The 57,671-nt window shown below is 65.1% G+C and carries 47 protein-coding genes (1 of these 47 running past the window's edge); 17 read left to right on the top strand and 30 right to left on the bottom strand.

Features of this window, described 5'->3' with window-relative positions:
- On the bottom strand, positions 1-414 hold the beginning of the coding sequence (gene smc, locus ACMHYJ_RS14765) for a chromosome segregation protein SMC (RefSeq protein ID WP_414246948.1). The gene continues 3,120 nt to the left of window position 1, outside the view; 414 of the gene's 3,534 nt are visible here — the first part of the coding sequence; it begins with the start codon at positions 412-414; the stop codon falls past the left edge of the window.
- Between the two features lie 222 nt (positions 415-636).
- Here smc and lplT point away from each other — a divergent pair, with 222 nt between their 5' ends.
- Complete coding sequence (gene lplT, locus ACMHYJ_RS14760; protein ID WP_414246947.1) at positions 637-1,941, top strand: lysophospholipid transporter LplT; 1,305 nt, start codon at positions 637-639, stop codon at positions 1,939-1,941.
- A gap of 12 nt (positions 1,942-1,953) precedes the next feature.
- On the opposite strand, the gene ACMHYJ_RS14755 is transcribed toward lplT, so the two are convergent.
- Both ACMHYJ_RS14755 and tsaB read right to left on the bottom strand, forming a co-directional pair.
- Positions 1,954-2,871 carry a uracil-DNA glycosylase gene (locus tag ACMHYJ_RS14755; protein WP_414246946.1) on the bottom strand — a complete coding sequence of 306 codons (918 nt, stop codon included), beginning with the start codon at positions 2,869-2,871 and terminating at the stop codon, positions 1,954-1,956.
- Between the two features lie 136 nt (positions 2,872-3,007).
- Positions 3,008-4,246: a tRNA (adenosine(37)-N6)-threonylcarbamoyltransferase complex dimerization subunit type 1 TsaB gene (tsaB, locus tag ACMHYJ_RS14750; RefSeq protein ID WP_414246964.1), complete on the bottom strand. Its 1,239-nt coding sequence runs from the start codon at positions 4,244-4,246 to the stop codon at positions 3,008-3,010.
- A 78-nt stretch (positions 4,247-4,324) separates the two neighbouring features.
- Here tsaB and ompR point away from each other — a divergent pair, with 78 nt between their 5' ends.
- From ompR to ACMHYJ_RS14735, 3 genes are read left to right on the top strand one after another with little or no spacing between them, the layout of a single operon-like run.
- Positions 4,325-5,059: a two-component system response regulator OmpR gene (ompR, locus tag ACMHYJ_RS14745; RefSeq protein WP_414246945.1), complete on the top strand. Its 735-nt coding sequence runs from the start codon at positions 4,325-4,327 to the stop codon at positions 5,057-5,059.
- Between the two features lie 42 nt (positions 5,060-5,101).
- Positions 5,102-6,484, top strand: a complete 1,383-nt coding sequence (locus tag ACMHYJ_RS14740) for an ATP-binding protein (RefSeq protein ID WP_414246944.1) — start codon at positions 5,102-5,104, stop codon at positions 6,482-6,484.
- A 52-nt stretch (positions 6,485-6,536) separates the two neighbouring features.
- Complete coding sequence (locus ACMHYJ_RS14735; RefSeq protein ID WP_414246943.1) at positions 6,537-7,085, top strand: peroxiredoxin; 549 nt, start codon at positions 6,537-6,539, stop codon at positions 7,083-7,085.
- A gap of 75 nt (positions 7,086-7,160) precedes the next feature.
- On the opposite strand, the gene ispF is transcribed toward ACMHYJ_RS14735, so the two are convergent.
- The 7 genes from ispF to ACMHYJ_RS14700 form a co-directional block, all read right to left on the bottom strand.
- A complete protein-coding gene (gene ispF, locus ACMHYJ_RS14730) occupies positions 7,161-7,652 on the bottom strand; it encodes a 2-C-methyl-D-erythritol 2,4-cyclodiphosphate synthase (RefSeq protein WP_414246942.1) in 492 nt (163 codons plus the stop codon).
- On the bottom strand, positions 7,649-8,452 hold the full coding sequence (locus ACMHYJ_RS14725; protein WP_414246941.1) for an IspD/TarI family cytidylyltransferase: 804 nt from the start codon (positions 8,450-8,452) through the stop codon (positions 7,649-7,651). The genes ispF and ACMHYJ_RS14725 overlap by 4 nt, the downstream gene beginning before the upstream one ends.
- A 140-nt stretch (positions 8,453-8,592) precedes the next feature.
- On the bottom strand, positions 8,593-10,422 hold the full coding sequence (gene glk, locus ACMHYJ_RS14720) for a glucokinase (protein WP_414246940.1): 1,830 nt from the start codon (positions 10,420-10,422) through the stop codon (positions 8,593-8,595).
- Positions 10,419-11,522: an ABC transporter ATP-binding protein gene (locus ACMHYJ_RS14715; protein WP_414246939.1), complete on the bottom strand. Its 1,104-nt coding sequence runs from the start codon at positions 11,520-11,522 to the stop codon at positions 10,419-10,421. The genes glk and ACMHYJ_RS14715 overlap by 4 nt, the downstream gene beginning before the upstream one ends.
- Before the next feature lie 25 nt (positions 11,523-11,547).
- On the bottom strand, positions 11,548-12,438 hold the full coding sequence (locus ACMHYJ_RS14710) for a carbohydrate ABC transporter permease (RefSeq protein ID WP_414246938.1): 891 nt from the start codon (positions 12,436-12,438) through the stop codon (positions 11,548-11,550).
- Positions 12,431-13,282: a carbohydrate ABC transporter permease gene (locus ACMHYJ_RS14705; RefSeq protein ID WP_414246963.1), complete on the bottom strand. Its 852-nt coding sequence runs from the start codon at positions 13,280-13,282 to the stop codon at positions 12,431-12,433. The genes ACMHYJ_RS14710 and ACMHYJ_RS14705 overlap by 8 nt, the downstream gene beginning before the upstream one ends.
- Positions 13,283-13,380: 98 nt before the next feature.
- Positions 13,381-14,637, bottom strand: coding sequence for an ABC transporter substrate-binding protein (locus ACMHYJ_RS14700; RefSeq protein ID WP_414246937.1), 1,257 nt, complete (start codon positions 14,635-14,637; stop codon positions 13,381-13,383).
- Positions 14,638-14,835: 198 nt separating this feature from the next.
- Here ACMHYJ_RS14700 and zwf point away from each other — a divergent pair, with 198 nt between their 5' ends.
- The 3 genes from zwf to ACMHYJ_RS14685 are packed head-to-tail and all read left to right on the top strand — an operon-like array spanning position 14,836 to position 17,980.
- Positions 14,836-16,293 (top strand): glucose-6-phosphate dehydrogenase, encoded by a 1,458-nt coding sequence (zwf, locus tag ACMHYJ_RS14695; protein WP_414246936.1) that lies wholly within the window; start codon positions 14,836-14,838, stop codon positions 16,291-16,293.
- Positions 16,290-17,294: a glucokinase gene (locus tag ACMHYJ_RS14690; protein ID WP_414246935.1), complete on the top strand. Its 1,005-nt coding sequence runs from the start codon at positions 16,290-16,292 to the stop codon at positions 17,292-17,294. Before zwf ends, ACMHYJ_RS14690 begins: the two co-directional genes overlap by 4 nt.
- Entirely contained in the window at positions 17,291-17,980 is a 690-nt protein-coding gene (locus ACMHYJ_RS14685; protein ID WP_414246934.1) for a 6-phosphogluconolactonase, read from the top strand. Before ACMHYJ_RS14690 ends, ACMHYJ_RS14685 begins: the two co-directional genes overlap by 4 nt.
- Positions 17,981-18,033: 53 nt before the next feature.
- Here ACMHYJ_RS14685 and edd read toward each other — a convergent pair whose 3' ends face one another.
- On the bottom strand, positions 18,034-19,854 hold the full coding sequence (gene edd, locus ACMHYJ_RS14680) for a phosphogluconate dehydratase (RefSeq protein ID WP_414246933.1): 1,821 nt from the start codon (positions 19,852-19,854) through the stop codon (positions 18,034-18,036).
- A gap of 188 nt (positions 19,855-20,042) precedes the next feature.
- Between edd and eda the strand changes: the two genes are divergently transcribed.
- The 3 genes from eda to ACMHYJ_RS14665 all read left to right on the top strand — a co-directional run bounded on the left by eda (position 20,043) and on the right by ACMHYJ_RS14665 (position 23,716).
- Positions 20,043-20,684 (top strand): bifunctional 4-hydroxy-2-oxoglutarate aldolase/2-dehydro-3-deoxy-phosphogluconate aldolase, encoded by a 642-nt coding sequence (eda, locus tag ACMHYJ_RS14675; protein WP_414246932.1) that lies wholly within the window; start codon positions 20,043-20,045, stop codon positions 20,682-20,684.
- On the top strand, positions 20,681-21,526 hold the full coding sequence (locus ACMHYJ_RS14670) for an SIS domain-containing protein (RefSeq protein ID WP_414246931.1): 846 nt from the start codon (positions 20,681-20,683) through the stop codon (positions 21,524-21,526). Before eda ends, ACMHYJ_RS14670 begins: the two co-directional genes overlap by 4 nt.
- A 174-nt stretch (positions 21,527-21,700) precedes the next feature.
- Positions 21,701-23,716 carry an autotransporter outer membrane beta-barrel domain-containing protein gene (locus tag ACMHYJ_RS14665; RefSeq protein WP_414246930.1) on the top strand — a complete coding sequence of 672 codons (2,016 nt, stop codon included), beginning with the start codon at positions 21,701-21,703 and terminating at the stop codon, positions 23,714-23,716.
- Between the two features lie 99 nt (positions 23,717-23,815).
- On the opposite strand, the gene ACMHYJ_RS14660 is transcribed toward ACMHYJ_RS14665, so the two are convergent.
- Positions 23,816-25,126 carry a carbohydrate porin gene (locus tag ACMHYJ_RS14660; RefSeq protein ID WP_414246929.1) on the bottom strand — a complete coding sequence of 437 codons (1,311 nt, stop codon included), beginning with the start codon at positions 25,124-25,126 and terminating at the stop codon, positions 23,816-23,818.
- Between the two features lie 455 nt (positions 25,127-25,581).
- Here ACMHYJ_RS14660 and mfd point away from each other — a divergent pair, with 455 nt between their 5' ends.
- The 4 genes from mfd to ACMHYJ_RS14640 all read left to right on the top strand — a co-directional run bounded on the left by mfd (position 25,582) and on the right by ACMHYJ_RS14640 (position 35,215).
- A complete protein-coding gene (mfd, locus tag ACMHYJ_RS14655) occupies positions 25,582-29,082 on the top strand; it encodes a transcription-repair coupling factor (RefSeq protein WP_414246928.1) in 3,501 nt (1,166 codons plus the stop codon).
- Between the two features lie 186 nt (positions 29,083-29,268).
- A complete protein-coding gene (locus ACMHYJ_RS14650) occupies positions 29,269-31,533 on the top strand; it encodes a TonB-dependent receptor (RefSeq protein ID WP_414246927.1) in 2,265 nt (754 codons plus the stop codon).
- Positions 31,534-32,070: 537 nt separating this feature from the next.
- Entirely contained in the window at positions 32,071-34,296 is a 2,226-nt protein-coding gene (locus ACMHYJ_RS14645; RefSeq protein WP_414246926.1) for a TonB-dependent receptor, read from the top strand.
- A 238-nt stretch (positions 34,297-34,534) separates the two neighbouring features.
- Complete coding sequence (locus tag ACMHYJ_RS14640) at positions 34,535-35,215, top strand: Fe2+-dependent dioxygenase (protein ID WP_414246925.1); 681 nt, start codon at positions 34,535-34,537, stop codon at positions 35,213-35,215.
- Between the two features lie 76 nt (positions 35,216-35,291).
- On the opposite strand, the gene serB is transcribed toward ACMHYJ_RS14640, so the two are convergent.
- Positions 35,292-36,143 (bottom strand): phosphoserine phosphatase SerB, encoded by an 852-nt coding sequence (serB, locus tag ACMHYJ_RS14635; RefSeq protein ID WP_414246924.1) that lies wholly within the window; start codon positions 36,141-36,143, stop codon positions 35,292-35,294.
- A gap of 92 nt (positions 36,144-36,235) precedes the next feature.
- Between serB and ACMHYJ_RS14630 the strand changes: the two genes are divergently transcribed.
- Complete coding sequence (locus ACMHYJ_RS14630; protein WP_414246923.1) at positions 36,236-37,345, top strand: alpha-hydroxy acid oxidase; 1,110 nt, start codon at positions 36,236-36,238, stop codon at positions 37,343-37,345.
- A gap of 218 nt (positions 37,346-37,563) precedes the next feature.
- Here ACMHYJ_RS14630 and ACMHYJ_RS14625 read toward each other — a convergent pair whose 3' ends face one another.
- From ACMHYJ_RS14625 to tnaA, 17 genes are all read right to left on the bottom strand, one after another.
- Positions 37,564-38,160 (bottom strand): DUF2818 family protein, encoded by a 597-nt coding sequence (locus tag ACMHYJ_RS14625; RefSeq protein ID WP_414246922.1) that lies wholly within the window; start codon positions 38,158-38,160, stop codon positions 37,564-37,566.
- A gap of 180 nt (positions 38,161-38,340) precedes the next feature.
- On the bottom strand, positions 38,341-39,825 hold the full coding sequence (gene nuoN / locus ACMHYJ_RS14620; RefSeq protein ID WP_414246921.1) for an NADH-quinone oxidoreductase subunit NuoN: 1,485 nt from the start codon (positions 39,823-39,825) through the stop codon (positions 38,341-38,343).
- Positions 39,826-39,837: 12 nt separating this feature from the next.
- Positions 39,838-41,325, bottom strand: a complete 1,488-nt coding sequence (locus ACMHYJ_RS14615) for an NADH-quinone oxidoreductase subunit M (RefSeq protein ID WP_414246920.1) — start codon at positions 41,323-41,325, stop codon at positions 39,838-39,840.
- A gap of 11 nt (positions 41,326-41,336) precedes the next feature.
- A complete protein-coding gene (gene nuoL / locus ACMHYJ_RS14610; protein WP_414246919.1) occupies positions 41,337-43,373 on the bottom strand; it encodes an NADH-quinone oxidoreductase subunit L in 2,037 nt (678 codons plus the stop codon).
- A 7-nt stretch (positions 43,374-43,380) separates the two neighbouring features.
- The gene (gene nuoK / locus ACMHYJ_RS14605; protein ID WP_414246962.1) at positions 43,381-43,689 is read right to left on the bottom strand and encodes an NADH-quinone oxidoreductase subunit NuoK; all 309 of its coding nucleotides are present in this window, start codon (positions 43,687-43,689) and stop codon (positions 43,381-43,383) included.
- Positions 43,689-44,321, bottom strand: coding sequence for an NADH-quinone oxidoreductase subunit J (locus tag ACMHYJ_RS14600; protein ID WP_414246918.1), 633 nt, complete (start codon positions 44,319-44,321; stop codon positions 43,689-43,691). The genes nuoK and ACMHYJ_RS14600 overlap by 1 nt, the downstream gene beginning before the upstream one ends.
- Positions 44,322-44,337: 16 nt before the next feature.
- Positions 44,338-44,826, bottom strand: coding sequence for an NADH-quinone oxidoreductase subunit NuoI (gene nuoI / locus ACMHYJ_RS14595; RefSeq protein ID WP_414246917.1), 489 nt, complete (start codon positions 44,824-44,826; stop codon positions 44,338-44,340).
- Positions 44,827-44,836: 10 nt separating this feature from the next.
- Positions 44,837-45,913, bottom strand: coding sequence for an NADH-quinone oxidoreductase subunit NuoH (gene nuoH / locus ACMHYJ_RS14590; RefSeq protein WP_414246916.1), 1,077 nt, complete (start codon positions 45,911-45,913; stop codon positions 44,837-44,839).
- Positions 45,913-48,243 carry an NADH-quinone oxidoreductase subunit NuoG gene (gene nuoG, locus ACMHYJ_RS14585; protein WP_414246915.1) on the bottom strand — a complete coding sequence of 777 codons (2,331 nt, stop codon included), beginning with the start codon at positions 48,241-48,243 and terminating at the stop codon, positions 45,913-45,915. Before nuoG ends, nuoH begins: the two co-directional genes overlap by 1 nt.
- Before the next feature lie 14 nt (positions 48,244-48,257).
- Entirely contained in the window at positions 48,258-49,550 is a 1,293-nt protein-coding gene (gene nuoF, locus ACMHYJ_RS14580; RefSeq protein ID WP_414246961.1) for an NADH-quinone oxidoreductase subunit NuoF, read from the bottom strand.
- A 74-nt stretch (positions 49,551-49,624) separates the two neighbouring features.
- Positions 49,625-50,110: an NADH-quinone oxidoreductase subunit NuoE gene (gene nuoE, locus ACMHYJ_RS14575; protein ID WP_414246960.1), complete on the bottom strand. Its 486-nt coding sequence runs from the start codon at positions 50,108-50,110 to the stop codon at positions 49,625-49,627.
- Between the two features lie 28 nt (positions 50,111-50,138).
- Complete coding sequence (locus ACMHYJ_RS14570; protein ID WP_414246914.1) at positions 50,139-51,392, bottom strand: NADH-quinone oxidoreductase subunit D; 1,254 nt, start codon at positions 51,390-51,392, stop codon at positions 50,139-50,141.
- Position 51,393: 1 nt separating this feature from the next.
- Entirely contained in the window at positions 51,394-52,011 is a 618-nt protein-coding gene (locus ACMHYJ_RS14565) for an NADH-quinone oxidoreductase subunit C (protein WP_414246913.1), read from the bottom strand.
- A gap of 81 nt (positions 52,012-52,092) precedes the next feature.
- The gene (locus tag ACMHYJ_RS14560; protein WP_066457841.1) at positions 52,093-52,569 is read right to left on the bottom strand and encodes a NuoB/complex I 20 kDa subunit family protein; all 477 of its coding nucleotides are present in this window, start codon (positions 52,567-52,569) and stop codon (positions 52,093-52,095) included.
- 15 nt (positions 52,570-52,584) lie between these two features.
- The gene (locus ACMHYJ_RS14555) at positions 52,585-52,944 is read right to left on the bottom strand and encodes an NADH-quinone oxidoreductase subunit A (protein WP_414246912.1); all 360 of its coding nucleotides are present in this window, start codon (positions 52,942-52,944) and stop codon (positions 52,585-52,587) included.
- Between the two features lie 461 nt (positions 52,945-53,405).
- Positions 53,406-54,629, bottom strand: a complete 1,224-nt coding sequence (locus ACMHYJ_RS14550; RefSeq protein WP_414246911.1) for an aromatic amino acid transporter — start codon at positions 54,627-54,629, stop codon at positions 53,406-53,408.
- 168 nt (positions 54,630-54,797) lie between these two features.
- Positions 54,798-56,216, bottom strand: coding sequence for a tryptophanase (gene tnaA / locus ACMHYJ_RS14545; RefSeq protein WP_414246910.1), 1,419 nt, complete (start codon positions 56,214-56,216; stop codon positions 54,798-54,800).
- A gap of 239 nt (positions 56,217-56,455) precedes the next feature.
- Between tnaA and ACMHYJ_RS14540 the strand changes: the two genes are divergently transcribed.
- Complete coding sequence (locus tag ACMHYJ_RS14540) at positions 56,456-57,118, top strand: helix-turn-helix domain-containing protein (protein WP_414246909.1); 663 nt, start codon at positions 56,456-56,458, stop codon at positions 57,116-57,118.
- A 178-nt stretch (positions 57,119-57,296) separates the two neighbouring features.
- Positions 57,297-57,617, top strand: coding sequence for a hypothetical protein (locus ACMHYJ_RS14535; RefSeq protein ID WP_414246908.1), 321 nt, complete (start codon positions 57,297-57,299; stop codon positions 57,615-57,617).
- Positions 57,618-57,671 lie beyond the last annotated feature (54 nt).

Genomic DNA, 57,671 nt, shown 5'->3' with positions numbered 1-57,671 from the left:
CGTGCCCAGGCCCGTCCCCAGGAAGATATCGTGGATATCGCGGCGGCGCACGGCCTGGTTATTGACGAAATAGCTGCTGGCGCCGTCCCGCGTCAGAACCCGGCGCACCGCAATCTCGGCAAATGCGGACCACTGGCCCGCCGCCCGGCCCTGGCTGTTGTCGAACACCAGCTCGACCGACGCCCGGGCGGCGGGCTTGCGCTGCCCCGAGCCATTGAAAATCACATCCTGCATGGATGCGCCGCGCAATTCGGACGCCTTGGTCTCGCCCAGCACCCAGCGCACGGCGTCGATGATGTTGGATTTGCCGCAGCCATTGGGCCCCACCACGCCAACCAATTCGCTGGGCGTGGGGATCACGGTCGGATCCACGAAGGATTTGAATCCGGCAAGTTTGATCTGCGTGAGGCGCACGGGAATCTGGCGGGCTGAAAAAAGAGAAAACAGGAGCGGACAGCATATGATAACGCAGCAAAACAAGGGATCTGGGCCGCAAGCACCGGCAAACCGCCATGACCGCGCGCGTTAGCCGCTATACTGCAAATCCATTTTATTGCCGCATCCGCCGTTTGGCCCCTCCCAAGCAGAGCAGCCGGGCAGCGGACAACGCAGCACCAATCACCTTGGGGTTCACGCTTGAACAAGGGCTTTTATATGGTCATGGCGGCACAGGCGCTATCGTCTGTGGCCGATAATGCCTTGCTGATCGCAGCCATCGGGCTGATCGCCGATTTAAGCGGCCCGGACTGGATGGCCCCTATGATGAAATGGTGGTTCGCGCTGGCCTACGTGGTGCTGGCGGCGTTCGTGGGCGCTTTTGCGGACGCCTTTCCCAAGGGGCGGGTAATGTTCGCCACCAATGCCCTGAAAACCTGTGGCTGCCTGCTGATGTTCAGCTACGGCGCCTTCGGTTTCGCCCACAACCATCAGCTGATGCTGATTTTCGTGGCCTATACCATCGTCGGGGTGGGGGCCGCCGCGTATTCCCCCGCCAAATACGGCATCGTCACCGAAATGCTGCCCCCGGAACTCCTGGTCAAGGGCAACAGCTGGATCGAAGGGCTGACGGTGCTGTCCGTGATCGTCGGCACCGTGCTGGGCGGGGTGCTGATCAGTCCGGCGGTCTCCGCCTGGCTGATGTCCTTCGACTGGGTCAACACCCTGGCCGACAACACGGCCCAATGCGCCATTCTGATGATCAGCCTGGTCTATGTGGCCGCCGCCATCTGCAATCTGCTGATCCCCGACACCCATGCCTACTACCCGCGCCAGCAAACCCACCCCGCCGCCCTGGTCCGCAATTTCTCGCGCTATGTGCGCGTGCTCTGGTCCGACAAGCTGGGGCAGATCTCCCTGGCCGTGACCACGCTGTTCTGGGGCGCGGGCGCGACGCTGCAGTTCATCGTCATCGAATGGGGGGCCCAGCACCTGGGCTACCGCCTGGATCAGGCCTCGGTCTTGATGGGGGTGGCGGCTTTCGGCACCGTCATCGGGGCGGTGATCGCCGGGCGCGTCCCCTTGCGCAAGGCGCTGTCCGTGCTGCCCATCGGCGTCGCCATGGGGCTTGTGGTCTTGCTGATGCCGTTGGTGTACACCCCCTGGGCGGTGTACTGCCTGCTGCTGCTGATCGGCGGCTTGTCCGGGTATTTCGTGGTGCCCATGAACGCGCTGCTGCAGCATCGCGGCCACGTCCTGCTGTCGGCGGGGCACTCCATCGCCGTGCAAAACTTCAACGAGCAGCTGAATATCCTGCTGATGCTGGCCGTCTACAGCCTGATGCTGTGGCTGGGCCTGTCCATCAATATCATCATTGCCTTGTTCGGCATCCTGGTGGCCTGCCTGATGGTGGTCTTCATCCAATGGAACCGCCTAAACCACCGCGCAAACCCCGGCCTGGAAAAACAGATCGGCCAGACCGAACACGGCACGGCCCTGCGCTGAGTCCGCGCCTGTTTACCCAGCGTCGCCGGGGGCGGCTTGGGCGGCGGCCCGCACCGCCTGGGCCCAGGCGGCCAGATCGCGCCAGGCCTGGGGCTTCAGCGCGCCGCGCACCAGCATCGACGCCGGCTGATGCGTGACCCAGACCGGGATTTCGGTTCCATCCGCCAGCCGGCAGCTTTGCGCGATGCCGCGCGCGGCATCGAAATCCGCCCGCTCCCCCAGCACGGCCCGGGCGGCCACCTGCCCCAGAGCCAGTATCCAGCGCGGCCGCACCAGCGCGATTTCACGCTGCAGATACGGCAAACAGGCCGCGATGTCTTCCGGGCCGGGCTGCTGCCCGCCCAGGGCGCGGCACTTCACCACATAGGTGGCGTAGCGCGACGCCGCCCGCGGCAGCCGCACCGCGGCCAGCATGGCATCCAGCAAGCGGCCCGCATCCCCCTGAAACGGCATGCCCGCCACCTCATCGTCGATGCCGGGCTGTTCGGCCACGATCAGGTAATCGGGATGGTCGGCCTGGCCCGCCCCGGGCACAGCCCGCAACCGCTGCTGATGGCGGGGGCATGACTGACAGGCCTGAATCCGGGCGGCCAGCGACGCGATGTCCGCTCGGCCCGCCGCCGGTTCTTCGTCGAGCGGACGCGCGGGCGGCTGATCCGCGACGCCCGGCCGCCCCACCGACGGGACAGGGCCCGCGGGCTGCTTCAAGCGGCCCAACAGGGATTTCATCGCGGCCGCATCGGCGGGCGCGATGGCCGACGACGGGCCAGGCGGCGGCGATGCGGGCGCCGCCGGCCGGGCCTCGGCGGCGGCTGCGGCGCGACCCGCCGCCGGAGCGGCGGCCGCCTCGGACTGGACATCCAGCCAATGCAGATCCACCCCGATTTCGGCCAGCCAGGCGGCCTGCCCCAGACGCACAAGCGGCTTCACGGGGCATCTCCGGGCCGGCCCGGGCAAGCGCCGGCCCCGTCGAGCGGGACACCGGCACGGCCGGGCGGGCGCGCGCGGCCCGGCGCACGGCGCGGGCAGGATGCCAACATCGGGCCAGAACAGGAAAGCGGAAGATTCATGCGGAAGGCGCCAGGTTGAGGGTCATGATCCAGGCGTCTTCGCGGCCATTCGGGCCCGTGGGGTAATACGCCCGCCGCAGGCCATGCTGCGCAAACCCGTGCCGCCGGTAAAAGGCAATGGCCTGGGTATTGCTGGGGCGGACTTCCAGGGTCAGGGCCGGCAGGCCCGCCTGCCGGCAGTGATCCAGGCAGCAGCGCAGAAGCTGGCCGCCCACGCCTTGGCGCTGCGCATCGGGACGCACGCCGATCACCAGCAAGTGTGCCATATCCGGGGCATCCATGACCAGCGCAAAGCCCAGCATCGCGCCCAGGCGGCGCACCACCCAGCCCCGATAGCCCGCCGCCAGGGCATCGGCGAAATTCTGTCGGGACCAGGGGCTGGCCTGCACGCGGCGTTCGATCGCGGCGACCTCGTCGAGATCGCCGGGCGCCATGCCGTGCACGGTGCGCTGCGCGGCATCCGTCTGGGGATTGCCGCCCCGCCCCTGGGCACGCTCGACCGTGGTGTAGGCGACCTTGTCGCGCACATAGGCCGGGGCGGCCAGGGCGGGATCCAGGGCGCGGCCTTTTTGCCAGGCGGCGGCGGCCAGGCGCGCCACGGTGGCCGCCTGGGCGCAGGCGGGCGCGCCCGCCGCCACGGATACCTGCGCCCCCAGCGCCGATAGTTCGCCGGCCAGCCCGTCGAACACCTGGGCGGCATCGCCATGAACCGCCCAGCCGCCGCCCGCCTGCATCGCCCAAGCGGCGGACTGTTGCCCGGCCCAGGCGACGACGTCCCGGCGGGCCAGCAAGGCGGGCGCCTGCACGGTGATCCAGTCGTCCCCCTGAACCTGATAGGCGGCGGCATAGATCTCGTGCATGCGCGCGTCTTGCAGCACCACCTGCACCCCGGCGGGATCGGCCCCCGCCTGCTGCACCGCGATCGCGCACAGGGAATCGACCGGCAGAACGGGGATGTCCAGCGCCAGCGCCAAGCCCTGGGCCACCCCGCAGGCGACCCGCAAGCCGGTGAACCCGCCCGGCCCCTGGCCGAAGGCGACTGCGGACAGATCCCGGCGCGTCAGGCCGGCCTCGGCCAGCAAGCCTTCCGCCAGGGGCAAAATACGCTCGGCGTGATCTTGACGCCCGGCGTGCTGGGCGGTATACAAACGCACGCGTCCGGCATGCTGCGACCAAAGCGCGACGCTGCACAAAGTGCTTGATGTTTCAAACGATAAAATGTGAAAATCATCCATCATGTCGGTATTTTAGTATTGTGTAAGTGCTTGTGATCGACGCTGGTGCCTTTTTCCCGTCCCTGTTACATTTAACCCATGAACACACATAACCAGACCCTCACCCGCAAAATCCTCATCGTCGACGATGATCCCCGCTTGCGCGACCTGCTGCGGCGCTACCTGTCCGAACAAGGGTTCAACGTCTATGTGGCCGAAGACGCCAAGGAAATGGCCAAACTCTGGCAGCGCGAACACTTCGATCTGCTCGTGCTCGACCTGATGCTGCCCGGTGAAGACGGCCTGTCGATCTGCCGCCGCCTGCGCGGCAACCACGACAACACGCCCATTATCATGCTGACCGCCAAGGCCGAGGAAATCGACCGCATCGTCGGGCTGGAAATGGGGGCCGACGACTACCTCACCAAACCCTTCAACCCGCGCGAACTGCTGGCCCGGGTCAACGCCATCCTGCGCCGCCGCGGCACCGAAGAACACCCCGGGGCGCCCAGCCAGGACAACGAATCCACCGAATTCGGCCCGTTCGTGCTCAATCTGTCCACCCGCACGCTGACCAAGGACGGCGAATCCGTCCCCATCACCACGGGCGAGTTCTCCGTGCTCAAGGTCTTCGCGCGCCACCCCAAGGTGCCGCTGTCGCGCGACAAACTCATGGAACTCGCCCGGGGGCGCGAATACGAAGCCTTCGACCGCAGCCTGGACGTCCAGATTTCCCGCCTGCGCAAGCTGATCGAACCCAACCCCTCCAAGCCTGTCTTCATCCAGACGGTCTGGGGGCTGGGCTATGTCTTCGTCCCCGACGGCGGCCGCTGATTCCACACTATGCCGCGGGGGCCGCCCCTGCGGTTCGCCGCCATGCTTCCTAAACGATTCCGGCATGCCATCTTGCCGCGCCTGCGCCTGGGCCTGTTCACCCGTTCCTTCCTGCTGATCGCCAGCCTCATGCTGGTCAGCCTGGGGGCGTGGCTGCAGATTTTTTTCGATATCGAAGAAGGGCCGCGCGCCATGCAGCTGGCCCAGCGCATTTCCACAACCGTCAGCATCACCCGGTCGGCGCTGGTCTACGCGCCCAAGAAAGTGCGCCCGGCCCTGCTGTTGGACCTGGCCACCCAGGAAAGCCTGAGAGTGCAGCCCCGCGAAAACACGGACGTCCTGGAACCCCTGCCGCATACCGTGTACTGGGAAAATGTCTCGACCGAAGTCCGCAATCGCCTGGGCTCCCAGGCCATCATGCTGTGGGCCGTCAACCAGGTGCCCGGCATCTGGGTCAGCTTCCATATCGACGACAGGCAATACTGGCTGGTCTTCGACCGCGACCAACTGCGCCTGACCTCGGGCCGCGAATGGCTGGGCTGGATTGCGGCCTCTCTGATGCTGGCCCTGCTGGGGGCCGCCATCAGCGCGCGCTTCATCAATTATCCCTTGTCCCAGCTGGCCAAAGTCGCTCAACAGCTGGCGCGCGGCGAAACACCCACGCCGCTGCCGGAAAAAGGCCCCCTCGAAATCCGCGACCTGAACATCGCCTTCAACCGCATGGCCCTGGATCTGCGGCAGAATGAGGCCGACCGCGAAATCATGCTGGCGGGCATTTCCCACGATCTGCGCACCCCGCTGGCGCGCATCCGTCTGGAAATCGAAATGGGCCACCTGAGCGACGAGGCCCGGCAAGCCATCGACGACGACCTGGCCCAGATCAACCACAGCATCGGCCAACTGATGGAATACGCTCGCCCGGCGGGCCTGGTGCCGGAAACCGGCATCGACGTGTCGCGCGTGCTGCAGGATCTGGGCGACCGCGAACGCAATCACACGGAAACCCTGGGCGGCCACCTGCAAATCCACATCGAACCGGGCCTGCAGGCCCGCATCAGCGCCAACGACCTGAAACGCATCGTCAGCAACCTGATTGAAAATGCCCGTCGTTACGGCCGCAGCCCCCAGGACGACCAGGTGCGCATCCACCTGAACGCTTACCAAAGCGGCACCGTCCTGCGCATCGAAGTCCAGGATCAGGGCCCGGGCATCCCGGCCACCGAAACCCAGCGGCTCCTGCGCCCCTTTGCCCGAGGCGACCAAGCCCGCACCGGCGTCAGCGGCGCGGGCCTGGGGCTGTCCATCGTCGAGCGGCTGCTGGGCCAGGTGGGCGGCAAATTCGAGCTGCATTCCCCGCCCGGACACGGCCTGCTGGCACGTATCGAAATCCCCAAGTCCAAGGCGCGATCCGCCGACAAGCCATAGCGTAGAATGTCAGCGTGGCCCTGTCGGCCATCCCCTTATCTCAGGAGCCCCGATGAAAACCATAGGCGACAAACTCGAGGCCTTTCGCGTCACGGGCGTCAAGCCCGGCTTCAGCCAACCCGAGGAAAAAGGCGTTTCGGCCTTCGAAGACATCACAGAATCCTCCTTTCCCGGTAAATGGAAGGTCATTTATTTCTACCCCAAGGACTTCACCCTGGTCTGCCCCACCGAAATCATCGGCTTCAATGCGCTGGCCGATGCCTTCGAAGAACGCGAGGCCATCCTGATGGGCGGGTCCACCGACAATGAATACGTCAAGCTGGCCTGGCGGCGCGAAAGCCCGGAGATCAACAAAATCAGCCATTACCAGTTCGGCGACACCAACGGGGCGCTGATCGACCAGCTGGGCATCCGCGAAAAATCCGAGGGCGTGGCCTTGCGCGCCACTTTCATCATCGACCCCGACAACATCATCCAGCATGTGTCGGTCAACCCCGCCAACGTGGGCCGCAGCCCCGAAGAAACCCTGCGCGTGCTGGATGCCCTGCTGACCGAGCAGCCCTGCGCCTGCAACCGGGCCATCGGCGGCGCAACGCTGTAAAACCGCCCCGTCCGGCGGGGCGCGCATGCACGGCCCCGCGGGACGACGCGACATGCGCGGCGGCAGTCGCGCCCTTCAGCACGCCGCCAGCAGCGCCACGGCGCTGGCGGCAATGCCTTCCCCACGCCCCAGGTAGCCCAGGCCCTCATTGGTCTTGGCCTTGATATTGACCTGCGCCGCCTCGACCGCCAGGTCTTGCGCCAGGCAGGCCGCCATGGCGGACGCATGCGGGCCGATTTTCGGGGCCTGGGCATGCACCGTGGCATCCACATTGACGACCCGCCAGCCCGCCGCCCGGGCCAGCCGCACGGCTTCGCGCAGGAACAGCCGGCTGTCGGCCCCCGCCCACCGGGGATCGCGGTCGGAAAAATGCCGGCCGATGTCCCCCAGGCCGGCGGCCCCCAGCACGGCGTCGGTGACGGCGTGCAACAGCACGTCGGCATCCGAATGGCCGGCCAGGCCGCGATCATACGGGATGCGCACCCCGCCGATGATCAGGGGACGGCCCGGCACCAGCGCGTGCAGGTCGTGGCCCTGGCCAATACGAAAGGGAAAATCGGTCGTCATGCGTCGGTATCCTTGGTCGCCCCCGGCGGGGCATGCCGCAGCCAGGTTTCGAACCAGTCGAAATCCTCGGGCCAGGTGAGTTTGTCGTTTTGGCGGCTGCCCCGCACCAGCAGGGGCGCGCGCCCGCCAGAAAGTTCCAGCGCCGAAGCCTCGTCGGTGACGCGTTCATCGCCCGCGCAGGCCCGCAGCGCGTGCAACAGCTCGGCGGCGGGAAACATCTGCGGCGTCTGCGCCAGCCACAGACGATCACGCGCCAGGGTTCGGTCGACCGCCACGCACCCGTTGGCCGCGCCGCCGGTATCCGGCACCTCGGCCAGCTTCACGGTATCGGCCACGGGCATCGCCAGCAGACCGCCCCGGCCCTGCCGCCAACAGAGATCGATCAGGGTGGACAAGGCCCGCACAGGCAGCCCCGGCCGGGCGGCATCGTGCACCAGCACCCAGGCATCCGGCGGCAAGGCCGCATCGGCCAGGGCGGCCTGCACGGTGGCGGCCCGCGTGGGGCCGCCGCAGGGCCGCCAGACCGTGCGCGGCAGGCCCGCCAGGGCGGCCTCGACCCAGGGGTCGCGGGGGGCCACCGCCACCCGAACCTGGTCGATGCGCGGCTCGGCCAGCAAGGCGCGCACCGTGCGGCGCAGCATGGCCTGGCCGCCCAGCAGCGCGTATTGTTTCGGCACCCCCGGGCCACGGGCCGCCCGCGCGCCCAGCCCGGCGGCGGGCACCAAAGCGACCAGGCGGGGCGCCGCGACGGGATCCCCGCCCGCCGAAGGAAAAGCGCCTCCATCCAAAGGCCGTGCCATCCCGCATCTCCCAGACATGAAACAAGCCAAGCACCCTGTCCGCCGGGCAGGATGCTTGGCATCAGAAAGCCATTTTCAAAACGCTATTTTATGCGAACACCCCAGGGGCGGTCACCCTGCGGACGCCGGACAGCACACGACTACTCGGGCGCGGCGCCCGCCTCCGGCGCCGCCGGGGCCGGCCGACGCCCCGCCATGGCGGCCCCCAACGCCATGACATCCAGCATCAGCAGCTGCAAAATGCGCGACACCATGGACGATTGCACCGCGTCCTGCGCCACGGCATCCACGGCCAGGCAGACATCCGCGCCTTGCGCCAGCGGCGAATCGGCCCGGGTGATGGCCACCACGGCGGCCCCGCCCTGGCGGGCCGCCGTGGTGGCGTCCAACAAGGCGGACTGGGCGCCGCTGTGCGACACCGCGACCACCACATCCTGCGGCCCCAGCGTCCGCGCGGCGGCCTGCTCCATCCGCGCGCCGGCATAGATGGCCGTCGGAATCCCCTGGCGCAGGAACTTGTCCTGCCCGTCCAGGCACACGCCGCCGGCCTCGTCCGCGCTGAAGATTTCCACCCGATGCGCGGCCCGCAGCAGGCGGATCGCCTGGGCGACGGCCTGGGCGTCCACGGTATCGCGCAGGCGCAAAATCGCCGATGCCGTGTTGTCCAGCACTTTGGCGGACAGGTCGGGCGTGCGGTCGCCCGCCTTGACCTGGCTGTGCTGCAAGGGGATGGAGCTGCTCAGGCCCGACGCCAGCTTCCGCTTGAAATCCAGCAGCCCGGGAAAGCCCAGGGCGCGGCAGAACCGGATGACGGTGGGCTGGCTGACCTGGGCGTTGCGGGCGATGGCGGCGATCGGATCCTGCACGAAGCCGTGCGGCTGCGACAACAGCAGCCTGGCGACCCGCTGGCTGGCGGGACTCATGCCCGGCAGCGCGCTGCGCACCCGATCCAGCAGGACGGCATCGCCATGCAGCATCCGCAGCTGTTGATCCAGGATCGCGGACACGCCTTTCAGGCTGAGATCCTGACTCAGCACAAGATAGGTCGGGATGCGCTTGACGTAGTCGCTGAAGCGCCCCTTGTCCTCGAACCGCGCCCGAAAAGGCGATTGGGCCAGCTGGCGTCCCAGCTGCGGCACCAGCCCGCCCCCAATATAGATGCCGCCGGAGGCCCCCAGCGTCAGCGCCAGGTCGGCGGCGGCCGAGCCCAGCATGCCGCAGAACGTGTCAACGGCGTCCAGCGCCTGCGCCTGGCCCGCCAGCGCCTGCGCCACGATCTGCGCCGCCGAGGGCGCCGCCCCCCCCGCGGCGCCCGCCAGCACCTGCCAGATCAGCTCCAGGCCCGGCCCGGACAGCAGCCGCTCGGCCGAGACATGGCCAAACCGGGCCCAGGCGTGCCGAAGAATGTCCAGTTCACGCGGATTGCCCGGGGCGAAGCTGACGTGCCCGCCTTCGCTGCCCAGCGTCACCCAGTGGCCGGCGGCGGGGATCAAGCCCGACACCCCCAGCCCCGATCCTGGCCCGATCAGCCCGATCACCCCCGAGCCCGGCTCGCCGCCCGCGCCGATGCGCAAGCGGTCGGCGCGGGCCAGATGCGGCAAAGACATGGCCATCGCCGTGAAATCGTTGACCACCAGCAGAATGTCCAGCCCCAGGGCGCGGCGGGTCGCTTCGATGGAGAAATGCCAGTCGCGGTTCGTCATGCGAACCTCGTCGCCCTGGACGGGATTGGCAATGGCGATCACGGCATGGCGCGGCCGGTCGCCCGGGATGCCGTCCAGGTAGGCGCTGACCACGGCCTGCAGACTGTCGTAGTCCCGGCAATTCAGCGTCGTGGCCTGCGCCAGCTGCCAGGGCGCGGATTCCAGGGCGAAGCGCGCATGCGTCACCCCGATGTCGGCCAGCAGGCGCGGCCCGCCCGGATGCGGCAGGAGCGGATCCGGCAGAAGGGCCTGTTCCGGGACGGTCATGCGACGCGCAGCCCGCTGTCCGCGTCGAAATAAACCGCCTTGGACAAATCAAACTGCAAGGCCATGGCGGCGCCGGGCGACACGGCGTGATCCGGGTGCACCCGGCAGGTGACATCCTGGCCATCGAGCGCCGCCAGCACCAGCGTGTCGGGCCCGGTGGGCTCGGTCAGGACGACGCGCAAGCGGGCGACCGGATGCCGGCTCTCGGTCTGGGCATGGGTGATTTGTTCCGGCCGGATGCCCAACAGCACCGGCTGCCCCAGGCGGGCGGCCAGGCGATCCTGGACGGGTTGGGCCGCCGGCAGCCAATAGTGCGCGCCGTCGGCCGCCAGCCGCACCCCCAGCCGCCCCGCCTGGGCTTCGACCCGGGTATCAATGAAATTCATCGTGGGTGAGCCCATGAATTCTGCAACAAAACGATTGGCGGGATTATCGTAGATATCCTTGGGCGTGCCAAACTGCTGGACTTCGCCCCCTTTCATGACCGCGATCTTGTCCCCCAGGGTCATGGCCTCGACCTGATCGTGCGTGACATAAACGACCGTGGTGCCCATGCGCTGGTGCAGGCGTTTGATTTCCAGCCGCATCTCGATGCGCAGGCGGGCATCGAGATTGGACAAGGGCTCGTCGAACAGGAACAGACTGGGCGCGCGCGCAATGGCCCGCCCCATGGCCACGCGCTGGCGCTGGCCGCCGGACAACTGCGCGGGGCGGCGGTCCAGCAGGTGGTCGATCTGCAGGATGCGCGCCACATCCCGCACGACGCGGTCGCGCTCGGCGCGCGGCACCTTGCGGATTTCCAGGCCGAATGAAATATTCCGGGCCACCGACATGTTCGGGTACAAGGCATAGGATTGGAACATCATGGCGATGTCTCGATCCTTGGGGCCCAGGTCGTTGACCCGCCGTCCGCCGATCAGGATATCCCCCTGGTCGACCGGTTCCAGCCCGGCGATCATGGACAGCAGGGTCGATTTGCCGCACCCCGACGGGCCGACCAGGATCAGGAATTCGCCATCCTGGATATCCAGGTCGATGCCCTTGAGGATTTCGGCGCCATGATAGATTTTTCGCACGTTGCGAACGGATAAGGAACCCACACTGGACCTCTTTGTTGAAACGGGCTCAGCCCTTGACCGCGCCGGCGGTCAGGCCGCGCACAAAATATTTTCCGGCGACGACGTATACCAGCAACGTCGGCAAGGCGGCGAAAATCGCCCCGGCCATGTCGACGTTGTATTCCTTGACCCCGGTGGACGTATTGACCAGGTTGTTCAGCGCCACCATCAAGGGCTGGCGTTCGCCGGAGGAAAACACCACGCCGAACAGGAAATCATTCCACACCTGGGTGAACTGCCAGATGATGCTGACCACGATGATCGGCCCCGACAAGGGCAGGATGATGGCAAAGAAAATCCGCCAGAAACCGGCCCCATCGATGCGGGCCACCTTGACCAACTCGTCGGGGATCGTGACGTAGTAGTTGCGGAAAAACAGCGTGGTAAAGGCGATGCCATACACCACGTGGACGAACACCAGGCCCGTCAGACTGCTGGCAATGCCCAGGGCGCCCAGCGTGCGGGCCATGGGCAGCAGGATGACCTGAAACGGAATGAAGCAGCCGATCAGCAGCAGGCCGAAGAACAGGTTGGCGCCGCGAAACCGCCATTTGGTCAGCACATACCCGTTGAGCGCGCCGATCAGGGTTGAAATCAGGACGGCGGGCACGGCGAACTGCACCGAATTCCAGAAATAGCCCTGCAGGCCCTCGCAGCGCACCCCGGTGCACGCCGACGACCAGGCCTTGAACCAGGGCGCCAGCGTGGGGTCGGACGGCCAGGCCAGCAAATTGCCCGTGCGGATTTCCGCCAGGCTTTTGAACGAGGTCACCACCATCACATACAGCGGCGCCAGGTAATACAGGCAAACCAGGCCCAACAGCCCGTAGATCAGCCACCGCCCCCAACGGGCGGACCAGGTGGCGCGCCGGACGCCAATGCGCGCAGTATCAGCCATGGACGGGCCTCCGCAATTCAGAATAGATCAGCGGGACCAGGATCGCCGCCACAGTGGCCAGCATCATCACCGCGCTGGCGGCGCCCAGGCCGACCTGATTGCGGGTGAAGGCGAAGGCATACATGAACACCGCCGGCAGATCCGTGGCCAGCCCCGGCCCGCCATTGGTCAGCGCGACCACCAGGTCGAAGCTCTTGATGGCGATGTGCATGAGAATCATGATGGAAGAAAAGAACACCGGCCGCAGGCTGGGCAGCACGATGCGCCAGTAGATTACCGGCATCGAGGCCCCATCGACGCGCGCGGCGCGGATGATGGATTCGTCCATGCCGCGCAGCCCGGCCAGGAACAACGCCATGACGAAACCGGAGGACTGCCAGACTGCGGCGATCACCACGGTGTAGATGGCCATGTTCGGATCGACCAGCCAATCGAAGCGAAAAGACGTCCAGCCCCAATCCCGCACCACGTGCTGCAAGCCCAGGTCGGGATTCAGCATCCAGCGCCAGGCGGTCCCCGTGACGATGAACGACAGGGCCATGGGATACATGTAGATCGCGCGGATCGCGCCTTCGGCGCGGATGCGCTGATCCAGCAGCACGGCCAGCGCCAGGCCGACGACCAGGCACAGGACGACGAACAGGCCGCCGAAGACCGCCAGGTTTTTCAGGGCCAGCCACCAGCGGTCATTGGAAAACAGCGCCACATACTGCGCCGGGCCCGCGAACTCGTAGCGCGGCAGCAGCCGCGAGGGCGTCAGCGACAGGACGACAGTCCACAACATGTAGCCGTAGATGAACAGCAGCATGATGACCAGGCTGGGCGACAGCACCAGCCGGGGCATCCAGTGTTCCAGGCCCTGCCCCAGGCGGCCCGGCAGGCGGCGCAGGCCGAGCCGCCCGCCGGACGCGTGCGTCAGCGTTTGTTCCATGGGACGGGCCTTCATTGCACCTGGGCAGCCTGGGCCAGTTGTGCCAGGGCGCGCTCGACCGGCGCGTCAGGCGTGTTGAAAAACTGGGTCACGACATCCTGCATGGCCCCCGCCGTGGCCGCCGGAACGGCCATCTGGTGGGCGATGCTGGGCACCAGCGACCCGGACTGGGCGGCCGCCTGGAAATCCTGCGCCGATTTCCGGGCGCAGGCATCGAAGCTGGCCATGTCCATGTCCGTGCGCACCGGGATGGAACCCTTGGCCAGATTGAAGACTTTCTGGAAAGCCGGACTGAGGACGGCGGAGGCCAGAACCTGCTGCCCCTTCGCCACATCATCGGCATCCTGCTGGAACATGACCAGGCTATCGACATTGAAGGTAAACGCGCCCTGCGACCCGGGGGCCGCGACGCATTCGTAGTCCTTGCCCGGCACCTTGCCGGCCTGGGTGAATTCGCCCTTGGCCCAGTCGCCCATCAGCTGCATGGCCGCCTTGCCGTTGATCACCATCGTGGTGGCCTGGTTCCAGTCGCGATTGGGGGCATCGGGATCGATATCGGCGCGCAATGCGCCAAAGACTTCAAAAGCGCGCTTCATGGTGTCGCTGCGCAAGGCGTCCTGATCCAGATCGACCAGCGCCTGGCGATAGAAATCGGCGCCCCCCACGCCCAGCACCACGGACTCGAACACCGTGAAATCCTGCCAGGGCTGGCCCCCGTGCGCCAAGGGGATATAGCCCGCCGCGCGGATTTTTTCGGCGGCGGCCGGGAATTCGTCCCAGGTTTTGGGGACGGTCGCCCCGGCGGCCTGGAAGACCGCCGGATTCACCCACAGCCAATTGACGCGGTGGACATTGACCGGCACCGCCACATAGTGATGATCGAACTTCATGACATTGGCCACGGCGGCCGGCAGCATGTGATCCCATTTCTCGATCTTGGCGACCGGATCCAGGTTGGCCAGGACGCCTTCCTGGCCCCATTCCTGGATGCTGGGGCCCTTGATCTGCGCGGCGGCGGGCGGATCCCCGGACACGACGCGCGTCTTGAGCACCGTCATGGCGTTTTCGCCGCCCCCGCCGGCGACCGCGAAATCCTTCCAGGTATAGCCCTTGGATTCCATGATGGATTTCAGCTGGGCGGCCGCCTTGGCCTCGCCCCCGGACGTCCACCAATGCAGCACTTCGATATCGGTGGCGCTGGCCGCCGCGCCGCTCATCAACAGACATCCCAACACGGCCACGCGCAAAGCCCGCATCTTGAATTTCATTTGGCTCCTCCAATAAGGAATTTAGTTTGACTACATATTAAGGAATTTTTGCCGGCTTAGAACTCATGGATATCCCTAATAATCTTTATTTTTACCGCTATAGGTGCAAGAATGGCATCTCGATAAAAATGTATTATTACTACATATTCATCACCTGATCTACCTGAACCCACTCCAGAAACCAGCATGGCCTCCTCCATGAGCGACTCTCCCAACACCGATTTCATTCTGTTCGGCGGCACCGGCGACCTGGCCCGGCGCAAGCTGCTGCCCGCATTGATGCGCCTGCATGCCCAAGGGCTGCTGGGGCCGCGCACCCGGATTTTTGCCGTCGCCCACAGCCCCGGGGACGACGCCAGCTACCGGCAGCGCCTGGCCCAGGCGCTGCAACAGGCGGGCCAACTGTCCAGCGACTGGGACGGCTTTGCAAAACGGCTGCACTATGTATCGCTCGACGCGCACCAGCCTGCGGATTTCGCGGCCCTGGCGTCCCGGATGAGCAGCGGCCACGCCCGAGTCTTCTATCTGTCCACGGGCCCGTCCCTGTTCGCGGCCATCTGCAAGGGACTGAGCGCACACGATCTGATCCGCCCCGACAGCCGGATCGCCGTGGAAAAACCCCTGGGCCACGACCTGGCCTCGTCCCGGCAGATCAACGACGAAATCGGCCGGTACTTCCAAGAAAACCAGATCTACCGCGTGGATCACTACCTGGGCAAGGAATCCGTCCAGAACCTGCTGGCGCTGCGTTTCGGCAACGTGCTGCTTGAGCCGCTCTGGCGCCGGGAATGGGTGCGCGACGTTCAGATCACGGTCGCCGAACAAGAAGGCATCGGGACGCGGGGCGGCTTCTACGACAATACCGGGGCGCTGCGCGACATGGTGCAAAGCCACTTGCTGCAGCTGTTGGCCATTCTGGCGATGGAACCGCCGCCCAGCACGCAGGCGGACGCGGTGCGCAATGAAAAGCTCAAGGTTCTGGATGCCCTGGAACCCCTGCGCGGCCCCGATGCGCTGACGCACACCGTGCGCGGCCAATACCTGGGCGGCGCGGATCGGCCGGCCTACCGGGACGAAACCGGCGTCGACGCCGCCAGCACGATCGAGACCTACGTCGCCCTGACCGCCCGGATCAACACCTGGCGCTGGGCCGGCGTCCCGTTTTTCCTGCGGACGGGGAAGCGCCTGAACCAGCGGCTGGCGGAAATCGTGGTCACATTCCGCGACGTGCCGACGTCCATCTTCGACACGCCGGCCGCCGGGCTGCAGGCCAACCGCCTGGTCATCCGCATGCAGCCCCAGGAAACCATGACCCTGCACCTGATGGCCAAGTCGCCCGGCGACGGCATGCGGCTGCACCCCGTCGCCTTGAGCCTGGACTACGCCAAATCCAGCCGCCACCGCCAGCCGGACGCCTACGAGCGCCTGATCGGCGACATCCTGCAGGGCAAGCTGACGCTGTTCGTCCGCCGCGACGAGCAAGAAGCCGCCTGGCGCTGGGTCGAACCCATTCTGCAGGCCTGGACGCAGATCGGCCAGCCCGCCCACCCGTATGCCAGCGGCTCCTGGGGGCCGGCCGCCGCCGAAGCCATGCTGGCGCGCCACGGCCTGTACTGGCATACCGGCCTGGACACTGACACCCTCACGACGACATGATGCACACCGCCCCCCTGACCTCACGCGCCGATTCATATCCCCGCCTGGTCGGCGACATCGGCGGCACCAACGCCCGCTTCGCCATGATCCTGGCGCCAGGCCAGCCGATGGCGGCCGCCCGGACGCTGGCCTGCGCCGACTATCCGGGGCCCGCCGAGGCCATCGCCGCCTATCTGGCCGACGTCCGCCTGCCGGCGCCCCGCTGGTGCGCTTTCGGAATCGCCAACCCTGTCTCCGGCGACCAGATCCGCATGACCAATCACCATTGGCAGTTCTCCATCACGGCCCTGCGCCGGACGCTGGGACTGAACATGCTGCGGGTGGTCAACGATTTCACGGCGCTGGCCATGGCCATCCCGGCCCTGGACGCCGCCGACCTGCGCCAGGTGGGCGGCGGCGCGGCGCAGGCCGGCGCCACGATCGGCCTGGTCGGCCCCGGCACGGGACTGGGGATCTCCGGCCTCATTCCGTGTCAGGAAGGCTACACCCCCTTGGCCGGCGAAGGCGGACACATCACCCTGGCGGCCCACAACCGCGAGGAAAGCGCCCTGATCGACTGGGTGGGCCATACCTACGGGCATGTCTCCGCCGAGCGCCTGATCTCCGGGCAAGGTCTGGAAAACCTGTATCTCGCCCATGCCGCGCTGGCCCGTCAGACGGTGGCGCCCCAGAATGCCGCCTGGATCAGCGAACACGCCCTGCTCGGGGACGATGCGCTGTGCCGCCGGGCGCTCGACAGCCTGTGCGCTTTCCTGGGCACGGTGGCCGCCGACCTCGCCCTGATCCTGGGCGCGCGCGGGGGGATCTACATCGGCGGCGGCATCGTGCCGAAGCTCGGGCGGTACTTCGATCAATCGCCGTTTCGGGCGCGCTTCGAGGACAAAGGCCGGTTTCGGGATTATCTCGGCCAAATCCCGACCCACATCATCCAGGCCCGGCACCCCGCGCTGCTGGGCGCGGCCAGAATCCTGGCGCGCCAGGCACAGGAGGCCGCGACATGACGCCCCCCCTCTGGCACGTGTCGGCCAACGCACAGGATCAGGCCCGGGCCTTGTCGCACGCCATCGCGCGCGACCTGGAAGCCGCCTTGCAGGCGCAGGGCTTCGCCAGCCTGGCGATATCCGGGGGGCGCTCTCCCATCCCACTGTTCCACGCCTTGTCGCACAGCCCGCTGCCCTGGGCCAGAATCACCGTCTTGCTGGTGGATGAGCGCTGCGTCCCGCCAACCGCCCGGGACAGCAACGAAGCCCTGGTGCGCGAACACCTGTTGCGCCATGCCGCCGCCCGGGCCGGCTTTGTCCCCCCCCGGTTGGCCCCGGACCATCCGCCGCCGCCCGCCGACGTCCTGGTGCTGGGCATGGGAACGGACGGCCACACGGCCTCGCTGTTTCCCGACGACCCCCGCCTGGCCCTGGCCCTGGATCCCAGCCAGCCGCCGGGCTACCTGGGCGTCGCCCCGCCCTCGTCTTCTTGGCGCCGGATCACCTTGAACCTGAGCGCGATCAGCCGATCCCGGCGCGTTTACCTGGCGGCCCAGGGGGCCGCCAAGCGGGCGGTGCTGGAAAGCGCCCTGGCGGCGGGCGCCGCCGGCCCGCCGGTGGGGGTGATCCTGGCGGCCACGGCCCCCCGGGCGCAGCTGTACTGGTGCCCCGCGCCCGACGACGTTGCGCCCGCGCCACGCCCCTGAGCGCCGGGCATCTGGCGCGGGGCCGCCGGGCAAGACGCCCGGCGCTCAGGCCATCAAGAAGCCCACTGGAAGAAACAGGCGCCCTGCTCGGCCCCCACCGCGTGGGCACGCGCCACACTGAACAGCTCCCGGCCGATGCCCCAGGACGCCGCCTGCCGGTCGGCCTGGGCAGGCGCACGATCCAGCCAAGCCGGATCCCCCACGATATCCAACACGCCGGCGCGCGCATCCAGGCGCACCAGGTCGCCATCCCGAACCCGGGCCAGCGGCCCGCCCGCGCCCGCCTCGGGCGACACATGGATGGCGGCCGGCACCTTGCCCGACGCCCCCGACATGCGGCCATCGGTCACCAGCGCGACCCGATAGCCCTTGCCCTGCAGAACCGACAGCGCCGGCGTGAGCTTGTGCAGCTCCGGCATGCCGTTGACCTGCGGCCCCTGGAAACGCACGATGGCGACAAAGTCTGTTTCCAGCTCGCCGCGCTGGAACGCCGCCAGCAGATCGGCCTGGTCGTCGAACACGCGCGCCGGCGCCTCGATGATCTGGTGTTCCGGGGCCACGGCAGACGACTTGATCACGGCCCGGCCCAGGTTGCCGCGCAGCAGCTTCAACCCACCATCCGCGCTGAACGGCTTGTCCGGCCCGCGCAGAACCGCCGTATCGCCGGATGCCCGGGGCCCGTCTTCCCAGGCCAATTGGCGCTCGCGCAGCACCGGGGCGCGCTCGTATGCCGCCAGCCCGCGCCCCATGATCGTAACTACGTCCTCGTGCAGCAGACCCGCCCGGCGCAGGCCGCGGATCAGGAAAGCCATGCCGCCCGCCGCGTGGAATTGGTTGACGTCCGCCGCGCCATTAGGATACACCCGCGCCAGCAACGGCACGACGTCCGAGAGATCGGAAAAATCATCCCAGTTGATCTGGATGCCGGCGGCACGCGCCACCGCCACCAAGTGCATGGTGTGGTTGGTGGAGCCGCCGGTGGCCAGCAAGCCCACAATGCCATTGACGATGGTGCGCTCGCTGATGATTTCCGCAATCGGGGTGTAGCGATCCCCCCCGGCCGCCAGGCCCAGGGCGTGACGCGCCGCGTGCCGGGTCAGGGCCTCGCGCAAGGCGGTGCCGGGCGGCACGAACGACGCCCCCGGCAGATGCAGCCCCATGATTTCCATCAGCATCTGATTGGAATTGGCCGTGCCGTAGAACGTGCACGTGCCGGGCGCATGATAGGCCTGCAGCTCGGATTCCAGCAAAGCGGCGCGATCGACTTCGCCCTTGGCGTAGCGCTGGCGCACCTTGGCCTTGGCGTCGTTGGAAATCCCCGTCGGCATGGGGCCCGCCGGGATGAACACCACCGGCAAGTGGCCGAACGTCAGGGCGCCGATCAACAGCCCCGGCACGATCTTGTCGCACACCCCCAGGCACACCGCGGCGTCGAACATCTGGTGACTGAGCGCAATCGCCGTAGACATGGCGATGACATCCCGTGAAAACAGGCTGAGTTCCATGCCTGCCTGGCCCTGGGTAATGCCATCGCACATGGCCGGCACGCCGCCGGCGAACTGGGCGCTGCCGCCGGCCCCGAAGGCGGCCTGCTTGATCCAATCCGGGTAGCGCCCCAACGGCTGGTGGGCCGACAGCATGTCGTTGTAAGCGGACACAATAGCCAGGTTGGGGCGCTCGGTCGTCGTCAGGCGGGATTTACTGTCCACCGGCTCCGCCGCCACGGCGTGCGCCAGATTGGTACAGCCCAGGATGCTGCGCTGCGCGCGCTGGCCATAGGCGCTGCGCGTGCGCGCCAGGTAGAGATCGCGGGTGACGCGGCTGCGCTGGACGATGCGGTCGGTGACGGCCTGGACAACGGGATGGGGAATCACGGTGGTCTCCTGAAAAGAACGGGTGTCCAGTATAGACGATTATCTAGTTAAATTACATTTATTGAGATAAAAATAGAAGTTCCACATTGAAATGTAATTTCACAACAATCATCGCCTGGATTCGGTAGAATGGCGGCACATCCCCGGCGTCCCGACCGGGCCCGCTGAAATCAACCGCGCCATACACGATGAACGCTCAGGAACTCCTTGCACACAGCCCGGTCATGCCGGTTATCGTCGTCCACGACACCGCCACCGCGGTGGAGCTCGCCCGGACCCTCGTCGCCGGCGGCATCCGGTCGCTGGAAATCACCCTCCGCTCCCCCGCCGCGCTGGACGCCATCCGCGCCATCGGGGATCAGGTGCCCGACGCCCTGGTCGGGGTGGGCACCGTCCGCACGCCCCAGCAACTGGACAGCGCCTTGCAGGCGGGGGCCCGCTTCGGCGTCAGTCCCGGGCTGACAGCGGCCCTGGCCCAGGCGGCCCGCCAGTCCGGCATCCCCTTTCTGCCCGGCGTCGCCACGGTTTCCGAAGCCATGCAGGCTGCGGAATGGGGCTTTGCCGTGCAGAAACTTTTCCCGGCCGAGGCCATCGGCGGCGTGCCCCTGCTGCAAGCCTGGCGCGGCCCCTTGCCCGACCTGGCCTTCTGCCCCACCGGCGGCATCCATGCGGGCAATGCGGCCGACTATCTGGCGCTGCCCAACGTCGGCTGCGTCGGAGGATCCTGGCTGACGCCGGCGGCGGCCCTGGCCGCGCGCGACTGGGACGCCATCGCCCAACTGGCCCGGCAGGCGTGCCGGCTGGCGCAACAGGACACCCGCACCCCATGAGCCCCCTCCTGCCCGAACTGCGCCGCCGCCTGCCGCAACTCAGCCGCGCCGCCGCCCGCGTCGCCCGCCTGGTCATCGACCGGCCCGGCGCGGCCTCGCGCATGGCAATCGGCGACGTCGCCCAGGCCGCCGGGGTCAGCGAACCCACAGTCATCCGCCTGTGCCGCACACTGGGCTACGCGGGCTGGCCCGATTTCAAAGTCCAGCTGGCGGCCAGCCAGATCAGCGGCATGCCCTACGTGCACTCGGCGCTGCAAGCCGGCGACGGGGTGCCCGCCCTGACAGGCAAAGTATTCGACAACGCGGTGTCCGCCCTGCTGCGCGTGCGCAACAACCTGGATCCCGATCAGGTCGAGGCCGCCATCGCGCGCCTGGCGGCGGCCCGGCGCATCGAATTCTACGGGATCGGCAACTCCGGCATCGTCGCGGCGGACGCCCAGCACAAATTCTTCCGCTTCGACCTGGCCGTCGTGGCCTACGCCGACAGCCACACCCAAAGCATGGCGGCATCGCTGCTGGGCCCGCGCGACGCCCTGGTGGCGATCTCGCACTCCGGGCGCTCCCGCGAGCTTCTGGACGCCGTCGCCCTGGCCCGCGACAACGGCTGCCCGCTCATCGCCATCACGGCGTCGGGCTCGCCGCTGGCCGCGCTGGCCACGATCCTGCTGCGCGCCGACACGCAAGAAGACACCGAACTCTACAGTCCCATGATTTCGCGCCTGGCGCATCTGGCCATCATCGACGTGCTGGCGCTGGGGGTTGCCCTGCGCCGTGGCGACCAGGCCAGCCAAGTGCTGGCCAAAACCAAGCACAGCCTGAAAAACAAGCGGCAGCCGGGCTGAGGCGGCGCCCGGCCCGCGCCCCCCGGCCGCCCGCAAACCGAGGGTTCCGGGCGCCTTTGCCCAATTGACAAACAAACGTTTGTTTTACAAAATGCAAAGACCCAGAACAGGACACCGCCCCGAGCGCCGCACCCGGCCTCGGCAGACGGTATCCATGCCCATCGAGGAGACTCCATGAAACACCCCGCACTGGCGACCTTGGCGCTGTCCGTCGCCCTGGCATTGCCCCCTGCCGCACAGGCCTACAGCAATCTTTACTTTTTTGGCGACAGCCTGTCGGACGTCGGCGCCTTCGGCGGCCTGGGCGGCCTGCCGTCCAATGCCCGCTGGACCACCAACAACGACAATAACTGGACAAACATCCTGGCTGGCCGCTTCGGCTTTGCGGCCAGCCCGAACAACCCGGCCAACCCCCACATTGCCGCCAACGGCAACAACTACGCCCAAGGCGGCGCACAGGCCAATCCCGCCGGCCAGGCGCAACAACCGACCGACCCCAGCGGCATGCCCACCGGCGACGCCATGGCCGTCACCAACCTGCAAGGACAGCTGGGCACCTACCTGGCGCAACACGCCCGGGCCGACGCCAATGCCCTGTATGCCCTCTGGATCGGAGGCAACGACGTCATCGCCGCCGCGGGCCAGGGGGCGGGCGCGACCGACTACCTGATGGCATCGGCCGCCAGCACGGTCGGCACCGTCGGCGCCCTGAAAAACGCGGGGGCGCGCACGATCCTGCTGCCGAATCTGCCGGATGTCGGCGCCGCGCCCCTGGCCGTTTTCGCCGCCATCCAGGCCGCCGTCCCGCCCGCCGGCATCGCCGCCGCCTGGGGTGCGGCCTGGGCCAGTCTGGCCGCCGCGAACGGCGCCTACGATCCCGCGGCCATCGCCACGGCGCTGGCCGCGGCCGACACCGCCGCCGGCTTGCCGCAGGGCACGCTCTCGGGCGTCTACGCCCAGGTTCGCCCCGGCCTGCAGCAGGCCTCCGCCGGCTACAACCAGCTTGTGGACATCGGCTTGAACTCGGCCGGCCAAAACCACGGCATCATCCGCGCGGACATCAACGGCCTGTTCCGGGAAATCCTGGCGGATCCGGCCGCCTACGGCCTCACCAACGTCGTGGGGGCCGCCTGCCCGATCAGCGCCCTATACTGCAGCGACCCGACCGGCGCCACCGCGGGCTATGTCTTCTCCGACCAGTTGCACCCGACCCCGGGCGCCCATGCGCTGATCGCCGACTACATGACCGGCCTGCTGCAAGCGCCCTACTTTGCCGCCGGGCTGCCCGATGCCGGGCTGGGCAATGCACTGCAGCTGAACGCCAGCCTGAACAGCCGCCTGGCGGCCTTGCGCATGCAAGCGCGCCCGGTCGGCACCGCCAGCCTGTTCGTCCAAGGCGCCTACGGCGATGCGGGCACCGGCCTGTCCGGCGCCCAAGCCCACGGCCAGCTCTACACCCTGGGCATCGACTTCCAGACCACCCGGGATTTCGCCATCGGCCTGGCCGTTTCGCGTCAACTGGGCAAGACCGATCTGGACAGCCGGGGCGCGTCCGGCAGCGTCAAGGACCGCAGCACGCTCTTGAGCGCCTATGCCAGCTACGCGCCCGGCGACCTGTGGCTCGACGGCACGATCCATGCCGGCAGCGGCACCCTGCAGACCCGCCGCCAAGTGGCCCTGGGGCCGCGCACCCTGACCCTGGAAGGCAGCCCGCACCAGCGCCAATATGGCCTGGGGCTGCACGGCGGCTATGACGCGACAGTCGGCCCGCTACGCACCGGCCCCGTCATCGGCTTGGATTACGCGCGCGTCAAGGTCGCCCACTTCACCGAGGACGGGGACAGCAGCAGCCGCATGTTCTTCGCGGATCAAAGGGTCGAGTCCCTGGTCGGGCGTCTGGGATGGCAAGCGCGCCTGGACATCGCGGGCCGCTACACGCCCTACGCCAAGGTCGCATACGCCCATGAGTTCAAGCGGGATGCCCGCACGATCACCAGCGGCGTCGCCGCCACGACGGGCGACTGGACGACGCGCGTGGAAGCCCCCGACAACAGCTGGATGGAATGGACCGCCGGCATCACGGCCAGCCTGAGCAAATCGGTCGCCCTCCAAGGCCAGATCATCGCCACGACGGGACGCAGCGGCGGCAACCAGGCGGCAGGCAATATCGGCCTGGCCGTATCGTTCTAAGCCCAGCCCACTGCCGGCCTCAAGCCTTGCCGCCCGGCGCCGATGCCATCGGCGCCGGGCGTTTTCCTGGCCGGCGAGGCGCCGGGCCAGACGCCGGCGTCAAAAGGCAATGCCGGTCTTCACGCCCACGATGAAGGCATCGTGGTTTTGCGACGTCCCGCCGGGATGCATCACATACTGCAGATTGGGCTGCACATAGACCGACCGCACCGGCGACCAGCGGTAGTACAGTTCGCTGGCGTATTCGTAGCCATCGCCCACAATCGTCTGCCCGCCGGTTCGGGCATCCACCTGGCGCACGTAATCGGCATACCGGCCATTGTTGTGCGTGGCGCCCACGGCAAAGCCAATGGTATCCTGCAGCCGGTCGAACGGCCCCTTGTACTGGACACCCAGCGACCACTGGTGATCCACCCGCGCCGTGGCGCGGTCGGCCTGGGAGAAATTGAAGAACACCGTGGCCCCGCGCCCGCCCGCCGCGCCGGTGACCTGCTGCTGCAGGCTCAGGTACACGCCATACTGGCCATCGTGCGTCCGCGCCGGCTGGCCGGTCTCGCCCATGGGCTGTCCCTGGACATCCTCGTAGAGATCCTTGCCCTGGGAGGTGTTGTACCAGACCCCCACCTTGTAGGCCCCCGGACGCTCGGCGATCCGGGGCAACCAGCCGAATTCCAGCGGCACCAGGGCGCCCGTGGTGCCGCTGGGGTTGTCCAGGCTCAAACCGTGGTGCCGGGCGTAGGAATCATCCACGTATTTGGGGTTCACCTGGTACACGCCGACCTGTCCGTAGACTTCCGGCGTCGGGCTGAATTTGACGCGCGCGCCCCACTGGCTGGTGGGCCAATTCACCCAGTAATCCCCCACCAGATTGCCCGGCTGTGAGCCACAGAAGGTCAGGTTCTGGAAATCGCACGAAAAAGAAAAGAAATCTTCACCCACCGTCACCCGCCCGGCCTTGATGGCCAGACGGTCGTCGAACAGCTTCTGATCCAGCCAGAACTGCGTCAGATGCCAGGTCTGGCCGCGGCCATAGACCTCTTGCAGCAACATGTTGTTCCCGATTTCCGCATCGTCGCCCAGATTGCGGCCATTGCGATCCGTGACGGTCAACTGGAAGCTGGCGCCTTTCCAGCCCCACAGCGTGTCCAGATCCACCGTCGTCCCGATGACCCACTGATCGGTGTAGCGGGTCAACCGCCGCGTGCCGCCGGAAAAATTGTGCGCCGCCTCGCCGCCGTAGCCGAAATTGAACGTCACCCCCTTCTCCGCCAACTGGGTTCGCAGCCCGCCCCAGTCGCCCAGTAGATAAGGGCTGTCGCCGATGCCGTCGGCCTGCGCGCCTGTCGCGCAAACCGCCATGATGATCGCCCCCAGCACGGGCGCAATGCAAAACTGCCTTTTACCTGCCATCGCTTGTCTCCTGAATCTTGTGAATGCGCCGCCTGGCCGCCACCGGAAACCGGCGGTCACGCACTGCCGCCTGGCGACGCTGCGCCATTATGTAGCATAACTACAAATAATCAGCCTAGGGTTTTCCATAAGAAAGATAAAGCGACAGACAGAAGAAAGATCGAACGTTTAAGATAAACGATGATGAATATTCATTTTTCTATGATAAAACCAGGCAAAACACACTAAATTACAGTATAAACACAAGATCAATCTGTAAAAATAAATAGATATATTTAAAGTTATCTGGAAATATTTTCACGACTACATCCATTTATGTAGTTAAATTAACATTGCAAACTGTCGTGTAACAGTGCATTGTTCAACAGAGCACAGCGCTGAAAACCCACCTCGGCCGCGTCCGGCTGTCGCGCATCCAGGCTCGAATCTTTATACTGTGGGCCGTGAAAACCCCCATGCCCACCGCGTTGCGCAATCCGCCCCCACCCGCCGCCGCCCCCACCCCCTTTTCGCTGCCTTCCCTGGCGCCCGCCCTGGCCGCCCTGCGGCCCGGCCAGCGCTATGCCCAGCCGCGCCCCCCGGGCTCCGGCGATGCCCTGTGGCTGGCGGCCCTGGCGCGCCAATCGGGCCATCCCCTGGCGGCGTTCTGCGCGGATCCCTTGGCCGCCCGGCGGCTGGCCGACGAAATCGCCCTGTTCGACCCCGACCTGCGGGTGCGCTTTCTGCCCGACTGGGAAACCCTGCCCTACGATAGCTTTTCGCCCCACCAGGATTTGATTTCCGAACGGCTGCGCACCTTGCACGCCCTGGGGCAAGGCGTGGTGGATCTCCTGATCGTGCCCGTGACGACCGCCCTGACACGCCTCGCTCCGCCCGAATTCCTGGCGGCCTATACGTTCCAGTTTCGCCAGGGCGACACGCTGGATGAAGCCCGCCTGCGGGCGCAGCTGACCCTGGCCAACTACAGCCACGTCACCCAGGTCGGCGCGCCGGGCGAATTCTGCATCCGCGGCGGCCTGATCGACCTGTTCCCCATGGGCTCGGCCCTGCCCTACCGGCTGGATCTGTTCGACCAGGAAATCGAATCCATCCGCAGCTTCGACATCGACACCCAGCGCAGCCTGTATCCCGTGCGCGAGATCGAGTTGCTGCCGGGGCGCGAGTTTCCCATGGACGAGGCCGCGCGCAACCATTTCCGCGCCCGCTTCCGGGAAATCTTCGAGGGCGACCCTTCACGCGCCCTGCCCTATAAAGACATCGGCAACGGCATCGCCTTCGCCGGCATCGAATACTACCTGCCCCTGTTCTTCGAGCACACCGCCACCCTGTTCGACTACCTGCCGGCCGACACGCTGGCGATCACCCTGGGGGACATTCCCGCCACGATCCGGCAATTCACCGAAGACGCCCACAAGCGCTGGCAATTCCTGAAATCGGACCCGGAGCGTCCCGTCCTGCCCCTGGACGCCCTGTTCCTGGACGACGAGGGTTTTCATGGCCGCTTGCGCGGCCTGCCCCGCCTGGCGCTGGTCAACGACCCGCCGCACCCCGATTTCGCCCCATGCCCGGACGTCGCGGTCAACCGCCGGGCCGAAGATCCGCTGGCCGGGCTGCGTCGCCACCTGGAAACCAGCCCATGCCGCACCGTCGTGTGCGTGGATTCAGCGGGCCGGCGCGAAACCATCGCCGAGCTGATGAGCGACTACCAGCTCCCGACCCCCCGCATGCTGGACACCTGGGACGACTACCTGAACAGCGACGCCCGCTTCGCCCTGGTCGTGGCCCCCCTGACGGGGGGATTCCTGATGCCGGACGCGGGCCTGGCGGTTCTCACCGAAAATGACCTCTATCCCGCCCAGGCGGCGCGCCCCGCCCGCAGCCGCCGGCGGCGCCACGAACAGCACAGCGACATCGACGCCATGGTGCGCGACCTGGCCGAGCTGCACGTGGGCGACCCCGTGATGCATGTGCAGCACGGCATCGGGCGCTACCGGGGCCTGGTCAGCATGGATCTGGGCGACGGCCCCATCGAACTGCTGCACCTGGAATACGCCCGCGAGGCCACGCTGTACGTGCCCGTTTCGCAGCTGCACCTGATCGCCCGCTACAGCGGCGCCGACCCGGATCAGGCGCCGCTGCATCCGCTGGGTTCCGGCCAATGGGAAAAGGCCCGGCGCAAAGCCGCCAAGCAAGCCCGCGACACGGCCGCCGAGCTGCTGGCCCTGTATGCCCGGCGCGCCGCCCGCGAGGGCCTGCACTTCCAGTTCCCGGCGCGCGACTACCAGGCTTTCGCCGAAGGATTCGGCTTCGAGGAAACCCCCGACCAGGCCACCGCCATCGCCGCCGTCATCCAGGACATGACCTCGGGCCACCCCATGGATCGGCTGGTGTGCGGCGACGTGGGCTTCGGCAAGACCGAAGTCGCCTTGCGCGCGGCGTTTCTGGCGGTCATGAACGGCCGCCAGGTGGCGCTGCTGTGCCCCACCACCCTGCTGGCCGAGCAGCACGCGCAGAACTTCGCCACCCGCTTCGCCAATTGGCCGGTGCGCATCGCCGAACTCTCGCGCTTTCGCACCGGCAAGGAAACCGCCAAGGCCATCGCCGGGCTGGCGGACGGCACGGTGGACATCGTCATCGGCACCCATAAAATCCTATCCAAGGATGTGCGCTACAAACAACTGGGCCTGGTGATCATCGACGAAGAACACCGCTTCGGCGTGCGCCAGAAAGAAGCCCTGAAGGCCCTGCGCGCCGAAGTCGACGTGCTGACCCTGACGGCCACCCCCATCCCGCGCACGCTGGGCATGTCGCTGGAAGGCATCCGCGATTTTTCGGTGATCGCCACCGCGCCGCAAAAACGCCTGGCCATCAAGACCTTCGTGCGCCGCGAAGACGGCAGCACCATCCGCGAGGCCATCCTGCGCGAACTCAAGCGCGGCGGCCAGGTGTATTTCCTGCACAACGAGGTCGATACCATCCAGAACCGCCGCGCCCGGCTGGAAGAACTGGTGCCCGAAGCGCGCATCGCCGTGGCGCACGGCCAGATGGGCGAGCGCGAGCTGGAAGACGTGATGAAAAGCTTCTACCAGCAGCGCAGCAACGTGCTGCTGTGCACCACCATCATCGAGACCGGCATCGACATCCCATCGGCCAACACCATCATCATCCACCGCGCCGACAAGCTGGGCCTGGCTCAATTGCACCAGCTGCGCGGCCGCGTGGGCCGTTCGCATCACCAGGCTTACGCCTACCTGCTGACCCCCGGCGAAGACGCCATCACCGCCAATGCCAAAAAGCGCCTGGAAGCCATCCAATCCATGGAAGACCTGGGCGCCGGCTTCTTCCTGGCCATGCACGACCTGGAAATCCGGGGCAGCGGCGAAGTGCTGGGCGAATCCCAGTCCGGCAACATCCAGGAAATCGGCTACACCCTGTACAACGACATGCTGGCGGCGGCCGTGCGCGCCCTGAAGTCCGGCGAGGAACCCGACCTGGACGCGCCCTTCGGTTCGCCCAGCGACATCAATCTGCATGCCCCGGCGCTGCTGCCATCCGACTACTGCGCCGACGTCCAGGCCCGCCTGGGCTTTTACAAGCGCTTGTCGCACACCGCCGACAATGACAGCCTCACGCTGATACAGGAAGAACTGACCGACCGCTACGGCAAGCTGCCCGAAGCCGGCCAGACACTGATTTCCCTGCACCGCCTGCGCCTGCTGGCCGAATCCCTGGGCATCCTCAAAATCGACGCGGGCGACACGCAGGCCGCCATCCAGTTTTCCGCGCAACCCAAGGTCGAGCCCATCCGCGTCATCGAGCTGGTGCAACAAGACCGCCAAGTGCGCCTGAACGGCCCGGATCGCCTGAAGATCAGCTTCGGCGGCAGCGTGGACGTGGCCGGGCGGGTGCAGAAGCTGCGGGGGCTGCTGCAGCGCCTGGGCGGGCGGGCGAACTGAACCCCGGGCGGGGCGGGGCCGCGCCGCCCCGCCAACCCGCCGATTCTCGCACTCGAAAGGTGGCAAATAAAAATTTGTATCAAAGCCTCCTTTATTTCTTCACATTTAAACCGTTTTTCCATAAAATGATAAATATCAATACTAAGAATCATTCTTATTGACATTTGCATAAATATGGAGAACTCTTTGGCTTCGCATCCCTCCGCTTCGCGGACTCTACTCGGCTCATCCCTTGCCCTGGCGCTGGCCGCGCCGGGCGCCTTCCTACCCGCCACCGCCCAAGCGCAGGCCACGAACCAACCCGCCACACTCAGCCCGGTCAAGGTTCAGGGCAACCTGATCGACGACTACAAGGTCGATGAAGCCTCGCAGGAAAAATTCACCGCGCCGCTGCTGGACACCCCGAAATCCGTCCAGATCATTCCCCAAGCCATCATCCAGGACACCAACGCCACATCGCTGGAAGATGTGCTGCGAAACTCTCCGGGGATCACCTTCGGCGCAGGCGAAGGCGGCCAGCCCCTGGCCGACCGCCCCTTCATCCGGGGGGCCTCGTCGGCCAGCAACATCTACGTGGACGGCATCCGCGACGCCGGCGGCCAGACCCGCGAGGTATTCGACCTGGAAAGCGTGGAAGTCATCCGCGGCGCGGATTCCGCGCTGGGCGGACGCGGCACGGGCGGGGGCAGCATCAACCTGACCAGCAAGCATGCCTACCTGGGCAACGGCGCCAGCGCCAGCCTGGGTATCGGCACCGACAAATACCTGCGCGCCACCGCCGACGGCAATTGGCAATTCAGCGACACGTCGGCCTTCCGCCTGAACGTTCTGGGCGCCTCGGGCGATTTCCCCGGCCGCGATGCCGTGGACTACAAGAACTGGGGAGTGGCCCCCACCATTTCCTTCGGCCTGGGCACCCCGACCCGAGTCTCCCTGAGCTACTACCACTACCAGACCAAAGGCATGCCGGACTACGGGGTACCGGTCATTCGCAACACCGCCACCCGGGAATTCCCCTACATGACGGACGACGGCATCCTGGACGTCAGCCGCGACACCTTCTATGGCCTCTACGACCGGGATTACCGCAAGACACAGGCCGACATCGGCACCATCGAAATCGAACACGATTTCACAGACCGCCTGACCCTGCGCAATGCCACCCGTTATGGCGAAACCCTGAACGACTACGTCCTGACCAACCCGGGCGACGGGCAGGTGAAATACGATGCGCCCACCGGGGAATACTGGCTGCTGCGCGGCACCAAGACCCGCTGGCAAAAAAGCACCACCCTGGCCAACGTGACGGAACTCACCGGAAAATTCGACACCGGCAGCCTGAAGCACAGTTTCAATGCCGGGATCGAAATCTCCCGGGAGACCACCAAGAACGCCAGCTACAGCGTCAACACGACCTATGCTTCCGCCTGCCCATCCGTTTTTGCGGGCAAGATGGATTGCACACCGCTGTACCACCCCAATCCCAGCGACCCCTGGGCCGGCAGTTTCACGCGCAGCCCGCTGAGTCTGGATGCAAAATCCACCACCCAGGCGGCCTACTTCTTCGACAGCATCCAGCTGTCCGAACAATTCCTGGTGAACGCCGGCTTGCGCTACGACCGCTACCGCATCTCGGGCAATTCCGTTCCCCGCGGGGCCAGCGCGCCGGTTTCCGACGAAGGCTCATGGGGCATGTTCAACTACCAGCTGGGCCTGGTCTATAAACCCGCGCCAAACGGCAGCATCTACGTCAGCTACGCCACCTCATCCACGCCGCCCAATATGTCGGGCGGCGACCAGGACAGCCTGGGGGTCAGCGGGGCCAACAGCCTGGGCGACCTGAAACCCGAAAAAAGCCAGACCATCGAGCTGGGCACCAAATGGGATCTGCTGGATAATCGCCTGAACCTGACCGCCGCCATCTTCCAGAACGAGCGGCGGGACGCCCAGATCGAAGTCGATCCCGGCGTCTATGCCCAGGCGGGCAAGACGCGGGTGCGCGGCCTGGAATTGGGCATCAACGGCCAGATCACCCCGGACTGGTCCGTCTATGGCGGCTATGCCTACCTGGACAGCGAACTGCTGGCCGGGGCTTACAACAATGTCAATGTGGGCGACCCCCTGACCAACACCCCGAAGCACAGCTTCAGCCTGTGGTCCACCTATAAGGTACTGCCCCCCCTGACCATCGGCGCCGGCGCCTACTACGTGGGCAAGACCTTCGGCGGTTCCGGCCAGGGGACGGCGGGTGGCGGCGCCAATGCCACCTACATGCCGGCCTACTGGCGCTTTGACGCCATGGCGGCCTACCAGGTCAACAAGCACCTCAGCTTCCAGCTCAACGGGCTGAACCTGACCGACAAGTCGTACTACAGCCACAATAACGGCAACCACCACGCCGATTTCGGCCCCGGCCGCCAAGTCATCCTGACCGCCAACCTGAAGTACTGACCTTGCAGGACTGATTCTTTCACAATCCCGGACACGGGTGCCAGGGCTGCGACCCAGCCCCGGCAAAACGCCCCCGCAGCAACTCAGCGCCGCGGGGGCGTTTTTGCGTCGGACGCTTCGGGCGCTTCGGACGCTTCGGACGCTTCGGTGCTTCGGTGCTTCGGTGCTTCGGGTGCGCCGGGCAGCCGCCGGCGTCCCGCCGATGCGGCCATCAGGCCGCACCACGCCTTCCTGAGCATTTCCACACCTTCCCGGGCATTTCCCAGACATTCCGAGCGTTTCCCCGCCATTGGATGCGGGATGACTGCGTCATGTTGTCTTTTTTCCACAAAATGTCATTTTGATGGGCGGATTTTTTCCCGTTTTCTGACAATTTCCTGAATTCTGAATGAGAACGGTTATCATGCGCTTTTCGAACCATTTGTTTGACTTATATTAAGAACGGAGCTTATCGACGTGCATTCTGCTCATAAATCCACAAAACGGCTTCTAAGCCGTTCGACACCGCTGAGTGCGGCGCTTTGCGGCGCACTGACTGTGGCGCCCGGTCTCGTGGTGGCACAGGCCGCCGACGTCGCCGAACTATCGCCTGTACAGGTCACCGGCAGCGCACCCGCCTTCAAGGCGGATCATGTCCAGTCCGTGAAGTTCCAGGCCCCCCTGATCGACACGCCGCAAACCATCAGCATCGTGCCCGCGGAAGTCCTGGAGCAGCAAGGCGCACAAAACTTGCAGGACGTGCTGCGCAACGTGCCCGGCATTACCTTCTCATCCGGCGAAGGCGGCGCGGGCTGGGGCGATATGTTCACGATCCGCGGCTTCTCGGCCGAGCAGAGCATCACGGTGGACGGTGTGCGCGACAGCCAGTTGTCCACCCGCACCGACATCTTCAACATGGAGCAGGCCGAGGTCTACAAAGGCACCGGCTCCATCGAGTCCGGCGTGGCGGCGGTCGGCGGCTCGGTCAACCTGGTCAGCAAGACGCCCCATCTGGGCAACCTTTACCGCATCAACGGCGGCGTCGGCACGGATCAGTACCGCCGCGCCACGGCGGACATCAATCACCAGTTGGGTGAAACCACGGCCTTCCGCATCAATGCGATGGGCCACCACAACCGCGTCGCGGGGCGGGGCCCGACCGCATTCGAGCGCTGGGGCTTTGCGCCGTCGATCAGCTTCGGCCTGGGCACCCCCACGCGCGCCACCTTGTCCTACTTCCACCAGGAAGACAAGAACACCCCGGACTTCGGCGTGCCGGTCGGCCGCGACGGCGAACGCATGAAATACGTCGACCGGGATTTCTGGGGCGGCCTGGAGAACGCCGACGTCGAGGAAACCACCATCGACGCCTTCGACCTGAACCTGGAACACGATTTCACCGACAAGGCGTCCATCCGAAACCACTCCCGCTGGTCGCAAACCAAGCGATTCACCCACCTGACCACCGGCGGCCGCTTGCTGAATGCGCCCGGCGCCACCTACCAGGGCCAGTTGATCGACAACCCCGGCAGCAGCAACTACTGGGGCTACGACAATAACGGCAACGAAGTCTACCCGACCGAATACTGGGGCGTGGCGCGGCTGTTCGGCAACGCAAACGCCTATCGTGGCAAGATTTTCGCCAACCAGACAGACCTGAATCTGGACTTCCAGACCGGCGCGATCCGCCACCGGATGGTCACCGGCCTGGAGTACTACCAGGAAAGCTACCGCAAGGATCCCTACACCCGCTATCTGCCGAATATCGGCAACCAGCGCTACGTCATCGACGTGCGCGATCCCATCACCCGCTACGATGGCCCATGGAGCATGGTCTCCAGCACGGCCAATAATGGTGCCGAAGTCACCAACTGGGGGCTCTACGCCTATGATCAGATCACGCTGACACCGCAATGGGAGGTCACCGCCGGTCTGCGCTACGACCGCTACAAGGTCAAATGGTACGACACCAGCGGCCAGGTTCTGCCCTACACGCAAAACGACGGTATCTGGAGCGGCCGCCTGGGGGTGGTCTACAAGCCGGCCGAAAACGGCAGCATCTACTTGTCCTACAGCCGCGCCTCGCAGCCCTCCGCCTCGGCGGCGGCTTCGCGCAGCGGCGGCGGGGGCAACGCCTCGGTGTCCTCCTACACGCCGGGCGTGGCCAACACCTGGGAACTGGGCACCAAATGGGATCTATTCGACCAGCGCCTGATGGCCACGGCCGCCCTGTTCCAGGTCGAACGCAGCAACCCCTCCGACACCGACGATCTGGGCAATCCCACCCAACGCGCCGGCAAGGAACGCGTGCGCGGCCTCGAACTGGGCCTGGCCGGATCGTTCACCCCGCGCTGGTCGGCCTATGCCGGCATGGCGTTCATGCAAAGCAAGATCCTGGAAGATGCCGCCGATCCGCTGCAAGAAGGCGGCAAGATGAAGAACGTGCCCGACATGACCTTCAACTTGTGGACGACCTACGCCTTTACCCCGGAATTCTCCGGCAGCCTGGGCGGCCAATATATCGGCAAGCGGCGCTTCCGCGCGGGCAACTCGGTAGCGGCCAAGGGCGGCCATTCGGCCGACGTGGATGCGCCGTCGTACTGGGTGGCCAACGCCGCGCTGACCTACCAGGCAAACAAGCACCTGAACCTGCGGCTGAACGCGAACAATCTGTTCGATAAGTTCTATTATCAGCAGATTTCCAGCAGCTCCGATGGCTTCCAGCTGTTCGGCGTGCCGGGCGCGGGCCGCAACTTCATCCTGAGCGCCGAAGCCAGCTTCTAAGCCGCTCGGCCATCGCCCGGACTCGACCCACGCCGCAACCGCGGCGTACAACAACGGGACGGCCTTGACAGGGCCGCCCCGTTTTGTACACCCCGGGAATCACGCCCCGGCCGGCGCCCTAGGCACCCGCCCGGCATTTGGAAGTTCCCTGCCCAGCGCCGAAACCCCCACCCGGCACTTGGAATTGCTATGCTTTCGCTTTGATCCAGAACCGATTTCATTTCCGAACGGAACCGCCATGCTGCTGTCCATCCCCGATCTGCTGACCCCCGAACAGACCCGCCAGTGCCGCACCGCCCTGGAACAGGCCGCCTGGACCGACGGCCGCGAAACAGCCGGCCACGTCGCCGTGCAGGTCAAGCGCAACCGGCAGCTGCCGCTGGATCATCCCGATGCGCAGCACTGGGGCCAGACCATCGTCCAGGCCCTGACGACGAACCCCACCTTCATGTCCGCCGCCCTGCCCGCGCGCATCCTGCCGCCGCGTTTCAACCGCTACGAGGGCGGCGAGGAATATGGCTTCCATATCGACAATGCCATCTTTCAGGTGCCGAACACCACCACACGCGTGCGCACCGACATTTCGACCACGGTGTTCTTCAGCGACCCGGACGAATACGAGGGCGGCGAACTCGTCATCCAGGATACCTACGGCGAACAGCGCGTCAAGCTGCCCGCCGGCCACGCCGTGGTCTATCCCGGCACCAGCCTGCATCGCGTCACTCCCGTCACCCGGGGCGTGCGATACGGCTCGTTTTTCTGGACCCAAAGCCTGGTGCGGGACGACAGCCGCCGCGCCCTGCTGCTGGATCAGGACGTCGCCATCCAGCGCCTGATCCAGGCCGGCGCCGATGCCGAGATCGTCGCCCAGCTGACCGGCGTGTACCACAACCTGCTGCGCCAGTGGGCCGAACTCTGAATCCGCTGGCCCATGGCCCCGGCATCGCACAATCCGGTGGCCGGCACAGCCGAATCGCCCGCGGGCAGGCAGGCCACTAATGCTGGCGCCGAAACCAGTTCAGCACCGCGTCCAGCGGGCTGACGTCCAGGGCGAAGCGCGCCTGAGCGCGCACCACGGGCTTGGCCCGGTACGCCACGGAATAATACGCTTCACCCATCATCGGCAGGTCGTTGGCGCCATCGCCCAGCACGATGATCTGTTCCTGCGCGGCCCCCAGCGACTGCGCCATGGCCCGCACATGGCGGGCCTTCGCGGCGCCATCCAGCACATCCCCCAGCACGCGGCCCGTCAGCACCCCGTTCGCCACTTCCAGCGTATTGGCATGGGCGGCATCCAGCATCAGGCCCCGGCGCAGGCGTTCGGTGAAGAACGTGAAGCCCCCCGACACCAGCAAGGTTTTCAAGCCGTGTTCGCGGGCCGATTCGATAAGTTTTTCGGCCCCTGGATTCAGCCGCAGCCGCTGGGCGAACACTTGTTCCAGGGCGGATTCGGGAACACCTTTCAGCAGCGCCACGCGGCGTCGCAGGCTCTCGGAAAAATCAGGGATTTCGCCGCGCATGCTAGCCTCGGTGATGGCCGCCACCTGGTCTTTGCGGCCCACCGCGTCGGCAATTTCATCAATACATTCAATATTGATCAGCGTCGAATCCATGTCCATCGCCAGCAGCTTGCAATCCGCCAGCCGGTGCACCTCATCCAGCCAAGCGGCATCCATCCGCGCCGCCTGCGCCATGGGCAGCACCTCGGCGCGGGTCTCGGGGTCTACATTCAGCAGACGACAGGCCGTCGGCCCCATTTCCTGAACACCTTCGGCGCAGGCCACCGCCGCCAGCCGTTCAATGTCCGCCGCCGGCAAATGCGGGGCCTGCAAGATAATATGTGCCATGAATCCGGTCTCCACAAGAATGCGCGGCCATTTTACCCTTCCCAGATAGGCCGCAGCCGGCCGCCGACCACCCGAACGCCCAGCACCCGATGATGAACAATGCCCCCTCCCCAACCCCCACCTGCGCCCGGGACTACGAAAACGCGGCCCGCGACCGGCTGGATCCCGCCGTCTGGGCCTGGCTGGAATCGGGCGGCGCGGACGAAATCACCGCCCGGGCCAACCAGGCCGCCTATGCCCAACGCCCATTGCGCAGCCGGGTGCTGCGTCCGCTGGCCGGGGCGCACACCCGACTGGCGCTGGCTGGACACGCCTTGGCCCACCCCATCCTGATCGCCCCGATGGCCTGGCACGGCCTGGTTCACCCTGAAGCCGAACAGGCCACCGCCCTGGCCGCCGCCGCCACCCGCACGCCCTATATCGTCAGCGCCCAAGCGGGCACGCCGATCGAGACCCTGGCCGCCCTGCCCGGCCCGCCGTGCCTGTGGTTCCAGCTGTATGCCCAGACCCGGCGCAGCGACACCCTGGCTCTGGCCCGGCGCGCCCTGGCCGCCGGCGCCCAGGCGCTGGTTCTGACCGTGGACGCCCCGGTAAACGGCGTGCGCAATGCAGAACAACGCAGCGGGTTCCGCCCGCCGGCGCATATCCATTCGGTGCATCTGGACGGGCTATCGCCCGCCGGCGCGCGCCCCGTCCCGCCCGGCGGCAGCCCCCTGTTCGACAGCGGCCTGCTGGACGCCGCCCCCACCTGGGACGACATCGCCTGGCTGCGCGGCCAATTGCCCGGCACCAGTCTGTGGCTGAAAGGTATCCTGGACGCGGACGACGCCAAGCGGGCGCTGGATCATGGCATCGACGGCATCGTCGTGTCCAACCACGGGGGCCGCTGCCTGGACACCCTGCCCGCCACCCTGGACGCCCTGCCCGCGATCACCCAGGCGCTGGCAGGCCGCCTGCCGATCCTGCTGGACGGCGGCATCCGCCGCGGCACCGACATCCTGAAGGCCCTGGCCCTGGGCGCCCAAGGGGTTCTGATCGGCCGCCCCATCCTGCACGCCCTGGCCGTGGGCGGCGCCCCGGCCGCCGCCCACCTGATTCAACTGCTGCGCGGCGAACTGGAAGTCGCCATGGCCCTGACCGGCTGCCCCACCCTGGCCGGCATCGGCCCGGAGGTTCTGTTGCAACAATCCGGCCACCAGTAAAAGGCGCGACGATCAGGATGCGCGTGGACAGGGGTCTGTCGGATATTTACCCCATCGACAGCTCGGCGGGTGTCCATGGGAGAATTCATGTTGGATAGCGCCGCATCGACAGCCTCCATCTCAGCGGCGCGGCCGGTGTTCAGCAGCCTGTCAACCTGCGGGGAATGAACGCCCGGGCCGCCTGCCGGACACCGGCGGCCTGACAAGGTGTTCGGCGATTACTTGCGCCGCCGGTGCAGCAAGTAGTGCCACACGAACCCGGGATACCCCAGCACCAAAAACAGCGCCAGCGTCACAGCGTAGAATTCCCAGCCCTGCGCAAACGCATTGCCCAGATCCAGTTCCAGCGTGAAGCCCACCGTGCCGACCACCACATAACCCACCAGGGCTTCCAGAAAGCGGTCGATGAATGGCTTGGGGTCGGCGGGCTTGCGTGCCACAGCGGGGCGGCCGTCGGGCTTCGCGCCGCCCTGGAGAGCCTGCGCCCCATCCGCCCCCCACGCCTGCGGCCTGGCTAAAAGCCCCGGCACAGACATCAGCCCCGCCACCAGCGCCAGGCTGATGGCCAGCTTGAACAGGAAAAACAAGCTGCCCACGCCGCCAAACGCCCCGCCCACCAGACGCAGAGTCCCCCACGACCACATCCCCAGCAGCACCAGAAAGCCCAGTCCCAACGCCCAGCGCGACCAGCCGTCCCGCCCGGCATAGGCCTGCCCCCAGGGCCAGGGCGCCAGGGGGCGATCCGTCAGAAAAGGCAGGTTGGACAAGGCCAAGGCCCCCAGAATCACGAGCCAAACAGAGAAATCGAGCGGCATAATCCATCCCAAAAACAAACCCGCACCTGCGCATAAAACCCGAAGCCCTGCCCGGCGCACGGTATGCCCAACCAAAACCATCAGGCACACCACACATCAGACAGGGCGATCAGCGGCGCGTTGCATTCGGCCGGACGCGCCGGCCGGCCACAGCGCATAGGCCCATGCGCAGGCGAGACCTTAAAAGCGCAAGGACTGCTGAATCACATTGATGCACAAGGCCATCAGGCCACCGGGCAAGATCCCCAGGCCGATGATCAGCAGACCATTGAGCGACATGACACCGCGCGTGGCCACCGTGCCCGCGCTGAGGGTGACGCCGTCCTCGGGTTCGTCGAAATAGGCCGTCTTGACCACCCGCAGGTAGTAGAACGCGCCGATCAGGGACATGAGGACGGCAAACACCGCCAGCCACACATAGCCCGCGCCCACCAGCGCCTGCAGCACAACCAGCTTGGCATAGAAGCCCGACAGCGGGGGAATCCCGGCCAGCGAGAACATGGACAGCATCAGCACGCCGGCCAGCAGGGGGTTGCGGCGGTTCAGGCCCTTGAGATCGGCGATTTCCTCGCACTCGAAGCCCTGGCGCGACATCAGCATGATCAGGCCGAACGTGGACAGCGTGGTCAGCACGTAGATGACGATGTAGAACAGCGACGCCCCATAGGCCGCCGCGCTGGCCCCCGACTGGCCGTCATACACGCCGGACAGCAGGCCCAGAAAGACAAACCCCATGTGCGAGATGGTGGAATACGCCAGCATGCGCTTGAAGTTGGTCTGGGCGATGGCCACGATGTTGCCGATGGCCAGGGACAGCGCCGCCATGATCAGCAGCATGGGCTGCCAGTCGATGGCGATGCCGTGCAGGGCCTCGATCAGCAGGCGCAGGGTGATGGCAAAGGCCGCGAACTTGGGGGCCGCCCCCACCAGCAGCGTGACCGTGGTGGGCGCGCCCTGGTAGACGTCGGGCGTCCACATATGGAAAGGCGCCGCCGTCAGCTTGAAAGCCAGGCCCGACACGATGAACACCACGCCGAACACCAGCGGCAGACGCTCGGCGCCGCCGTCGCGGATGACCTGGGCGATTTCGGCCAGGCCGAGTTCGCCCGTGGCGCCGTAGATCATGGACATGCCGTACAGCAGAATCCCCGATGCCAGGCAGCCCAGCACGTAGTACTTCATGGCGGCCTCGGTGGACGCCAGGTGATCCCGGCGCAGGGCCACCAGGGCATACAGGGCGAAGGACATGAGTTCCACGCCCAGGTACACCGTCAGCATGCTGCCCGCCGAAATCATGACGAACTCGCCCAGCAGCATCAGCAAGGACAGGGAATACAGTTCGCCGCCACGCGTCAGCATGTCGCGTTTTTCGGCGTAGGCCCGGCCGTAGATCAGCGTGACCGCCACGGCGATGGCCGACAGGATCTTGAGGAAATGCGCCAGGGAATCCGTGACGTACAGGTTGCTGAAAGTGCGTCCCTGGACGCCTTCGCCCCACTGCCCCCAGGACACCACCACGGCCACCAGCAGCGTGCCCATGGTCAGCATGAAGGTCATGCGGCGCTGGGGTTCGCTGCCAAAGGCGTCGATCAAGAGCACCGCCCCGGTCAGGACCAGCAGAACAATCTCGGGGGTCGCCAGTGCGAAGTCGAAAAGATTTTGCATCGTGATTCCGGTTTACAGTTTGGATTGAGCGACGTGATCCAGCAGCGCCTGCACCGATGGGTGCATCAGATCCGTGAAGAAGCTGGGATAGATCCCCATGAACAGCGTCAGGATGGCCAGCAGGCCCAGGATCAGGAACTCGCGGCTGCAGATGTCCTGCATGCCATCGACCTGCTCGTTGACCACCGGCCCGAAAGCCACGCGCTTGACCATCCACAGGGAATACCCCGCGCCCCAGATCAGGGCGGAAGCCGCCAGCAGGCCGATCCAGAAGTTGTATTCCACGGCCCCCAGAATCACGGTGAATTCGCCGACGAAACCGCTGGTGCCCGGCAGGCCCGCGTTGGCCATGGAAAACAGCACGAAGAAAGTGACAAAGCGCGGCATGCGGTTGACGATGCCGCCGTAGGCGTCGATGCGGCGCGTGTGCAGGCGGTCGTACATCACGCCGATGCACATGAACATGGCCCCCGACACGAAACCGTGCGACAGCATCTGGATGATGCCGCCTTCCAGGCCGGTGACGTTGAACACGAAAAAGCCCAGGGTGACGAACCCCATGTGCGCCACGGACGAATACGCCACCAGTTTTTTCATGTCGTCCTGAACGATGGCGACCAGGCCGATGTAGATGACGGCCACCAGCGACAGGGCGATCATCACCCCCGCCAGGCTGTGCGAAGCATCCGGCGCAATGGGCAGCGAAAAGCGCAGAAAGGCGTAGGCGCCCAATTTAAGCATGATGGCCGCCAGCACGATGGAGCCGCCCGTGGGGGCCTCGACGTGGGCGTCCGGCAGCCAGGTGTGGATGGGCCACATCGGGATCTTGACCGCAAACGCCGCGAACAGGGCGATGAAGATGAACATCTGTTCGGTGTAACTCAGCGGCAGCTGATGCCAGACCGCGACATCGAACGAGCCGTTGGCGGCATGCCACAGATAGATGAAGGCGATCAGCGTCAGCAGCGACCCCATCAGGGTGTACAGAAAGAACTTGAAGGCGGCATAAACGCGGTTGGGCCCCCCCCAGGCCCCGATGATGATGTACATCGGGATCAGGGTGGCCTCGAAGAACACGTAGAACAGCATGCCGTCCAGCGCGCTGAAGACGCCGATCATCAGCCCCGACAGGATGAGGAAAGCCGCGTTGTACTGCGCCACGCGCGACTTGATCACCTGCCAGCCCGCCAGGATCACGATGATCGTGATAAAGGCCGTCAGCAGCACGAACCAGACCGAGATGCCGTCGATCCCCAAGTGGTAGTTGAGGTTGAACGCTTCGATCCAGGGCGTGTTCTCGACAAACTGCATGTCGGCCGTGCGGGGATTGAACCCGGTATACAGGGGCAGCGTCACCAGCAGGCCCACGATGGAGCCCACCAGCGACAGCACTCGGGCGGGACCCGGATTGTCGTCGCGGCCGATCAGCAGGACGAGCAGACCGAAGACGATCGGAAGAAAGATCGACAGGGTCAGCCAAGGAAGGGGAGTAGACGCCATTTCGCTAGCCATCAATGAACCATCAGGACGAAGAATGTGAGAAACACCATGATGCCGATGATCATGGCGAAGGCGTAGTGATAGATGTAGCCCGACTGCAGCAGGCGCATCGTGGCGGACGCCGCCCCCACCAGCCGCGCGCTGCCATTGACGAGGATGCCGTCAATGATGCCGCGGTCGCCGCCTTGCCACAGCCCGCGGCCCAGGGCGCGGGCGAAGCGGGCCACGATCTGTTCGTTGAACCAGTCGAAGTAGTACTTGTTGTCCAGCAGGCGGTAGACCGGCGCAAAGACGCGGGCGAACGCCGCCGGCACCGCCGGATTGACCAGCCAGCAATACCAGGCCACTACCAGGCCGGCCAACAGCAGCACGAACGGAAGCGCGGTGAAGCCATGCAGGCTGAAGGCGACCCAGCCGTGCCATTCCTCGGCCAGCGCGGCCATGGCCGGATGCTGGGCCAGCACGGTGATCGAATCGCCGAAATAACCGTTGAACAGCAGGGGATCGACGAACCAGACTCCGGCCACGACCGACATGAAGGCCAGGATGACCAGCGGCAGCGTGACCACCCAGGGCGATTCCTTGGGTTCGGCGCCATGCAGGGCGTGGATGCCCGGGCCATCGCCATGGTTGACCCAATGGCTCTCGTGATGCGCATGATCCTCGTGGTGCGTCTGGTGATAGCGCGGCTTGCCGTGGAACACCAGGAACAGCAGACGGAAGGAATACAGCGAGGTGACGAACACGCCGCACAGCGTCATGGCATAGGCAAAGCCTGCGCCCGGAATATTGGCCGCGTGCACGGCGGCGATGATGCTTTCCTTCGAGTAATAGCCGGAGAAGAACGGCGTCCCCACCAGAGCCAGGCTGCCGATCAGCATCGTGATCCAGGTAATCGGCATGCGCTTCCACAGGCCGCCCATATGGCGCATGTCCTGATCGTGCAGCATGCCCATGATGACCGAACCGGAGCCCAGGAACAACAGGGCCTTGAAGAAAGCGTGCGTCATCAGGTGGAAGATGGCCACGGAGTAGGCCGAAGCCCCCAGCGCCACCACCATGTAGCCCAGCTGCGACAAGGTGGAATAGGCCACCACGCGCTTGATGTCGTTCTGGATCACCCCCAGAATCCCCAGGAAGAAGGCGCCGAACGCCCCGATCACCAGGATCACGGACAAGGCCGTGGTGGACAATTCGTACAGCGGCGAAAACCGCGCCACCATGAAGATGCCCGCCGTCACCATGGTGGCGGCGTGGATCAGGGCGGAAATCGGGGTCGGGCCTTCCATGGAATCCGGCAGCCAGACATGCAGCGGCGCCTGGGCGGACTTACCCATGGCGCCCACGAACAGGCACAGGCAGGCCACCGTCAGCATCTGCCAATCCGTGCCCGGGAACACAATGGCCCCGAGTTCGTCGGCGCGGGCGAAGACCTCGGAATAATTGAGGCTGCCGGTATAGGCATACAGCAGGCCGATGCCCAGCACGAAGCCGAAGTCGCCCACCCGGTTGACCATGAAGGCCTTCATGTTGGCGAAGACGGCGGACGGCTTGGAATAGTAAAAGCCGATCAGCAGGTACGACACCAGGCCCACGGCTTCCCAGCCGAAGAACAGCTGCAGCATGTTGTTCGACATCACCAGCATCAGCATGGAGAACGTGAACAGCGAGATATAGGAGAAGAAACGGTTGTAGCCGGGGTCTTCGGCCATGTAGCCGATGGTATAGATGTGCACCATCAGCGAAACGCCGGTGACCACCACCATCATCAGAGCCGTCAGGGGATCGATCAGGAAACCGATCTCGAAGTGGTGCGATCCGATCATGGACCAGGTGTAGACCGTGCCATTGAAGGTCTGGCCGTCCAGCACCTGCTGCAGCACCACCAGCGAACCGATGAAGGAAATGGCCACGCCCAGGATGGTGACGCTGTGCGCCGCGCGGCGGCAAATCCAAGACCCCATGAAACCGGTGCCAAAGAGGCCCACCAGCAGGGCGGCCGCCAGCGGAGCCAGCGCGATCAATAAATAAAGACTTTCTGCAGACATGGTGTCCTTACCCCTTCAGCTGGTCAAGCTTGTCGACACTGATGTTGCTGAGATTGCGGAACAGCAGCACCAGGATGGCCAGCCCGATGGCAGCCTCGGCGGCGGCGACGGTCAGCACGAAAAACACGAAGACCTGCCCGTCCGGGTTGCCCGACCAGGCGGAAAACGCCACGAAATTCATGTTGGCGGACAGCAAGATGAGTTCGATCGACATCAGCAGCACGATCAGGTTGCGTCGATTGAGAAAAAACCCGAACACGCCGATGGCAAACAGAATCGCCCCGACGATCAGATAGTGGCTCAGTCCGATTTGCATCATTTTTCGGCTCCTTCGGATTCGGGGGCTGCGGGGGGCTGCTCGACCACGGCGGCCATTTGCACCACACGAACGCGGTCGGCCGCCTTGACCCGCACCTGGCGGTTGGGATGGGTGCGCTTGTAGTCGGTGCGCGCGCGCATGGTCAGGGCAATGGCGGCGATCATGCCCACCAGCAGGATCAGCCCGCCGATCTGCACGGCATAGGCAAAGTGGGTATACATGGCGGTGCCCAGCACCAGGGTGTTGTCGACATCGTCGGCCGGCAGCTGCAGCGGCGCCGCATCGCCCCAGGCGCGCAACACCACGAAGGCCATCTCGGCCACCATGATGCCGCCGATGGTCAAGCCCAGCGGCAGATAGACCTTCATCCCGCTTTTCAGGCCTTCCAGGCGCATGTCCAGCATCATCACCACGAACAGGAACAGCACCATCACGGCGCCGACATACACGATGACCAGCGCCAGGGCCAGGAATTCGGCCTGGATCAGCATCCACATCATGGACGCCGTGAAAAAAGCCAGAATCAGGTGCAGCACCCCGGTGACGGGGCTGGTGGCCGTGATGACGCGAAACGCCGCCACCACCAGCACGATGGCCAGCAAATAGAACAGAATTGAATCAAAACTCATGGTCGGTCTTCCGGCATCAGCGATAAGGTGCGTCGGCGGCGCGACGGGCGGCGATTTCGGCTTCGTAGCGATCGCCCACGGCCAGCAGCATGTCCTTGGTGTAGTACAGGTCGCCGCGTTTTTCGCCGTGGTACTCGTGCAGGTGGGTTTCCACGATGGCGTCGGTCGGACAGGCTTCTTCGCAGAAACCGCAGAAGATGCACTTGGCCAGGTCGATGTCGTAGCGCGTGGTGCGGCGGCTGCCGTCCTCGCGCTGCTCGGACTCGATGGTGATGGCCAGGGCCGGGCAGACGGCTTCGCACAGCTTGCAGGCGATGCAGCGTTCTTCGCCGTTGTCGTAGCGGCGCTGCGCATGCAGGCCCCGGAAGCGCGGCGACGTGGGTGTTTTTTCCACCGGATAGCGCAAGGTGATCTTGCGTTTGAAGAAATACCTGCCCGTCAGGCGCATGCCTTCGAGCATTTCCTTCAGCATCAGACTGCCGAAGAAGTCTTTGATTGCTTCCATGATGTTCCCCTTACTGCTGCCAGATGTTCCAGGGCGTCTGCATCCAGATCGCCACCACCACCAGCCAGACCCCCGTCAGGGGGATGAAGACCTTCCAGCCCAGACGCATGATCTGGTCGTAGCGGTAGCGCGGGAAGGTGGCGCGGAACCAGATGAACATGGACACGACGACGAAGGTCTTGATCCCCAGCCACAGCCAGCCCGGCACCCAGGTGAAGGGCGCGATGTCCAGCGGCGGCAGCCAGCCCCCCAGGAACATGACCGCGGCCATGGCCGACAGCAGGATCATGTTGGCGTATTCGCCCAGGAAAAACAGGGCGAAGCCCATGCCCGAGTATTCCACCATGTGCCCGGCGACGATTTCGGATTCGCACTCGGCCATGTCGAAGGGGTGGCGGTTGGTCTCGGCCACCGAGGCGATCACATAGATGATGAACAGCGGGAACAGCGGCAGCCAGTTCCAGGACAGGATGCCGACCCCGTGATCGGCGAACCAGCCGGCCCCCTGGCCCTGGACGATGCCGGAGAGATTGAGCGTGCCCGACACCAGCAGCACGGTGACCAGCACAAAGCCCACGGCGAGTTCGTAGGACACCATCTGCGCCGAAGCGCGCAGCGCCGCCAGCAAGGCGTATTTGGAGTTGGACGCCCAACCCGCCACGATGACCCCGTACACGCCCACCGAAGTGATGGCCATGATGAACAGCAACCCGGCATTGATGTTGGCCAGCACGACCTCGGGCTGGAAGGGAATCACGGCCCAGGCGGCCAGTGCCGGCGTCAGCGTGACAATGGGCGCGACGATGTACAGCACCGGATTGGCCTTGGTCGGCACGATGAGTTCTTTGGTCAGGAGCTTGAACACATCGGCGAACGGCTGCAGCAAACCCCGGTAGCCCACGCGGTTGGGGCCCAGGCGGATGTGCATGAAGCCGATCATCTTGCGTTCCCAATACGTGAGATACGCCACGCACAGGATGATGGGCACCGCGATGACGACGATCTTGACCAGGGTCCAGACGACCAGCCACGGGGTGGCGCCGATCATCTCGACGCCATAGGCGTTAAGGATATTCAACCAGTCCATTAGCGTCGCTCCAGCTGGATGGCGCCCGAGCCCATGCCCAGGGCCGCGGTCTGTTCAAAGGCGCCGGCAATGCGCACCGCATCGTCGGCCACGGTATTGTCTTCGGCCGCGATCAAGTCCGCGGCCCCATGGGCGCCGGCCACCCGCACGGCATCGCCGGCGGACAGGCCCTGGGCCTGCAGGGTGGCGGCATTCATGGCCGCCCGCGGGGGGGCCGAATTGACGTGCTCCTGCAGGGGCTGCGAACGGCGCACCAAGGCATCGGTGCGGTAGATGGGCAGCTCGGCCACGCGTTCCAGGCCGGCGGCGGGCGCCGCCGTGCCGGGCGCCCGGCGGATCTCGTTGGACAGGCGGCCGTCAATGCCGCCCACCATGACGGTATCGCGCACGGACTCGGAGGTTTCGTCATCGAAGCCTTGCAGGCCCAGCAGATTGCCCAGCACGCGCAGAACTTTCCAGCCGGGACGGGTATCGCCCACCGGCGCGGCCACGCCCTTGAAGCTTTGCACCCGGCCCTCGGCATTGACGAAAGAGCCGGAGGTTTCGGTGAATGGCGCAATGGGCAGCATGACATCGGCCCAGTTTTCGGCCGCCGAGCGGAAGGCGGTGAACGCCACCGCCATGGCCGAGCCCTGCAAGGCACGCACGGCCTGCTCGCCCAGTTCGCTGTCCAGCAGGGGCTCGGCATGCAGCACCAGATAGGCTTTCAGCGGATCGCCGCCCAGCATCCGGCGCGCATCCAGGCCGCCATCGGCGGGCACCGCGCCGGCCAGATAGCCGCCCACGGTATTGCCGCCGGGGGTCAGGAAGCCCAAACGCCCGCCCGCCAATTGGGCGATCAGCTGGGCATTGGCGGCCAGCAGGGCAACCTGGTCGTCGGCAACCGCCAGATTGCCCATGAACACGGCCACGCGTTCGCCGGACGCCAGGCTGCCGGCCACAGCGCGCGCGGCCTCGCCGGGCTGGACGCCCGCCAGGGTATCGGGCACGGCCTGGGATTTGAGACCCGCCAGGGCCACCGCGATTTCGGCCAGCGCCTGAGCCAGGCCGGAGGGCTTGACCGTGATGCGGCCGGTGACGGGCACCAGGGGATCGACGGCCACGCTGTCCACCAGGGACAGCTGCATGCCCTGCTTGGCGGCCTGGCGCAGGCGCTGCGCCATCAGGGGGTGATCCTTGCGCAGGAAAGACCCCACCACCAAGACGCGGTCGAGGGTATTGAGTTCGGCAATCGGCATGCCCAGCCACGGGGCACCCGCGCGCACGGCATCCAGGGCCGCGCCGTCGCCGCGCAGGCGGAAGTCGATATTGTCGGAGCCCAGGGCGCGGGTCAGGCGCGCCAGCAAGGCCAGTTCTTCGAGCGTGGCGGTTTCAGCGCCCAGCACCCCGATCTGCTTGCCGCCGCCGTCTTCGCGCACCTGATTCAGGCCCGTCACCACAGACTGCAGGGCATCCGACCAGGAGGCTTCGTGCCACTGGCCGTCGCAGCCGCGCACCATGGGCTGCCGCAGGCGGTCTTCGACATACAGGCCGGCATACGAAAAGCGGTCGCGGTCGCTGATCCAGCACTCGTTGACGGGTTCGTTTTCGAAGGGCACCACGCGCAGCACGCGATCCATCTTGGACTGCACCACCAGGTTGGCCCCCACGCTGTCGTGCGGGCTGACCGAGCGGCGACGAGCGAGTTCCCAGGTGCGGGCCCCCATCATGAAGGGCTTGGACAACAGAGCGCCCACCGGGCAGACGTCGATCATGTTGCCGGAGAGCTCGGATTCGACGGCCTCGCCCACGAAGGTGGTGATTTCGGAGAATTCGCCCCGGTTGAGCATGCCGATTTCCATGATGCCGCCGATCTCCTGACCCACGCGGATGCAGCGGGTGCAGTGGATGCAGCGCTGCATTTGTTCGGCGGAAATCAGCGGCCCCATGGGCTTGTGAAATACCACGCGCTTGGTTTCTTTATAGCGCGAGGCGGATTCGCCATAGCCCATGGCCAGATCCTGCAGCTGGCATTCGCCGCCCTGGTCGCACACGGGGCAATCCAGCGGGTGGTTGATCAGCAGGAATTCCATGACGGCGCGCTGGGCCTCGACGGCCTTGGGCGAACGCGTATGCACCACCATGCCGTTGGTGACCGGCGTGGCACAGGCGGGCAGTTGCTTGGGGGCCTTTTCGACCTCGACCAGGCACATGCGGCAATTGGCGGCAATGCTGAGTTTCTTGTGATAGCAGAAATGGGGGATGTACAGCCCGGCCGCGTGGGCAGCCTGGATGACCATGCTGCCTTCTTCGGCTTCGACTTTCAGCCCGTCGATGGTGAGTTCTACCATGGCGTGTCCTGACCCTACAGATACTTGGCGACCACACAATCCTTGTGGTCGACGTGGTGGACGAATTCGTCGCGGAAATGCTTGATGAAGCTGCGCACCGGCATGGCGGCGGCGTCGGCCAGCGCACAGATGGTGCGGCCCATCATGTTGTGCGCCACCGAATCCAGGGTGTCGATGTCGTCCATCGTGCCCTGGCCGTGTTCCATGCGCTGCATCATGCGGTACAGCCAGCCGGTGCCTTCGCGGCAGGGCGTGCACTGGCCGCAGGATTCTTCCATGTAGAAGAACGACAGGCGCATCAGGGACTTGACCATGCAGCGGGTTTCGTCCATGACGATGACGGCCCCCGAGCCCAGCATGGATCCCGCCTTGGCGATGGAGTCGTAGTCCATATTGGTGGCCATCATGATGTCGGCGGGCAGCACCGGCGAGGACGAGCCCCCGGGGATGACGGCCTTCAGCTTGCGCCCGCCCTTCACGCCGCCGGCCAGTTCGAGCAGCGTGGCAAACGGCGTGCCCAGCGGGATTTCATAGTTGCCGGGACGCTCGACGTCGCCGGAGATCGAAAAAATCTTGGTGCCGCCGGCTTTTTCGATGCCGGCTTCAAGGTAGGCCTGCGCCCCCATCTGGAAAACGAACGGCACCGCGGCAAAGGTCTCGGTGTTGTTGATGGTGGTGGGCTTGCCGTACAGGCCGAAGCTGGCCGGAAACGGCGGCTTGAAGCGCGGCTGGCCTTTTTTGCCTTCGAGGGATTCGAGCAAAGCGGTTTCTTCACCGCAGATATAGGCGCCGAAACCATGGTGCGCATGCAGCTGGAAGGAAAAGTCCGTGCCCAGGATGTTGTCCCCCAGGAACCCGGCCTCGCGGGCCTGTTCCAGGGCTTCTTCGAAGCGGCTGTAGATCTGGAAGATTTCACCGTGGATGTAGTTGTAGCCCACGGACGCCCCCATGGCGTAGCCGCCGATGATCATGCCTTCGATCACGGCGTGGGGGTTGTAGCGCAGCAGGTCGCGGTCTTTGAACGTGCCGGGTTCGCCTTCGTCGGAATTGCAGACCACGTATTTCTGGCCCGGCAGCTTGCGCGGCATGAACGACCATTTCAGGCCGGTGGGAAACCCGGCCCCGCCGCGCCCGCGCAGGCTGGACGCCTTGAGTTCGGCAATGACGTCGTCCGGCGTCATGCCGGTGGTGAGGATTTTTTTCAGGGCTTCGTACCCACCGCGCGCGATGTAATCCTGAAGACCCCAGTTCTCGCCGTCGAGCCCAGCCAGCAGCATGGGCTGGATGTGGCGGCCATGGAAGATCATGCTGCGCGCCGGGTCGTCGCCCAGGCCGGGATTCAGGGCATCCGTGCCGTATTTTTGCAAGACATCCAGGGCACTCATGCCGACTCCTTCAGTTCGCGGATCAGGGCGTCGATTTTTTCGGGTTGCATGCGGCAGCACATGTGCTTGTCGTTGGCAATCACCACCGGGGCATCGCCGCAGGCGCCCATGCATTCCCCTTCCATCAGGGTGAACAGGCCATCGGGCGTGGTCTCGTGGAAATCGATCCCGAGCTTGTCCTTGAGGTATTGGGCCGACTGCGTGCTGCCCTGCAAAGCACAGGGCAGGTTGGTGCAGATGGTCAGCGTGAAGCGGCCCACCGGCTGGGTGTTGTACATGGTGTAGAAAGTGGCGACTTCCTGCACCGCGATGGGCGGCATGCCCAGGTAGTCCGCCACGTCGCGGATCACGTCGGGCGACACCCAGCCCTTTTCGGCCTGGGCGATGGTCAGCGCGGCCATCACGGCGGATTGTTTCTGTTCCGCCGGGTATTTGGCGGTTTCCCGGTCGATGTCCCGGTAGGCTTGTTCGGAAAGCAGCATCGTCATGGTTCCTGTGATGTCCGTGCCTTTAACGGTCGATTTCGCCAAACACGATGTCCTGGGTACCGATGATGGTGACCACGTCGGAAATCATGTGGCCCTTGGACATTTCTTCGAGCGCGTGCAGATGGGCGAAGCCCGGCGCGCGGATCTTCATGCGGTAGGGCTTGTTGGCGCCGTCCGACACCAGGTAGATGCCGAACTCGCCCTTGGGGTGCTCGACCGCCGCGTAGGCTTCGCCTTCGGGCACGTGCATGCCTTCGGTAAAGAGCTTGAAGTGGTGGATCATGTCTTCCATGCCGGTCTTCATGCGTTCGCGCTTGGGCGGGGCGACCTTGTGGTTGCCCGTGATGACGGGGCCGGGATTGTTGCGCAGCCACTCGATGCACTGGCGGATGATGCGGTTGGATTGGCGCATTTCTTCGATGCGGCACAGATAGCGGTCGTAGCAATCGCCGTTCTTGCCCACCGGGATGTCGAATTCGACCTTATCGTAGACTTCGTAGGGCTGTTTTTTACGCAAATCCCACTCGATGCCCGAGCCGCGCAGCATGGGGCCGGTAAAGCCCAGCGCCAGGGCGCGTTCGGGCGACACCACGCCGATGTCCACCAGGCGTTGTTTCCAGATGCGGTTGTCCGTCAGCAGGACTTCGTATTCGTCCACGCAGGCGGGGAAGCGGTTGGTGAAGTCTTCGATGAAATCCAGCAAGGAGCCGGAGCGCGCTTCGTTCATGAGGCGCAGTTCTTTGTCTGAACGGTACTTGGAACCCTTGTACTGCGGCATGGTATCGGGCAGGTCTCGATACACGCCGCCCGGGCGATAGTAGGCCGCGTGCATGCGGGCGCCGGACACGGCCTCGTAGCAGTCCATCAGGTCTTCGCGCTCGCGGAAGGCGTACAGGAACACCGCCATGGCGCCGACGTCCAGGGCGTGCGAACCCAGCGACATCAGGTGATTGAGGATGCGCGTGATTTCATCGAACATCACGCGGATGTATTGCGCGCGCAGCGGGATCTGGATGCCCAGCAGGCGTTCGACCGCCATGCAATAGGCATGCTCGTTGCACATCATGGACACATAGTCCAGGCGATCCATGTAGGGCAGAGTCTGCAGGAACGTGCGGTGCTCGGCCAATTTTTCGGTGGCGCGGTGCAGCAGCCCGATGTGCGGATCGGCCCGCTGGACGACTTCGCCGTCGAGTTCGAGCACCAGGCGCAGCACGCCGTGCGCGGCCGGGTGCTGGGGGCCGAAGTTGAGGTTGTAGTTCTGGATTTCTGCCATATCAGTACCGCTCTATGCCGTAATGGTCTTCGCGCACCACGCGGGGCGTGATCTCGCGCGGTTCGATGGTGACGGGCTGGTAAACAACACGTTTTTGTTCGGCGTCGTAGCGCATTTCCACATGCCCGGAAATCGGGAAATCCTTACGGAAGGGATGGCCGATGAAACCGTAGTCGGTCAGGATGCGGCGCAGATCGGGGTGGCCTTCGAAGACGATGCCATACAGGTCGAAGGCTTCGCGCTCGAACCAATTGACGGATGGCCAGACATCGACCAGCGACGCCACCACGGGAAACTCGTCGTGCTCGGCGTAGACCCGCGCCCGCAGGCGCCAGTTGTGGGTGACCGACAGCAGGTGGACGACCACGGCGAACCGGCGCGGGTGGGTGTCGGTGTGGTCGGCGCCATACGTGGGCGCTTTCCAGGCGGAATAATCCACCCCGCAAAGATCCATACAGGATTCGAAGCGCAGGCTGGCATTGTCGCGCAGCGTGCGGCACACGTCGGCCCAGGCGGACTGGGGCAATTGCAGGGTGAGCTCGCCCCGGGATTCGGTCAGGTCGATCGAGCTTCCCAGGACATCGCGTAAATTGGTTTCTAGTGTCTGTAGCCGTGTCATATGCAGATCGTCAGGGTCGGATCAAGGGGAACGCCCGGCGCGGGCTGGGCCAAAGGCCGTGGCGCCCGACCGGGCATCCCGCTAGCGGGCGATGGTGTTGGTCAGGCGGATTTTGTTTTGCATCTGCAACAAGCCGTAGACCAGGGCCTCGGCCGTGGGCGGACAGCCTGGCACATAGACATCGACGGGCACGATGCGGTCGCAGCCGCGCACCACCGAATAAGAATAGTGGTAGTACCCGCCGCCATTGGCACAGGACCCCATGGACACCACCCAGCGGGGTTCCGGCATCTGGTCGTAGACCTTGCGCAGGGCCGGGGCCATTTTGTTGCACAGTGTGCCGGCCACGATCATCAGGTCGGACTGGCGCGGACTGGGCCGGAAGATGATGCCGAACTGATCCAGATCGTAGCGCGCCGCGCCCGCGTGCATCATTTCGACCGCGCAGCAGGCCAGGCCGAAAGTCATGGGCCACAAGGAGCCGGTTTTTGCCCAGTTGAGGAACTTGTCCGCACTGGTTGTCATGAAGCCTTTTTCCATGACGCCTTCTACAGCCATTTTGCTTACCCCCAATTATTCCCAGTCGAGCGCCCCGCGGCGCCATTCGTAGATAAAGCCCACCGTCAGGATGCCCAGGAAGATGGCCACCGCCCAGAAGCCCACCATGCCCACCGCGCCATTGGCCATGGCCCACGGGAACAAAAAGGCGATTTCCAGGTCGAACATGATGAACAGGATGGCCACCAGGTAGTAGCGCACATCGAATTTCATGCGCGAATCCCCGAAGGATTCGAAGCCGCATTCGTAGACGGAGAGTTTTTCGGCATCGGGGACATTACGCCCCAGCAAGCGCCCAGCCACCAGCAGCGCCGAGCCAATCAGTGTCGCAACAATGATGAAAAGCAGCACCGGGAAGTACTGTTCTAGGTTCATGGATGGCCCCTGCCAAAGAAGATCAAACTACGGGATTGTAGCATTTCGACAAGCACTGTCGCCGGGCTGGCCCGGCGCGTGAACACATTTGATGGCAATCAAGTCAGGGAAGCATGAAACGCCTTTCAGCCACCTGAAAGCGTCAGGGGAATGCACACGGGATCGGCATGTTTTTGAGCCGATCCACTTCTGAAAACAAGGGGATACCGGCGTTTCCCATGCAAGCCGCCACGTTGCGCAAGCGCCGGGGGCCGGCATCGAAGCGGGCGCAAAAAGGGGGCGAAAAGGCACAACCCGCCCGGCACGGCGCACGGCGATGGGCGGCCGAACAGCGCGTTCCGGGACTTTTTAACCTTGAAACATATCGCCCAAGCCGGCGGCGTCCTCGACAGTTGGCGGCCCGGTTCGTCGAAGCCGCGCCGAAGAACCACCAAGGCGCCCCGGGCCGCGACAGCAAACCGCTACAGCATATACACCGGCAGAAGATCCGCCATGTTCAGCAAATGGAACACGGCGGCCAGGCAGCCAAAAATGATCACCCCCCATGCCAAAGCATTGCCGCCAGGGCATTGAAAACCGCCCGGCGCGCGCGTCGGGTGCAAGCGCCGGCTTTTCAGCACCAGCAAGCCTGGAATAATGCACGTCCAGATGGTGGCGACCGCCCCCGCATAGCTGATGGCGACCACAAAACCGAAGGGCACCAGCAGCGACCCCAGCAAAGGCGGCACGAACGTCACCAACGACGTCTTGAAGCGGCCCAGACGGCTGTCGTCGATGCCCATCAGGTCAGCCATGTAGTCGAACAGCCCAAGGCCCACCCCGATGAACGAGGACAGGATGGCGGCCATGGAAAAGGCCGTCAACACGGTGTCCACATACTTCGAGGATACCGCGCCGCCGATGGCGGCCAGCAAGGTATCCACGTCCCCGCCCGCCGCCATGACCGGGCCGAAGCCCGGGCGCGGGACATTGCCGAACACCCCCAACAGCCACACCACATAGAACACCACCGCGATGCCGGTGCCGCCCAGGATCGCCCAGCCTGCGCGGCGCTCGTCGCGATAATAGATGCGCATCGAGGCCACCGAATGGTGGTAGCCGAACGAGGTGACCGCCACCGGCACCAGCACCAGGGCGTACTTGGCATAAGCGGCCTCGGATTCGCCTTGGTCGAACAGCAGCGCCAGATCGATGTTGGCCACCAGGCCATAGACGCTGAAGCCGAAAGTACCCACCATCAGAATGATGAGCAGCGTGGAGATGCGATCCACCAGGCGGGTGGACCACCAGACGAAAGCGCCGAACACGACGACGTAAAGAATGGCGGCCAGCTTGCTGTCCAGGCCCAGCATGCCCTGCAAAATGGCGCCCGCGGTCGTGGTGTAGGCATACAGCAGGATGGCGCCCACGAAATACACGGCCAAGTTGTTGATCACGCCCACCGCCGGGCCCAACAGTTCGTTGGTCACCGTATGGAACGAAGCGCGGATATTGCTGAAATGCTTGAAGGTTTCCAGCAGCATCCAGCCGGAGGCGGTCATGACCACCATGGTCAGGACGATGACCAGGATGGACCAGAAGGTCCAGGCCCCGGCGCCGGCGCTGGGCAGGGCCAGGATGCCCGCCCCCACGCACACGCCCGCCACGATGCAGGCACCGCCGAAAATCGAGGGCGATTGATTCATATTGTCTCCAGAGTTTTATTTATATGCTGCAAAGCCATGCCGAAAGCGGCATGGCGAATGATGGCTTGGCCGGTGAAATCGTCCATCCGCCTGGTTTCCGGGCCAGCGCCAGGCAGCCAGGCAGGCCCGGGCCCGGCGCACAAGGCGCCGCCCCCGGCGGCCCCGGTTTTAACCGATTTCTTTCAGGCGCGCAGTGAAGTGGCGCAACACCGGCGGCTCGTAGATGAAATCCAGGCCCTTGATGGCGCCGGCCCCCGCCTTGACCCGGGCAAAGGCCTCGATGATGAAATCCATATGGGTCTGCGTGTAGGTGGCCCGCGGGATGGTCAGGCGTAGCAGTTCGGCCGGGCATGCCATTTGCCGGCCGGTTCGGGGATCGCGCCCCTGCAGCAATGAGCCGATTTCCACCGCCCGCACGCCGCTGGTCTTGTAAAGTTCGCAACTGAGCGCCTGGGCGGGAAACTGCGTGCTGGGAATATGCGGCAGCAGCTTTTGCGCATCGACGAACGCCGCATGGCCGCCGGCCTGCTGGCACGGGATACCTGCGTGTTCCAGCCCATCGACCAGGTATTCGATCTGGCGAATGCGATAAGCCAGCCAGTCCTCGCGCATGCCATCGCGCAGCCCCACAGCCAGGCGTTCCATGGCACCGCCTTCCAGCCCGCCATACGTGGGGAAACCTTCCTGCAACACACACAGCGTGCGGCATTCGTTGTAGACGTCTTCCAGGGACTCGTCCCGGAAGCACAACAATCCGCCCATGGGCACCATCGGGTCTTTCTTGGCCGACATGGACAGGATATCGCCGTACTTATAGGTTTCCCGGGTGATTTCCTCGATGCTCCAGCCTTTGTATTCGGCTTCGCGCTGCTGGATGAAGTAGGCATTTTCAGCAAACCGGGCCGAATCGATCACCAGGGGGATGTCGTGTTTCCGGGCAATGGCATGCACGGCCTTGAGGTTGGCCAGCGATACCGGCTGGCCGCCCGCCGAATTATTGGTGATCGTCGCCACGATATAGGGGACGTGCTGCGCGCCGACCGCCGCGATGGCCCGCTCGACGCGGGCCAGGTCGAAATTGCCCTTGAAGTCCGCCCGCGCGGCGGTCTCGAAGGCTTCCTCGGTATAGGCATTGACCACCTGGCAGCCATTGACCTGCGTATGCCCTTGCGTCGTATCGAAGAAATAGTTGGAAATCGCGGTCATCTTGCCGCGATCCAGGCCCTTTTCCTTTTCGCGTTTCTTGATCAGCGCCGGGATGTAGAGCTGTTCGGCGCCACGCCCCTGATGGGTGGGAATGGTGTACTGGTAGCCGAACACCGCCCGCACCGTGTCGCGCAGACGATTGTAGCTGCGGCTGCCCGCATAAGCCTCATCGCCGCGCAACATGGCGGCTTGCATGTCCTGGGTGACGGCGCCGGTGCCGCTGTCGGTCAGCAAATCAATGAACACGTCTTCGCTGTCCAGCAGAAACGGATTCATCCAGGCTTTTTTGATAGCGGCTTCCCGATGGGCGCGGGTAGTGCGCTTGACGGGTTCGATCACACGAATCCGAAAGGGTTCTGGCAGGTGCTTGAAATTTTCCACAACAATATCCAGGAGTTGACAGTGATAAACAAGAGAGCAAATTGTTTGAGAAATCAATAAATTTTTATCAAAAATCGTATTTTGTTTTAATTTATAGGGAATTCAACGTTATTTTGTCTCATGAAAGAGAGTAAAACCATATTAAATGATGAAATATTTATCAAAATAAGGGTTTACCCAATATTTCTTGATAAACAAACAATAAAATGATAAAAATTTATTGATTAATAGGGGAAAATATGCGACACAACATCGGCTTGATCAATTTTCTGGGCCAGGTATTAGGGCCGGATTACGGCATCGCCCTGTACGAACGCACGGGCGCCGATTTCACGGCGATTGCCGTCAGCAACGGCCATCTCTGCGATTGCGGGCTGGGCGCCGCACTGCCCGCCGCCTTGCGGCAGCGCCTGGAGCAAGATGCCAGCCAGGCCGATACGCGGGTCACACCGGTGGCCCATGTCACGCGTCAACAAAAAACCCTGCGCGCCTCGATCCATCCCTTGTATGACCTCAACGGCCGATTGGAAGGAGCCATCTGTATTTATTTCGACGACAGCCGCTACCGCAGCCTCAGCGCCCAGTTGCTGCGCCTACGCCACCCGGACAGTTTCGTGGATCATTATTTCGAAGCGTCGCCCGCGCACGATTCGGCAGCGCCCGCCATCGCCGCCGGACCCGCCGCCGAAGCCCTGAGCCCAGAACGCGTCTTGCAAAAATACTTTCCACCCAGCGCCCTGCCAGCGCCCGGCAAGTTGAGCGCCAAAGAGCGCAAGGCATTGGTCGGGAAACTGATGGAGTCCGGTTTTTTTGAGCTCAAAGGGGCGGTTCCCGCGCTGGCCAAGCACATGGCTTGCTCACCCGCTACGGTGTATCGATATGTGGCGCGGCAAAAGGGATGACCGCCGGGCGGCTCTGTAAAAAGCAAAGGGGGAAAACACAGGGAATCGGAAACAACAGGACAGTCGTCTGAAAACCAGGGAAGGCCAGAAAACCGGGTATGCCTTTTCTGTCCCCCTGCCGCCCTGGGGCCGGATGATCCCCGGAATAATGAGGCATCCATGCATCTGGATGTCCGTCATGCCCAAACGCCCGCCCCCGCACTCTTCCACTGCCGACGACCACGACAGCCCCTGGAAGCTGGCGCTGGAACTGTACTTCCCGCAGGCCCTGGCCCTGCTGGCCCCCGCGCTGCACCAGGCCATCGACTGGACAGTCCCCCCAGAGTTTCTCGATAAAGAACTGCAAGCCATTGCTTGGCCAGGCAAAAAAGGCCGCCGCCTGGTCGATAAGCTGGCGCAAGTGCGCCTGCGCGACGGCACGCGTGCCTGGCTGCTGATCCATGTGGAAGTCGAACACCGCCTGGACGGCCCGCAAGTGTCAACGCCGACTGAAAACTGACCCACTTTCGTCGGAATCGTCGGAGTAAATCTGACCCACCCCGGCGTCCAAAAA

Source organism: Castellaniella hirudinis (assembly GCF_047468865.1).
Taxonomy (GTDB): Bacteria; Pseudomonadota; Gammaproteobacteria; order Burkholderiales; family Burkholderiaceae_B; genus Castellaniella; species Castellaniella hirudinis_A.
This window is presented reverse-complemented; position numbering and strand designations above follow the sequence as displayed.

Coding starts and splice junctions, on each gene's coding strand:
- tsaB (WP_414246964.1), bottom strand. CDS start 4,246: ATGGATGATTTTCACATTTTATCGTTTGAAACATCAAGCACTTTGTGC.
- ompR (WP_414246945.1), top strand. CDS start 4,325: ATGAACACACATAACCAGACCCTCACCCGCAAAATCCTCATCGTCGAC.
- ACMHYJ_RS14740 (WP_414246944.1), top strand. CDS start 5,102: ATGCTTCCTAAACGATTCCGGCATGCCATCTTGCCGCGCCTGCGCCTG.
- ACMHYJ_RS14735 (WP_414246943.1), top strand. CDS start 6,537: ATGAAAACCATAGGCGACAAACTCGAGGCCTTTCGCGTCACGGGCGTC.
- ispF (WP_414246942.1), bottom strand. CDS start 7,652: ATGACGACCGATTTTCCCTTTCGTATTGGCCAGGGCCACGACCTGCAC.
- ACMHYJ_RS14725 (WP_414246941.1), bottom strand. CDS start 8,452: ATGGCACGGCCTTTGGATGGAGGCGCTTTTCCTTCGGCGGGCGGGGAT.
- glk (WP_414246940.1), bottom strand. CDS start 10,422: ATGACCGTCCCGGAACAGGCCCTTCTGCCGGATCCGCTCCTGCCGCAT.
- ACMHYJ_RS14710 (WP_414246938.1), bottom strand. CDS start 12,438: ATGGCTGATACTGCGCGCATTGGCGTCCGGCGCGCCACCTGGTCCGCC.
- ACMHYJ_RS14705 (WP_414246963.1), bottom strand. CDS start 13,282: ATGCCCCGGCTGGTGCTGTCGCCCAGCCTGGTCATCATGCTGCTGTTC.
- ACMHYJ_RS14700 (WP_414246937.1), bottom strand. CDS start 14,637: ATGAAATTCAAGATGCGGGCTTTGCGCGTGGCCGTGTTGGGATGTCTG.
- zwf (WP_414246936.1), top strand. CDS start 14,836: ATGAGCGACTCTCCCAACACCGATTTCATTCTGTTCGGCGGCACCGGC.
- ACMHYJ_RS14690 (WP_414246935.1), top strand. CDS start 16,290: ATGATGCACACCGCCCCCCTGACCTCACGCGCCGATTCATATCCCCGC.
- ACMHYJ_RS14685 (WP_414246934.1), top strand. CDS start 17,291: ATGACGCCCCCCCTCTGGCACGTGTCGGCCAACGCACAGGATCAGGCC.
- eda (WP_414246932.1), top strand. CDS start 20,043: ATGAACGCTCAGGAACTCCTTGCACACAGCCCGGTCATGCCGGTTATC.
- ACMHYJ_RS14670 (WP_414246931.1), top strand. CDS start 20,681: ATGAGCCCCCTCCTGCCCGAACTGCGCCGCCGCCTGCCGCAACTCAGC.
- ACMHYJ_RS14665 (WP_414246930.1), top strand. CDS start 21,701: ATGAAACACCCCGCACTGGCGACCTTGGCGCTGTCCGTCGCCCTGGCA.
- ACMHYJ_RS14660 (WP_414246929.1), bottom strand. CDS start 25,126: ATGGCAGGTAAAAGGCAGTTTTGCATTGCGCCCGTGCTGGGGGCGATC.
- mfd (WP_414246928.1), top strand. CDS start 25,582: ATGCCCACCGCGTTGCGCAATCCGCCCCCACCCGCCGCCGCCCCCACC.
- ACMHYJ_RS14640 (WP_414246925.1), top strand. CDS start 34,535: ATGCTGCTGTCCATCCCCGATCTGCTGACCCCCGAACAGACCCGCCAG.
- serB (WP_414246924.1), bottom strand. CDS start 36,143: ATGGCACATATTATCTTGCAGGCCCCGCATTTGCCGGCGGCGGACATT.
- ACMHYJ_RS14630 (WP_414246923.1), top strand. CDS start 36,236: ATGAACAATGCCCCCTCCCCAACCCCCACCTGCGCCCGGGACTACGAA.
- ACMHYJ_RS14625 (WP_414246922.1), bottom strand. CDS start 38,160: ATGCCGCTCGATTTCTCTGTTTGGCTCGTGATTCTGGGGGCCTTGGCC.
- nuoN (WP_414246921.1), bottom strand. CDS start 39,825: ATGCAAAATCTTTTCGACTTCGCACTGGCGACCCCCGAGATTGTTCTG.
- ACMHYJ_RS14615 (WP_414246920.1), bottom strand. CDS start 41,325: ATGGCGTCTACTCCCCTTCCTTGGCTGACCCTGTCGATCTTTCTTCCG.
- nuoL (WP_414246919.1), bottom strand. CDS start 43,373: ATGTCTGCAGAAAGTCTTTATTTATTGATCGCGCTGGCTCCGCTGGCG.
- nuoK (WP_414246962.1), bottom strand. CDS start 43,689: ATGCAAATCGGACTGAGCCACTATCTGATCGTCGGGGCGATTCTGTTT.
- ACMHYJ_RS14600 (WP_414246918.1), bottom strand. CDS start 44,321: ATGAGTTTTGATTCAATTCTGTTCTATTTGCTGGCCATCGTGCTGGTG.
- nuoI (WP_414246917.1), bottom strand. CDS start 44,826: ATGGAAGCAATCAAAGACTTCTTCGGCAGTCTGATGCTGAAGGAAATG.
- nuoH (WP_414246916.1), bottom strand. CDS start 45,913: ATGGACTGGTTGAATATCCTTAACGCCTATGGCGTCGAGATGATCGGC.
- nuoG (WP_414246915.1), bottom strand. CDS start 48,243: ATGGTAGAACTCACCATCGACGGGCTGAAAGTCGAAGCCGAAGAAGGC.
- nuoF (WP_414246961.1), bottom strand. CDS start 49,550: ATGATCTTCCATGGCCGCCACATCCAGCCCATGCTGCTGGCTGGGCTC.
- nuoE (WP_414246960.1), bottom strand. CDS start 50,110: ATGCTGCTTTCCGAACAAGCCTACCGGGACATCGACCGGGAAACCGCC.
- ACMHYJ_RS14570 (WP_414246914.1), bottom strand. CDS start 51,392: ATGGCAGAAATCCAGAACTACAACCTCAACTTCGGCCCCCAGCACCCG.
- ACMHYJ_RS14565 (WP_414246913.1), bottom strand. CDS start 52,011: ATGACACGGCTACAGACACTAGAAACCAATTTACGCGATGTCCTGGGA.
- ACMHYJ_RS14560 (WP_066457841.1), bottom strand. CDS start 52,569: ATGGCTGTAGAAGGCGTCATGGAAAAAGGCTTCATGACAACCAGTGCG.
- ACMHYJ_RS14555 (WP_414246912.1), bottom strand. CDS start 52,944: ATGAACCTAGAACAGTACTTCCCGGTGCTGCTTTTCATCATTGTTGCG.
- ACMHYJ_RS14550 (WP_414246911.1), bottom strand. CDS start 54,629: ATGAATCAATCGCCCTCGATTTTCGGCGGTGCCTGCATCGTGGCGGGC.
- ACMHYJ_RS14540 (WP_414246909.1), top strand. CDS start 56,456: ATGCGACACAACATCGGCTTGATCAATTTTCTGGGCCAGGTATTAGGG.
- ACMHYJ_RS14535 (WP_414246908.1), top strand. CDS start 57,297: ATGCCCAAACGCCCGCCCCCGCACTCTTCCACTGCCGACGACCACGAC.